The organism is Streptomyces sp. NPDC043996, assembly GCF_056435225.1.
This window is the reverse complement of record NZ_JBWKEY010000004.1, coordinates 344,620-401,856: the sequence shown is the minus strand read 5'-3', so window position 1 is coordinate 401,856 and position 57,237 is coordinate 344,620. Positions and strand designations below refer to the sequence as shown.

The window sequence follows — 57,237 nt, the reverse complement described above, 5'->3', positions numbered from 1 at the left end:
GGCGATGGCGGCGCGCAGTTCGATGTCGTACGCCTCGCTGATCGGCTTGCCGTTCTCCAGGCTGATGGTGAGGGCGAACTCGTCGCGGTGCCGCTCGATCAGGTCGGCGAGGCGCACCAGGGCCCGCCCGCGCTCGATGGGGGGCAGGCGGGGCCAGGGGCCCGAGTCGAAGGCGCGGCGGGCCGCGTCGACCGCGTGGCCGACCTCCTTCTCACCGGCGTCGGCCACGACGGCCAGTTCGCGGCCGTCGCGCGGGGACAGGACGCGGAAGGAGGCGCCCGAGCCGTCCTCGTCGGCGCCCGCGACGCGGTGGCGGGTGGGCGGCACCAACTGGTCCGCCCGGCGCAGCCACGTGTCGTGACCGCTGTCGCTGGCTGGCATGAACGCGCCTCCTGTGACTGTCTGTTGGGCCTGCTGCCTGCTGCCTGCTGCCTGCTGCCTGCTGCCTGCGCCTGCTGCCCGTTGTCTGCTGTCTGCGCTTGCGCCCGTACGTGTGCGTGCGTGCGTGTCACCGGCATGTCGTTTGGGGTCAAAGGATAGCCGTGAGGTCCCGTCAGGGAAGGGGGTTGACCGTCCAGATCGCGGCCACCTATGTTGTTTGGGTCCAAACGAAATGGAGATGGCGATGGCTCCTCCCGCACCCGCGCCCACCGCCACGGTGGCCGGAGTCCCGGTCGACACCCGACACTGGATCGGCGGCGAACGCCGCGCCTCCCGCGCCACGTTCACCGACCGCTCGCCCCTCGACGGGGCGCCGCTCGCCGAGATCGCCCGGGGCGGCGCGGAGGAGGCCCGCGCGGCCGTCGCGGCGGCGGCCGCTGCCTTCCCCGGCTGGGCCGCGACGCCGCACCGCGAGCGCGCCCGGCTGCTGCACGCGATCGCGGACGGCGTCGAGGCCCGCCTCGAAGACCTCGCCGCCGTCGAGACGGCCGACAACGGCGGGCTGCTGCGCTCCCACCGCCACGGCGTCATGCCCCGCGCCGCCCACAACCTCCGCTTCTTCGCCGACCGCCTGCTCGCCCTCGGCCACGACGACCTCACCACCCGCGGCCACACCCACCACATCACCTGGGACCCGGCGGGCCCCGCCGCGCTCATCACCCCGTGGAACGCCCCCCTGATGCTGGCCACGTGGAAGATCGGCCCCGCACTCGCCGCCGGGGACCCGGTGGTCCTCAAACCCGCCGAGTGGTCCCCCCTCACCGCCTCGCTCCTCGCGGACATCACCGCCGACGCGGGACTGCCTCCGGGCGTCCTCAACGTCCTCCAGGGGTACGGGGACGAGGCGGGCTCCCCCCTCGTGTCCGACCCCGGCGTGCGCCGCGTCAGCTTCACCGGGTCCGTGCCCACGGCCCGGCGCATCGCCCGGGCCGCCGCCGCGCACCTGGTGCCCACCAGCTTCGAGCTCGGCGGCAAGTCCCCGCTGCTCGTCTTCGCCGACGCCGACCTGGACCTGGCCGCCGACCTCGCCGTCGAGCAGTACGACCACGCGGGCCAGGTCTGCCTCGCCGCCACCCGGCTGCTCGTCGAGGAGCCCGTACGGGACGCCTTCCTCGCGCGCTTCCTGCACCGGGCCCGCGCCCTCGTCCAGGGCGACCCCCGCGAGGAGCGCACCGGCATCGGCCCCTGCGTCCACCCCCGGCACCTGGAGCGCGTCGACGGCTTCGTCCGGCGGGCCCTGGCCGACGGCGCCACCGCGCTCATCGGCGGCGGCCCGCACACCGAGCTGAACGCACGCACCGGCGGCACCTACTACCGTCCCACCCTCCTGACCGACGTCGCACCGGACGCGGAGATCGTGCGCGAAGAGGTCTTCGGCCCCGTGCTCACCCTCCAGACCTTCCGCGACGAGGACGAGGCCGTGGCCCTGGCCAACGACACCCGCTTCGGCCTCGCCGCCACCCTCGCCACCGGCGACCGCGACCGCGCGGCCCGCGTCAGCGCGCGGCTCGTGGCCGGGACGGTGTGGGTCAACTGCTTTTACGTCCGCGACCTCGCCGCGCCCTTCGGCGGCTCCCGCGCCTCCGGCATCGGCCGCGAGGGAGGCGACTGGAGCTTCGACTTCTACTGCGACCTCAAGAACACCGTCACGGCGCCGAAGGGATGGCGGGACCATGGGTGAGATCGTCGGGGCGGGCCTGCTCGCCCACGTCCCCACCATCGTCCTGCCCGAAGCGGTGCGGCGGGAGCTGAACGAGGGGGAGGAAGTCAGCCTCGTGCCCGGCCTTCGCGCGCTGCGCCGGGACGTCTTCGAGGCCCTCGACTACGACACCGTCGTCGTCCTGGACTCGCACTGGGCGACCACCGTGGAGTTCGTCATCGCCGCACAGGACACCAGAACCGGTCTCTACACCTCCGACGAGCTGCCGCGCGGCATGTGCGGCATGCCCTACGACTTCCACGGCGACCCCGAACTCGCCCGCGCCATCGCCTCGTTCGCCGACGCGCACGGCACCTGGATCACCCCGATCCACGATCCGTACCTGCCGATCCACTACGCCACCGTGAACCTGTGGACGTACCTGGGCAAAGGGCTGCCCGACAAGCGGTGGCTCTCCATCGGCGTGTGCCAGACCGGGGACGCCGAGGACCACCTCAGGCTCGGCCGCGCGCTGGCCGACGGCGTCGCCGCGCTCCCGGACCGCAAGGTCCTCCTGATCGCCTCCGGCGCGCTCTCCCACACCTTCTGGCCCCTGCGGGAACTGCGCGACCACGAGGCCAGCGACCCCGCCCACATCCGCACGCCCGAGGCGCGCGCCGCCGACGAGGAGCGCATCGCCTGGCTGTTGCGCGGCGACCACGCGCGCGTGCTGCGCACCATGCCGCAGTTCGCCGCCCACAAGCCCGAGGCGGGCTTCGGGCACTACCTGATGCTGGCGGGCGCCCTAGGCGAGGAGCGCCTGAACGCACCCGGGCGCGCCTACAGCGCGTACGAGAACTCGGTCGGCACGGGCCAGATCCACCTCTGGTTCGACCGCCCGGCGGGCGGTTGGAGCGCCCCGAAGGGGCGCGGGGAACTGCGCGCTCAGCCACAACGCACCCGCGGACCGCAGCGAACAGACAGGGGCAGCCTGTGACCGGAAACAGCGAACCCATGGGCACCACGGATGGGGGCGGGACACGCGAGTACCGCCGCATCCTGCTCGACGGCGCAGCCGTCCACGTGGTCCGGCAGGGCGACGAACTCGTAGCAGGCGACGGCCGCCGCACACCGGCGGCCGACGCCCGGCACCTGCCGCCCGTCCAGCCCTCGAAGGTGATCGCGGTGCACCTCAACCACCGCAGCCGGGTTGAGGAGTTCCAGACCTCGCTGCCGCCCGCGCCCACGTACTTCCACAAACCCGTCTCCGCGCTGAACGCGCACCACGGCGCGGTGGTGCGCCCCGAGGGCTGCCGGTACCTCAACTACGAGGGGGAGATCGCGCTCGTCATCGGCCGCGTGTGCCGCAACGTCGCCCCGCGTGACGCCGGGCGGTACATCGCCGGATACACCCTCGCCAACGACTACGGCCTGCACGACTTCCGGGACACCGACGCCGGTTCGATGCTCCGGGTCAAGGGTTCCGACACGCTCTGCCCGCTGGGCCCCGGCCTGGTCACGGGATGGGACTTCCACGGCAAGTACCTGCGTACGTACGTCAACGGCGCACTGGTCCAGGACGGCTCCACCGACGAGATGACCTGGGACATGCACTACCTCGTCGCCGACATCGCCCGCACCATCACCCTCGTCCCCGGTGACGTCCTCCTCACGGGCACGCCCGCGCACTCGCGCCCGGTCAAGCCGGGCGACGTCGTGGACGTCGAGGCGGAGGGCCTGGGCCGGTTGACCAACCGCGTCGTGGCCGGGCCGACGCCCGTGCGCGAGGACTGCGGAGCACAGCCGACGGCCTCGGAGGAGGTCCTGTCCACGGCGTTCGGCGGCGACTGGGAGTACCGGGGCATCCGGGCGCCCCGCGCCTAGCACCGGCAGCCATCGCCTGACCGGGGTCTCCGTGCGGAGGCCCCGGTCAGGCGTCGTTCATGCCTGCGTCGGCTCGGGCGGCGCGGCGGTGGCCCTGCCGGGCCCGGCCGTCGGCGCGGACACGGACGTGGCGGCGAAGAGACGGGCCACGCGCTCGCGCTCCGCCGGGCTCTGCGGGATGAGATACGCGCAGGCCAGGTACACCGCGAGGTTCAGCGCCATCCCCACGATCCCCGATGTGAGGCCGTCCAGCCAGGGAATGGAGGTGGGATAGGCCGCCGAGAGCCCGGCGGCGGTGCAGAAGCCGACCACCGTTCCGGCGACCGCGCCGGTCCGGTTGCCGCGCTTCCAGAAGAGCCCGAGGAACTGCGGCACGGCGAGCTGCACCACCCCTTGGTAGGCCATGATCGACAGCGTGATGAGGTTGCTGAGGCCGATGTTGGCGACCAGCGCCGCGGCCACGGTGTAGAGGCCGATGGAGATCTTCGCGGTGAGGAGCCGCCCCTTGTCGTCCATCGGCCGGTACACCGCCACCAGGTCGTTGGCGATGAGCGTGCCCACGGACTGCAGCACCCCGTCGGCCATGCCGATCTGCGCGGCCAGGACGCACAGGGCCAGGGCGATGATGACCCACGGACCGCCGATCTCCTGGCCGAGGGTGAACAGGGCCCGGTCGGGGTCGTCGGAGACCCCGGGCAGCGTCCCGGACAGCAGGGCGACGGTCAGCAGCAGCCCGGCGAAGACGAGCGAGCAGGGCATCGCGAGCACGGCGGAACGCTTGACGCTGCGCACCCCGTCCGCGGTGAACAGCCGCACGAACATCCCCGACAGGCACCAGCCGCCCACCGACCCGGTGAAGGTCAGCGCGAACAGGTAGAGCCCGCCGCTGCCGCCGCCGTCCACGGGCAGCGACAGGTTCTCGACCGGAAGGCGGGCGAACCCGTGGCCGGTCGCGACCAGATAGACGATCAGGCCCACCAGCAGGGCCGATCCGAAGACGTACGCGATCATGCCCTGGTAGAAGTCCGTGACGACCACGCCGCGCATGCCCATGCGCACCGTCCAGAACTGCCGCGCCACCAGGACGAGTACGCCCGCGAGCACCGACTGCGAGTAGCTGAGGTGCCCGAAGGAGATGTAGTAGAAGATCAGCCCCATGGCCTGCATCCCGAGCACGGTCATCGGGAAGTTGACCAGGACCTGGATCAGCGCGGGGACGGTGCGTGCGGAGGTGCCGCCGTAGCGCAGGCCGAACAGGTCGGACTGGGTGCGCAGGCCGTGCCGCGCGCCCCACAGCCAGACGCGCCGGGACATCAGGTACATCAGCAGGTAGGCGAACAGGCCGTAGATCAGCAGATGGAAGCCGATCACCCCGCTGCCCGCCGCGAGCCCGGCGTCGGCGATGAAGACCGAACCGGGGAACCAGGTGTTGAGGACCGACATGGTCTGATAGCCGCTGCCGAAGCTGCGCCCGCCGACGGCGTAGTCGGTGAAGTCGGCGTCACGCTGACGGTGCAGGTACAGCGTGAGGAGCACTCCGGCGAAGAAGAGCACCACCATGCCGTAGCCGAGGACCACATTCACTGGGGACGAACCCTTCTCGGTTCCGGGGGTGTGTCAGTCGAGTTCGCCGCGGGCGGCCTCGACGCCGTACAGCACGACGACGCCGGCCGAGATGTGCGTGCCCAGGGCGAGGAAGTAGCAGACGGAGAGCGGGATCCCGGACTGGAAGCGCGGCGCGCCCGCGGTCCAGTACACGGGCGGGACCAGCGCGAGGACGGCGTCGAGCCCGAACCAGGCGCCGAAGAACACCCACTTGCGCCGCGCGGAGAGGGAGATGGCCCAGCGGGCGAACCGCCCCGGCGCCGCCCCGGCTGACGGCCTGGGGAGCGGCCGCGGCGCCCTTTCACCGGGTGTCATGGACGATCTCCCCGTCGAAGACGGTCATCGTCACCGGTGTCGTGGCGATCTCGTGCGGATCGGCGTGGGGGAGATCGCCGTCCACGACGCAGATGTCGGCCGCCTTGCCGGGTTCGAGCGAGCCCTTCCAGCTCTCCGCGAAGTCCTGCCACGCGGCGTTCGAGGTGTACGCGCGGATCGCGGTCTCCAGGTCCACGCACTGCTCGGGTCCGCTGCGCCGCCCGCTGGCCTTGGACTCGCGCAGCATCATCGAGGCCACGCCACGGCGCCAGTCGGGGTAGGTGATGGGCGCGTCCGAGCTGGCGGTGACCGGGATCCCGGCCTGAACGGCACTGCGTACGGGCCATTGGTACGCGGAGCGCTCGGGCCCCACGATGGTGTCCATCACGTCGGCGATCGCGTCCTTGACCCCCGGGTTCATGTTGATGCCCCAGCCGTACTTGGCGAGCGTGGCCAGGGACCGGGCGGAGGTGAAGTCGCCGTGGATGACGTAGTGGCGCGCGTCGGGGCGCGGGGCGTCGGTCTGTGCCGCTTCGAAGGCCTCGACCACCGCGTCGATGCCGTGGTCGCCGGTGATGTGCACGCCGAGCTGGTGGCCCGCCGCGTGGGCGTGGCGCACGATCGCGTCCAGTTCCTCGACGCGCTGGGCGTGACTGTGGCCGTGCAGACACAGGCTGCCGTGGCCGCCGCCCACATACTCCTCGTGCATCCAGGCGGTACGGCTGGGCGGGATGCCGTCGGCGAAGAGCTTCACGCCGAGGATACGCAGCAGCCGTGGATCGGCCCCGGCACACACCCCCTTGAGCTGGGCGAGCCGTTCGGGCAGGTGCCGCGCGGCGCCGCCCATCTCCAGGGGCAGCAGCAGCACGCTGACACGCGCCCGCAGTTCACCGGCCGCCTCCAGGCGTGCGTACGTCTGGAGCGTCTCGGTGTCCGCGACGCCGAGGAAGAGCGAGGTGCCGCCGGGGCCGAGGCCGGGCTCGGTGAAGCTGGTGATGCCCTCGGCGTGGCAGACGGCTATGGCGGAGCGGATGGCGGCCTCGCGCGCGGGGTCGTCCATCAGCGGGACCACGGCGTTCACCAGGTCCTGCGCGCCTTCGCGGAGGATGCCGGTAGGGGCGCCGTCGGCGCCGGTCTCGATGACGCCGCCGGGCGGGACCGGGGTTTCGGCGGTGATGCCCGCGGCCTCCAGGGCGCGGGAGTTGAGCCAGGAGGTGTGCCCGGAGAACTCGTACAGGAGCACGGGGTGCTGGGGCGCGACGTCGTCCAGGTCCTGGCGGCGGGGGGTGCGGCCCGGTTCGGCCAGGCACTCCGCGAGATAGCCGACGTCCCATCCGTTGCCGAAGATCCAGGCTCCGGGCGGGAGTTCGGCGGCCTTGCGGCGCACGGCCTCGCGGATGTCGGCGAGCGACGACACGGCGGGGGCGGCGACGTCGAGGGCGAGCGGCGGGCGGGTGGCGCCGAAGGCGGCGGCGTGCAGATGCGAGTCGTTGATCCCGGGCAGGGCGGTGCGCCCCTGGAGGTCGACGACCTCCGTGCCGGGGCCGATGAGTTCGCTCAGGTCGTGGGTCCGTCCGGTCGCCGCGATCAGGCCGTCGCGGACGGCGACGGCCTGCGTGGTGCGGAACGCGGCGTCGACGGTCAGCACGGTGCCGTTGACGAGCACGAGATCTGCGGGCCTGGGCATGGATGACCTCCTTCCTGCTTTGTTTGGGCCCAAACAATGCCCGGGGCCCGGCTCCGGCGCAAGGGTTCTGCGTGAATCCGGGCGGGGGCGACCGCTGTCGCGGCGACGGGCCCCTGGAGGCGGCACCGTCACCCGGCGAGCCGCTCCACCCGCCGCATCACCTCGCGGCAGAAGTCCCCGACCCCGTCCGGGTCGTCCGTGAACTGCGAGGGCTTCACGCAGAACGTCGTGAAGCCCTGCTCCATCTGCTCCGGCACGGCTTCGAGCGCCCGCGCGAGGCTGGCCACCGACGTCGCGTCGGGGAAGACGGCACGGGTGCCGCCGACCATCTCGAGGCCGGACATGTCGCGCCCCGCCTCCGCCATCGCCGCGCGCAGCTTGTCCAGCTCTCCCGGGGCGGGCCGCCCCAGGGGGTTGAACCCGTGTCCGTACCTGACCAGGCGCCGCAGCACCGCGTCGTGCAGCGTCGAACCGCCGAACCACAGCTCGGGGCCGCCCGCCCGGTGCGGCTTCGGCTCCAGCCAGACGTCGCGGAAGCGGTAGTGCGTGCCCTCGAAGGTGGCGGGCCCTGGTTGCCAGAGGGCCTGCCAGGCGGCGAGGTGCTCGTCCAGGAGCCGGCCGCGGTGGGCGAAGGGCACCTGGAGCGCGGCGTACTCGTCCTCGCTCCAACTGACCGTCGGCAGGACGACGAGCCGACCCCCGCTCAGCAGATCGAGCGTCGCCAACTCCTTGGCGAGGAGCAGCGGATGGCGCAGTGGCGCGAGGACGGCCGCGGCGGCGAGCCGGACGCGTTCGGTGACGGCGGCCATCGCCGAGAGCAGCACGACGGAGCTGGGCCAGGGCGTGTCCGGCGCCTGGTTGCCCGGCAGGGCGTACTCGCGCGGGTTGGGCATCGGGCTCCTGGCCCCGGCGTCCGGGCCGAGCACGATGTGCTCACTGAGCATGACCGAGTCGAATCCGGCGTCTTCCGCCTCGCGGGCCCAGCGCACCAGGGCGTTCAGATCGCAACGGCCGCTGGTCATCGTCCAGTTCTCGGTCAGCACGAGCGTCATGCGGGGGTGGGGCTTGATGGGGGTGCGGGGCGTGGTGTGGGGAGAAGGCTTGGTGTGGGTGTGGGTGTGGGTGTGGGTGTGGGTGTGGGTGTGGGTGTCGGGCTGGGGCTGGGGCTGGGGCATCCGGGCTCCCGGGGTGTCCGAGGGCTATTGTTTGACCTCAAACGGTATGCCGGTGTGTCGCCGTTCCTCAAGAGTCGCGGGGGCGAATCGAGCGAAGCCCCGGGGTCTTCGGGGTTCTCAGGGCGCTCGGGGGGCTGGATGTGGCTGAACTTGTGCTTGGCGGCAGCCTTCTTGGTTCGTACCATTCCTGTCGCCTGAGGCCCTCAGTCAGCGGACGGCCCGCTCATCCCCATTGCCGCCCGCTCGGCATCCCCACGCCAGCGGGCGTGGGCGCATGCACCCCTTCTCCTGAAACCGCTCGCACCATAATTTCAGGACTCGCGCACCACACGACGCGATAGGAAGACCATGGCCGGCGGACTCCTCGCGAGCGGCGCGCTCACCGCGCTGTTCGCCATGGCACTGGCTCCACCCACCACCACCCACGACGTCCCCGCTCCCCAACCGCCCCCCGACAAGATCCGCATCGAAGTCGCCACCGTCAACGGCTCCGGCTGCCGCGAAGGCACCGTCGCCGTCGCCCCGGCACCCGACAACACCGCCTTCACCGTCACCTACAGCGACTACCTCGCCAGCGCGGGCCACCAGGCCGACCCCATCGACTTCCGCAAGAACTGCCAGCTCAGCCTCACCGTCCACGCGCCGGTCGACTACACCTACGCCATCGCGTCCGTCGACTACCGCGGCTACGCCTCACTCCAGTCCGGTGCCCAGGGAGTGGAGAAGGCCTCCTACTACTTCCAGGGCTCACCCGACACCACATCGGAAACCCACCGGTGGCGCGGCCCGTACGCCGACAACTGGCAAGCCACCGACACCAAACCGACCCCCGACCTCGACTGGGCCCCCTGCGGCTCCCAGCGCAACCTGAACATCAACACCGAACTGCGCGTCCTGCTCGGCACCTCCGACCGGGACAAGACCAGCTTCATGGCCATGGACTCCACCGACGCCAAGGCCAGCAGCACCTACCAGCTCGTCTGGAAGCAGTGCGCCAACACCTGAGAGGCAAGCCCAGGGCCTCGATCGGGTAGCCAGGGTGGCCCGAAGCCGGAAGTCCGGCTCCGGGCCACGGCGCGGCACCGCGCCGGACGTGCCACGCCAGTGCCACAGCAGTACCACGGCCGACCTCCACGATGAATCCATCGGCCACCGCGGCGAGCAGGACCGCGGTGAAGGCAGGAGGTCTCGTCATCGTGGACGGCTGGTTCTTCGTCGCACTTCCGGACTGTGAGCGTGCCGGGCGTATCGCCCGGCGGCTCGCCCCGGACCTACATCTGATCTCCCGTCATGCCTCGGGCCGCCCACTGCTGTTCGCCCGGTCGCCGACGGCTCAGCGGGTGACCGCCGAGCGGGGCGGCGCCCGAGCCGCGGTCATCGGAGTCTCGTCCGCGACCGAGGAATCGCTGCGCGGCGCGCTGGGGCGTACGTCCGGCACCGATGTCCTTGACGGCCTGGCGCATTCGTTGTCCGGCAGTTTCCATCTGATCGCGGCCGACGGCGACCGGCTGCGGGTGCAGGGCTCCGCCAGCGGGCTGCGCCGGGTGTTCCACGCCGTGATCGACGGCGTACACGTGGCCTGCGACCGGGCGGACGTGCTCGCGGACCTCGGGGGCTTCCCGCTGGATGACACCGAACTCGCGATCCGGCTCCTTCGGGTGCTCCCGCATCCGCTGGCGGAGGGGTCGATGTGGCGGGGCGTGTCCGCCGTACCGCCGGGATCGGCCCTCCTCGTGGGTGACGGCGGCCGCCGGGCCCGTACCACGGTCTGGTGGCGGCGCCCCGAGCCGGAGCTCGACCGCCGCGCGGGCGCCGAACTGCTGCGCGGTGCGCTCGAAGCCGCCGTGGACGCACGGACCAGGAACGGCGGCACCGTGCACTGCGACCTCTCGGGCGGCCTGGACTCGACGCCGCTGTGCTGGCTCGCGGCCCAGGGCCCCGCCGACCTCGTCGCGACGACCATGTACAACGACGACCCCGGCGGCCGGGAGGATCTCGTGTGGGCCCGGCGTGCCTTGCCGAGCATGCCGGACGTGCGCCACGACACGGTCAGTCTGGACGACACTCCGCAGTTTTTCGAAGGCATGGAAGCCATCGGGCAGCGCCTCGACGAACCGTCGCAGGCGTATCTGTCCGCGCCCCGCATCAGCTACTGCATCGAACGGGCTGCGGCGCGGGGCGCCGGAATGTACCTCAACGGGCTCGGCGGCGACCATCTGCTGTGCGGCCTTCCCGTGTGGGACCACGCGCTGTTCCGCCGCCGCCCGCTGCTCGCCCTGCGGCGCGTCAGGACCGCGCGGCTGCTCGACGGCCGTGCGCTGCTCCCGGGCGTGAAGGAGCTGCTGGACCGGGAGAGCTACGGCGCCTGGCTGCGCCGGACGGTGAACGCGGCACGCCGGGTCCGGGAGGCGAAGCCGGACCTGGGGATGGCGTGGGACGAGGCGGTCGCGCTGCCCCGCTGGCTGAGCCGCGACGCGGCGGCGGCCCTGCTCACCCGGCTGCGGCAGCGGGCCGCGGACGCCGAGCCCCTGGGGGCCGACCGGGCGCTCCACGCGGAGCTGGCGATGGTGCGGGACGGCTGCCGGATCGTGCGCGGGACGCAGCAGTTCGCCGCGACGCTCGGCATGCCCTTCGAAGCGCCGTTCTTCGACGACCGGATCGTCGAGGCGTGCTTCGCGGTACGCCACGAGGAACGTCACTCGCCCCTGGAGTTCAAACCGCTCATCAAGGCGGCCATGAGGGGTGCCCTGCCCGATGAATTCCTGCGGCGGAGCACGAAGACGGGCGGCAGCCCCCAGGCGGTCCGCGGGCTGCGCGATCACTGGCCGACCGTCCTGGGCCTGATCGAACAGTCTCCGCTCACCGCCCGCGGAATCATCGACTTCCCCGCGCTCGCGGCCGGGGAGTCCCCCGGGCACATGGGGATGCCTGACGCCTTCCTGGACCCCACCCTCAACTGCGCCATGTTCACGCGCAATCACCTCGCCGGTGGCCGTCGCGACGACAGCGAGGAGGTCACCCATGAGCCTGCGGCTTCATGACCATGTGTCCATGACCGAGACCGAGTACGGCCTGGTCGTCCTGGACGAGAACACCGGCCGCTACTGGCAGCTCAGCGCGTCCGCGGCCCTCGTGCTCTCCGCCCTCGCGCGGGGCGCCACCGCCGACGAGGCGGTCACCGCGCTCACCGACCGCTACGAGGTCGGCGCGGAGCGGGCCCGCGAGGACGTCGACGCGCTGATCGGTTCGCTGCGCGCGGCCGGGCTGGTGTCCCGATGAGCATCCCCCTGCAGCCTGAAGGATCGATGGTGGTGTCGCCGCGCCACCGCCTTGCCGCACACATGGCCGTGGCGGCCGCCCGGGTGCTGGCGCGCCGCTCGCCCCGGCGGATCCGGTCGGTGCTGCTCCGCGTGCGGCGCGGCGCGCGTCCTGCCACCGTCGCGGAGACGTCCCTGGCCAGGGAGACCGTACTCATGGTCAGCCTCAGATGCCGCGGCGGGCGGGCCTGTCTGGTGCGGTCGATCGCGACGGCGCTGCTGTGCCGGACCCGGTCAGTCTGGCCGACCTGGTGCGTGGGCGTGCTCAAGGCCCCGCCGTTCATCGCGCACGCCTGGCTGGAGGCGGAGGGCGAGATGGTGGACGGGACCACCGACGCCACGCACTACACCCGGCTCATCACCCTCGAAGCTCCCGCCGGAAAACCGGCGGGACGGCACACCACCCGCACCGGAAGGAGGTGAGCAACATGGAGAAGGAGACGTACGCCGCACCTGTCCTGGTCGAACTCGGTTCTTTCAGTGAGGAGACCGGAATCTTCGGGCCCCCCACCAGGCGAGAGTTCGTCTGGCTTTACGACAGGTGGCTGTGACACGCGCCGCCGTCGACGCGCCCACCCGTCTCCGAAAACGAGGTGACAGCCATGGAGGGGGACGTCCACGAAGCGCCCGCTCTCAACGGGCCCGGAGCCTTTACGGAGGAGACCGGGTTCTTCCGGAACGGGGAGTACGCAGTACCCGTCCGGAAGCAGAGCGGCTGACGGACGGCTAACCGCAGGAAGCCGGGTGCGGTGACAGCTCGTAGGACACGAGCGGCTCGCCGCACCCGGTGGCCATCGACAGGGACGGGGAACCCGATGCGCGCGAGTGACCGGCTGCTGGCCTCGACGGTCGGACGGAACAAGGGCCTGTGCGCGGCCCTCGGGGCGTGGTACCTGACGGAGACAGCCGTCGGCCTGCTGCTGCCCTACGCCCTGGCGGGCACCGTCGACGTGGTGCTCGGCCGGGCCACGGGCACCGCTCCCTTCGTGCTCGTCTGCGTAACTCTGCTGGCCCAGACCGTCGCGGAGGCCGGTTCGGAGATCACCGAGGCCCGGATGAAGGCCGCCACGACGGCGCGCCTGCGGCACGACACCTTCGCCCGGATCTTCCGGCTCGGCCTGTCAGGGCGGGACCGGTTCACCCCGGGCGACCTCCTGAACCGTTCGACCGAGAGCACCGCGGAAGCCGGGGCCGCGGCGCCGAACCTGCTGCGCGGCCTTTTCGGCGCCGTCACCGCCGTCGGGGGACTGGTCGCGCTGTTCCTCATCGACGGGCGCCTCGTCCTCGCCTTCCTCCTCGGCATCCCCGTCGTCGCCCTCCTCGCCCGCTTCCTCATCCGCCGCACGACGACGCTGACCAGCGCCTACCAACAGGCGCACGGCGAGCTGGCCGACCGGTTCGTCGACGCGGTCGCCGGTGCCCGCACCATCCGGGCCTCGGCCACCCTGGACCAGGAGGCGCGGCGGGTCCTCGAACCCCTCCCACGGGTGCGCGCCGCGGGGACGGGCTTCTGGGAGGCGCAGCGCCGGGCGGGCTGGTACCTGTCGCTCCTGGCCCCCGCCCTGCGGATCGCGGTCCTGGCGACCGCGGGGTACGGAGTCGCGGCCGGGCGGCTCACGCCGGGCCAACTGGTCGCCGCGCAGCTCTACTTGACGTCCGCGATGCAACTGCTGTCCCAGGTCGGGGTCTTCGCCGAGCTGGGCCGGGTACGGGGCTCCGCCGAACGCCTCGCGGAGGTGTTCGGCGCGCCCCTGCCCCCGGTGGGACGGGGGGCGCTGCCGCCGGGCGACGGCGCGCTCGCGTTGCGCGATGTCACCGTGCGCGCCGGGGGCGAAACCGTACTGGACCGGGTCAGCCTCGATGTGCCCGCCGGGCGCACGCTGGCCGTGGTCGGTGCCTCGGGCGCGGGCAAGACGACGCTGGCGCTGGTCGCCGGAGCCGCGCTGACACCGGACGAGGGCCGGGTGCGGCTGGACGGCACCGACCTCGCCGCGACGGACCGGGCCGAGGTGCGCGCGGCCATCGCCTACGCCTTCGAACGCCCCCATCTGCTCGGCGGCACGGTGGCCGGGATGATCGGCTACGGCGACCGGCCCGTGAGCACCACCGCCGTGCGGGCCGCCGCGCGGGCGAGCCGCGCCGACGGATTCATCAGCCGCCTGCCACGGCGCTATGACACGCCCGTCGAGGAACTGCGCCTGTCCGGCGGGGAGTTGCAGCGTCTGGGGCTCGCGCGCGCGGTGGCGCGCGGAGCCCGGGTGGTGATCTTCGACGATGCCACGTCCAGTCTGGACACGGCGACCGAGAACGAGATCGTGCGGGCCCTCGACGAGTCGCTGCGCGGCACCACCCGCGTGGTCGTGGCCCACCGGAGCGCCACCGCCGCTGCCGCCGACCTCGTCGCCTGGCTGGAAGGCGGCCGGGTCCGGGCGGTCGGCCCCCACCACCGGCTCCTCGCCGACCCCGCCTACCGGGCGGTGTTCGGCGTCGGCCAGGAAACCACGGAGGCCTGAGTGGCAGGCGACCCGGCGCGTCCCGCCCCTTCCGTGGTCCGGCGGACCGTGCTCGCGCTGCTGCGCTCCCACCGGCGGAACCTGGCGGCGCTGGCCGCGTGGTCCCTCGTCGAGATGCTCCCGGTGCTGCTCTCCGGCTCGCTGGTCGCGGCGGCGCTCGACCACGGGTTCCTCGCCGACCGGCCCGGCCGCGGCCTGCTGCTCCTGCTGGCGTACGGGGCGGCCCTGATCGTCGGCGCCCTGGGCACGCGGCAGGCGATACCGCACACGGCGGCCGTCGTGGAGTCGCTGCGCGACGAACTGACCCGGCAGGTGGTGCGGGCGGGGCTGCACCGCGCCGTGTACGAAGGGGGAGAGGCGGCCGACGTGTCGACCGTCGCCCGGGTGACCCGCCAAGTGGAGCTGGTCCGCCAGATCTCCGCCGGGCTGCTCCTCTCGCTGCGCATGGTCGCCTTCAGCGTCGTCGCCGCCGTGGTCGGCCTGTTCGCCCTGCACCCGCTGCTCGCCGCCGTCACGGGCGGCTCGGTGCTGGCGGCCGGTGCGCTGATGGCGCTCCTGACGCCACTGCTCAGGCGCCGCCACGTCGCCCTGCTCCAGGCCCAGGAGGAACTCGCGCGCGGCAGCGGGCCGCAGCTCACCGGCGTGCGGGACGTCGTCGCCTGCGGCGCCTGGGAGACCGCGGGCCGCACAGCGGGCGCCCGCGTCGACGCCGAGGCCGCGGCGGCGGTGGCCGCCGCCCGCGCCGGGGCGGGCCGCGTCGCCGTCGTCGCGCTCGGCGCGCGGCTGCCGTTCGCGGCCCTCCTGCTGTCCTCCGGCTGGGCCCTGCGGACGGGGCTGCTGACCCCGGGGGCCCTGGTCGGCGCCATGGTGTATCTGCTCCAAGGCGTCGAGCCCGCGCTGCACGCCCTGGTGCAGACCGTCGGCAACATGGGCCTCGAGCTGTCGGTGACCCTGCGCCGACTGGCCGCCTTCCTCGACGTGCCACCGCGGCCCGGCTCGGGCACCGCCCCCATGACCGGCACCGGCATCACGCTCAAAGACGTGTCCTTCGCCTACGGCCCCTTCGCCGAACCGCTGTTCACCCGCGCCACGCTGGACATCCCCGACGGCACGCACCTGACGATCGTCGGGCCGAGCGGCATCGGCAAGTCCACCCTGGCGATGCTCATCGCGGGCATCGAGGTGCCCGGCAGCGGCGTGGTGGCACTCGGCGGCACGCCGCTGCCGACGCTGGCCGAGACGGAGCTGCGCCGCCATGTCGCCGTCGTACCGCAGCAGTCGTACGTATTCACCGGCACGCTCCGCGAGAACCTCACCCAGCTGGCCCCGAAGGCCGGTGACGACCGCCTGGACGACGCGGTGGCGGCGCTCGGCCTGGCGGAGACCGTGCGCCGCATCGGCGGCTACGACGCGCCGGTCACCGGCGCGGGACCGCTCTCCCAGGGCGAGCGGCAACTGATCACGCTGGCCCGGGTGTACCTCTCTGACGCTCGTGTCGTCATCCTGGACGAGGCCACGTGCCATCTGGACCCGGTGGCCGAGGAACGTGCCGAGCGGGCCATCCGCTCCAGGCCCGGCACGCTGATCGTCGTGGCGCACCGCATCACCTCCGCGCTGCGCGCCGAGCGGATCGTCCTCGTCGGCCGCGACTCGCTGACCGTCGGCGGCCACGGTGAACTCCTGGCCGCCGCACCGGAGTACGCCGCGCTCATCGGCTACCAGGCCGTGGCCGGACCACGGCTGGAAGACGCCCCTGACGCCAGGCCCCGCTTGTAGGGTCACCACGGCATGAGTCGACCGGTGCGGCACGACATGGAGGCGGGGGCCCATGACGTCAGTCCGTTCCATCAGCGTGGCCCTGATCGACGATCACCCGGTGGTCCTCGCGGGCATCGCATCCTGGTACGCGGCCTCCACCGACCCCGAGGTGCGGGTGGTGGCCACGGGAGCGACGCTGTCCGCCGCGACCACGGGACCCGGCGGAGACGCGGACGTGGTGATCCTCGACCTCCAACTCGGCATGGGGCTGCCCGCCTACGCCGAACTGCGCCAGCTCGTCGGACAGCAGCGCCAGGTGATCGTCTACACCATGCAGGACAGCGCCCAGGCCGCGCTCACCTGCCTGGACATCGGTGCGTTCACGTACCTCACCAAGGCGGAAGGCGTTGACCATCTGCTCCGGGCCACCCTGGCCGCGGCCGCCGGCGTGCCGTACACGCCCCCGGCGCTGGCCGGGGCGCTGGGCAGCGACACCCGGCGCGAGCGCCCGCACCTCGCGGCCCGCGAGGTCGAAGTGCTCCTGGAGTGGTTCCAGTCGGAGTCCAAGGCCATGGTCGCGGAGAGCCTCGGCATCTCCGTGCGCACGGTGAACACCTACCTGGACCGGGTGCGCATCAAGTACGCCAACGCCGGACGGCCCGCGACCACGAAGGCCAACCTGGTCGCGAAGGCGGTTCAGGACGGCCTGATCTCGCTGGAGGAACTCTGAGCGGAGGCATCGGCGCCGTCGTCGGCGTCGGGCAGCGCGTAGCTGGACTCCACCCACAGACGCCCTTCGTCCCTGACCACGCGCGTGCGCACACCGTGGCCCGCCGCCGCGGCGAGCTGCGCCTCCGGCCGGTCGATGACCACGCCGACCCGCACCTGCCCGGCACTGCGCACCACGGTCGTCCGGGCGGTGCGCCGGGCCGCCGCCAGGGCCGTAAGGACCGGCTCGGTCAGCGCCTGGCGCACCGGCCGGGGCACGGCGACGGGGTCGCCCCGCACCGCGAGCTGCACGCTGACGCCGTTGCGCTCGGCGACGTCGATGCAGGCCCGCAACTCGTGGACGAGCGGGTCGGCGGCGTAGTCGTGCTCCGCGAACAGCCGCCGCAGCCGGGCGGCTTCGAGCGCGCACCGGCGCCGCACCGACTCCTCGCGCGGATCGATCGCCCCCTCGGCGAGCCCCGCGATCAGCGGCAGCACGGTCGTGTCCAGGTCACGGTAGCGGGCCCGCTGGTCGGTGTGGATGTGCGCGGCCACCTCCGCCGACGTCTGGAGCCGTTCCTGCTCCCGCAGCGTCGCACTGGCCCGCGTGGCCCGGTCCGACAGCAGCCGCACCGCGAGCGCCGCCGACGCCTGGAACGCGCAGATGGCCAGCGAGCTCATGGCGATCCCGGCCGCCGCCCGCCGGGAGGGCACCCCCGCGATCAGCAACTGCGCGGCGGTGGCGGCCATGTGGCAGCCCAGGAACAGCCACGTCGTCGTACGGGGCCGGTCGAGCAGCAGCAGGACACCGAACCAGCCCACTTCGAGGATCGACCAGTGCGCACCCATATAGGCGTCGACGGGCAGCTGACTGGTCGCGGTCAGGGACGCGGCGAAGGTGGCGGCCACCATCGTCCACACCCAGCGCCGTGACCGGCGCCGTCCCCGCAGCTCCTGCACGGCGTCGGCCACCAGGACCGCGCTGAGCAGGGCGAAGCAGGCGACATGCAGCCAGGGGCGGCGATAGGTGTCCAGATGGCTGAGGAGCACGGGCAGCGCCAGGGCGCAGTGGATGACACCGACCGTGAGGAGACTCGCCACGTGCAGCCCGTCGCGCATGCGCACGGAGATCTGCCGCGCCAGGGGCTCGGCGGGCTCGATGGCCCGCTCGCCCCCGCTCGGGGCCGTGTCCGCGGCCGTTGCCGCGGCCGACGGGTCAGCCACGGGGCCATTCCAGACGCACGGTGGTGCCTTCGCCGGGGGCGGACTCGACGGTGGCCCGGCCGCCGACGGCGTGCATGCGCCCGATGACGGACCTGGCGAGGCCCTGCCGGTGAGCGGGTACGTCCGCCGGGTCGAAGCCCGTCCCGCCGTCCCTCACGACGACGACCGCGCGGTGGCCGACCCGGCTGATGTGGACCTCCGCCGTGGTGACGCCCGCGTGCCGGGCCACGTTGCGCAGCAACTCGCCCACGCTGTCGCGCAGCGCGGTGGCGGCCGGTCGCCAGACGGGCCCGAGGCCGGGGTCGGTGCGGGCCTCGACGCGGAGGGAGTGGGCCGAGATCTCCTCGGAGAGCAGCTCCATCAGGCCGACGTCGTCCATCCGCCGCCGCTCCGGAGCGAGCCGCTCCAGGTCGCGCCGGGCCTGTGCCCGCAGCACCTCGGGCCGGATCAGCGAGCCGGGCACGGAGGCCATGAGCAGCGTGGCGCAGGCGGTGTCGTGCAGGATGGCCAGATGTTCGCGCTCGGCGGCGCGCCGGGCCTCGGCGACCTGCCAGCTGAGGCGGGCGGCGGCCGCCCGCGCGGCCGCGGTGTCGGCGGCGCGGCTGCGCCGCAGCAGGAGCTGGTAGAAGGTGTAGGCGAGCGCGGACTGGGCGAGCAGCCACAGGATGTTGGGCAGGGCGGCGCTCCAGGCCGTGGGGCGGTCCAGGACGACGCCCGCGAGGTCGGCGCCGGTGACAAGGAACCCGGCCAGCGTTCCGGCGACGCCCGGGTGGGTCAGCTGGTAGCCGACGACGACGATGCTCACCGAGACGAGGATCCAGGTGTTGCCGTGCAGGTCCTGGGCCGCGGGGACCGTGCACGCCTGGGTGAGGCACAGGCCGGTGACCACGGTGAGGTCCACCGCGGTGAGCAGACGGGTACGCCGGGCGGACGGCAGCCACAGGAAGTAGGCGACGGACCACGCGATCGCCACGGCGGCGAACACCACCGCGAGCGGCAGGTCGGCCACCGGCATGGCCGCCACGGTGAGCACGGCGCACGTACTCACCACGACCAGGCGCAGCCAGCCCGACATCATCCGGGCGAAGCCCAGGAACTCGCGTTCCATGGGCCCTGGCCCCGGGCCCGCCGCGGCCCGTTCCGCCGCGGTGGCGGGAGGGTTGCCGGAGTCCGCGGAGTCAGTGGTCACCGCCGTCCATGATGCGGGCCGCGAGGCCCCGGGAGAAAGGGCAGTTCGCGACATGTGGGTCGAACGACCGTCACTCCCCTTGGGCCGTCGGCGGTAACTTCCCGGTGTGTACCCCGGCGACGGTGCTGACACCGCCGGTCGCCGAGGACACGAGGGCCGCCTGCTGAGGCGCGCCACGGGGGCAAGAGGGGGACGGGCGAGTGCAGAGGATCGTCGTACGACTGCTCGGCGCGCTGGACGTCACCTGCGGAGCGCAGCGGCTGACGGTGCCACAGGGGCGACCACGGGCTCTGCTGGCCGCCCTGGCCCTGCGGCACGGGCAGGTCGTGCCGGTGGAAGAGATCATGGAGCGGCTGTGGGGGGACGAGCCGCCGACGGCCGCGCGGACGACGGTCCGGGGGCACGTCAAGCGGCTGCGCCGGGTCCTGGACGGCTGCCATGACGAGGCCCGGTCCGTGGTCGACGGGGGGCGCGGCGGCTACCGGCTGAGCGCGGAGCGGGTGCTGGTCGACATCACCGAGTTCCACGACAGGGCCCGCGGGGCCGCGGCCGTGGCGGCGGCCGGGCCGGACGCGGAGGCGGCGGCGCTGGACGGTGCCCTCGCCCTGTGGCGGGGACCGGCCCTGGCCGGGATCGACGCGCCGTCGCTGCACCAGGACGCCGTCCCCTCCCTGGAGGAACTGCGACTGCGGGCCGTCCACCGCCGCATCGCGATCGGCCTGGAACGGGAGGACCCGGCCGATCACATTCCGCGGCTGCGCGACACGCTGGCCGCCGATCCGCTCCAGGAACGGTTCTGGTCCCAGCTGATCCTCGCCCTCCACCGGTCGGAGCGACCGGCGGAGGCACTGCGCGAGTACGAGAGGTGCCGACGGCTGCTCAGCGAGCGACTCGGCGTCGACCCGGGCCCCGAACTGCGCGAACTGCACCAACGGATCCTGACCGGCGGCCCCACAGCGACCGCCCCGGCACGCCCCGGGACCCGGTCCGGTGTCCCCGGCCGGTACGTGCCCCGGCAACTCCCCGCCGACGACGTGCCCTTCGTCGGCCGCGCCGACGAACTGGCCGCCCTCGACCGGGAACTGCTCGACGCGAGCGGCCGCGCGCAGGACCGCAGCGGACGCGTGCTGCTCCTTGACGGCCCCGCGGGGGTCGGCAAGACCGCCCTCGCCGTCCGGTGGGCCAACCGGCGACAGGAGCGCTTCCCCGATGGGCAGGTCTATCTCGACCTCAACGGGTTCAGCGCCGACCGGCCGATGAGCGTGGCCGACGCGTTACGCGCCCTCCTGGTGGGGCTCGGCGCGGCGCAGGACGAACTGCCCGCCGGCCCCCACGAGCGCAGCGCCCTGCTGCGCAGCGCGCTCGCCGGGCGCCGGACCCTGCTCGTCCTGGACAACGCGCTGTGCCCGGAGCAGATCCGCCCGCTGCTGCCGGGCCCCACCGGCACCACCTTGGTGACCAGCCGCAACCAGATGCGCGGCCTCGTCGTCAGGAACGGCGCCCGGCGCCTGACCCTGCCGCCGCTCGGCCCTGAACAGGCCGTCGTCCTGTTGAAAGACCTGCTGCCCGGGCACCGCGCCATGCCGGACTCCCTGCGCGAACTCGCCGCGCTGTGCGGCGGTCTGCCGCTCGCCCTGCGCATCCTCGCCGAACGGGCGGCACTGCGGCCCGAGGTGGCCCTGGCGCGGCTCGTGGACGAGATCCGCGGGGAACGTGAACCCTCGCGCGCCTTCCGGCTCGGTGAGGACAGCACGGACCTGGGCGCGGTCATGTCCTGGTCGCTGCGAGGGCTCACCGAAGCGGCGGCCCTCCTCCACGAGGCGCTGGCCCGGAACGCCGGTGTCCCGATGCGCCCTGCGGACGTGGCGGACGCGCTGGGCGTCCCGGAGCGGACCGCGGACGCGCTCCTGGACGAGCTGGCCCAGATCCACCTCGTCGAACGGCACGGTCGCGACCGGTACCGGCTGCCTCCGATCTCCGCGGCGTGCCCCGTTCCGCGTGCTTCGCAGCGGGGCGGTCTGCAGGGGGCGGGAACCGGCGGGTGACGATCGTGCCCTCGCCACGGACTCAGCCCTCCGGCTCGGAGAACCCCTGAGCGAGGCCGCGATGCCGGTCCGCGGCCAGCTTCCCCTGGGCAGGGCTGATGGGGGAGCCCGGCATGCGGCTCAGGCGTTCGACCTCCGCGGCGAAGCGCAGGTGCTCGCGTCGCGCGTGCTCACGGCAGGCCGGGCAGGTGACACGATCCGCACGCGAAGAGGTCATCGCGTACGGCACCCGCAGGCCGCATCCCGTAGTGACGCGGCTCGGCAGGTCACCGACCAGATCGAACGTGGACGCCACCACGTTCCGGACAGCGGCCTCCTGGCGGATCAGCCTCGACGCCACGTGAATGTGCGGATCGCTCTCGCCCATGGGTCCTCCCCACCCCGGCACACGGCAGGCGACGGGTGCTCGCGCCGCGGGCCGCGCTTGACCTTGACACAGTGACAAGGCCTTCACTGCTTGCCAAGGAGGTGGTCCGATGACGATCACAGGACAGGGCCCGGGGCAGGGCCCGGTGCGGGAGACAGTGGTGGTCCGGGAGCTTCGGGGGCTGGAGGACGAGCGGTCGTCCGTGCGGCTGCGGGCCGCTCTGGCGGTCGGCTCGACGCCTGACGTCCGCTTCGTCGACAAGCTCATCGAGCGCTGCGCGATCGAGCCGGAGTTCTTCGTCCGCGACATGCTGACCTGGGCGCTCGTACGCCACCCGGTGGCCATGACGCTCCCCGGGCTGCTCCGCGCGGCCCGTTCGGAGCACGCGCAGGCACGGAGCCAGGCCCTGCACACCCTGTCCAAGATCGGGGACCGGCGGGCGTGGCCGGTGATCACTCGGGCGGTGTTGACCGACGCCGACGAGGAGGTGGCGCGCAGCGCCTGGCGAGCCGCGGTCGTGCTCGTACCGGAAGGCGAGGAGGCCGCGCTCGCCGCGGTCCTCGCGACGCAGCTCGGGCGGGGCGGGCGGGAGACGCAGCTGAGCCTCAGCCGGGCCCTGGTCGCGCTGGGGGAGGTGCTTGTGCCGGCCCTGCGGCCTGCGACGATGGCCCCTGACCCGCGGGTGCGCGCGCACGCGCTCGCCACTCGGCGGCTGCTTGAGGACCCGGACGCCGGATTCGAGTTCGCGATCAACGAGGCGAAGCGCGTCGTGGCTCTCGGCGGGACGGGACAGGAGGGACGATGAGGCGTGTTGATCGGTGAGGTGGCGCGGCGCTCCGGGGTCAGCGCCCGCATGCTCAGGCACTACGAGTCGCTCGGCCTGGTGCGGCCTTCGGGCCGTACGGGCTCCGGCTACCGGGAGTACTCCGGTGACGACATCCGCAGGATCTTCCACATCGAGAGCCTGCGTTCGCTCGGCCTGTCCCTGCGCGCGATCGGGCGCGCCCTGGACGACCCGGGCTTCACGCCCTCGGCGCTCGTCGGCGACCTCATCCGCCAGACGCGTGCACGCGTCGCGGCGGAGACCGAACTGCTCACACGCCTCAGCCGGATCGACGCGGCGGAACCCGCCAGCTGGGAGGACGCCCTTCAGGTCGTCGCGCTCCTGCAAGCGCTGGGGTCCAAGAGCCCCGACGCCCGCCAGCGGGCGGCCCTCGCCTCGGGCGACGAGGTGCCGGTGCCGGTGGAGGCCCTGGTCGAGGCGGTACTGAGCGAGACGGTGCCGAACGTGGCGGGAGCCCTTCGCTGGGCCCTCGCGCGCTCGGGCGACGGCGGCGCGGAACTCCTGGCCAAGGGCCTCGGCTCACCCGTCGCCGCGGTGCGGGAGCGCGCCGCGCAGACCCTCGCCGCACTGCCCGGTGACGAGGCCACCGCACGGCTGCGGACCGCCCTCGCCCACGCCGACGCCGCGGTCCGCGGGGCCGCGGCGCTGGCGCTCGGGACCCGCGGCGTGGCCGACGCGATCCCGACGCTGATCGACATGGTCGTAGCGGGGAGGAACGACACGGACGCGGCCGACGCGTTGAGCGTGCTGGCAAGCGACACCGCGACGGCGGACCGGATCGCGGCCGCCCTCGTCGAGCGCCTCGCCCACGCCACCACGGCCGCGCCCGCACGCGGACGGCTGACCCAGGCACTCGCGGACATCCCGGGAACCACGGCCACACACGCCCTCGTCGAGCTGTCGCACGACGAGGACCCCGCCGTCGCGCACACCGCGACCTATCTCCTCCACCTGCGCGACGCACGGTGACGGCCCGTTCCCGAATTCCGTGAGATCGCCTCCCCGATACCGGACGCACAGTGGTACGCCCATCCTTTGGCCATGAATTCGGCGTCAGGGTGCGAACAGGCATTCCCCCCGGGAAAGGGAATGGGATGATCGCGCCTTGTGCTCCTGGTGTGCGGTCGATTCTCAAAAGTGCCCCCCATGGGTACGTGTTCTCAGACGGGCGTCGCAACTGACGGGGAACTGGCTACGCTTTTCACGTCCCGGCCTGTGAACCGGCCTTAGGGCAGGCGCCATTCGGTCGTTCCAGGAGACGTCGAATCGAGGGGTCCCGTCCGTGCTTCGCTGCTGCGCTCGGCGACTGGGCACCACCTTCGTGCTGGTACTGGTGGCGGTCACCTGCACCTATGTGCTCGCCGCGCTGAGCCTGGACCCGCGATCCCATTACGCCGACCGCAACCCGCCACCGTCACCCGCCGAGATCGACGCCGTCCTCAACGCCTACAACCTCAACCCCGAAACCCCGGTCGCCGAACGGTTCGCGCGCTGGGCGCGGGGAGCCGTCCACGGAGACCTCGGCCGCACGGTGTCCGGCGCCGAAGTGAGCCCCGAATTCCTGCGCCGCGCCGCGACCAGCTCCCGTCTCGTGCTGATCGCCACTGTGATCGGTTCCGTCGGCGGAATCCTGCTCGGCGCCTGGAGCGCCACCCTCCGCGAGCGCCGGGGCGACCGCGCCGTGACGCTGGCCTCCTTCGCCGTCCTCGCCACTCCGGTCTTCGTCATCGCGCTCGCGCTGCAGCTCGGGGCGAGGCACATCAACGAAGCGGTGGGAAGCGGCCTCTTGGAGTACACCGGAGAGTACGCGCCAGAGGCCACGGGCACCGGGGACCGGCTCCTCAGCAGAGCCCAGCACCTCCTCCTCCCGAGCATCACGCTGATCGCGTTCCAAGTCGCGCTGTTCAGCCTGTACCAGCGCAACACCATGCTCGATGTGCTGCACGAGGATTTCGTGCGCACCGCCCGGGCCAAGGGCCTCTCCCGGCGCACGGCCCTGCGCAGGCACGCGCTGCGGGTTGCGGTCCTGCCGCTGCTTCCGCTGCTGACGTACAACGCGGTGCTGACCTTCACCGGAGCGCTGTTCATCGAGAAGGTCTTCGGCTGGCACGGCATGGGGGAGTGGCTCGTGGACTCCGTGCTCGCCCAGGACGTCAACGTGGTGGCGGCGGTCGGCCTGTTCACCGCCGCGCTGGTGCTCGTCGCGGGCCTGATCGCCGACGTCCTGCACCTCGTACTCGACCCGAGGAGCAGGATCGCATGAGCACGCTCCCCGACCCCGGCGCCCTGCTGACCAAGGCCCGGGGAGCCGCGCCAGGACCCAGGGGCACGGGCCGCCGCGCCGTGCGGGTCCTCGCAACGCTGCGGCGGCACCCGGCGGCGCTCGCCGGCGCGGTGCTGCTCACCGGTCTCGCCGTCCTGGCCTACGGCGCACCCCTGCTCCACCCCTGGGACCACAGCGACCTCGACCCCCTGGCCCTGCGCCAACCCCCCAGCGCCGACCATCCCTTCGGCACCGACGGCGCGGGAGCGGACGTCTTCGCACTGGTCCTGCGGGGCACCCAGCGATCCCTCGTCATCGGCCTGCTCACCGCGATCCTCTCCACGGCGCTCGCCATCGTCATCGGGACCGTCGCGGGCTATGCCGGGGGCTGGCCGGACCGCGTGGCGCTCGGGGGCATCCACCTCTTCCTGGTGCTGCCGGGGTTTCTGCTGGTGGCGGCCCTTTCGCCGGTCATCGAGGACGCGAGTTGGCTGCTGCTGGTCGTGTTCCTCTCGGCGTTCAGCTGGATGATCAGCGCGCGTGCGGTACGTGCCAGTACGCGGTCGCTGAAGCGGCGCGACTTCGTGCGGGCGGCCCGCTACCTCGGTCTGCCCGGCCGGACGGTGGTCCGCCGCCATGTGCTGCCCGCACTGGCCTCCTACCTGATCATCGACGCGACGCTGCAGTTCGGGTCCGCCGTGATCGCCGAAGCGGGCCTCGCCTACCTGGGCTTCGGGGTGCGGGCACCGGAGGTGTCCCTCGGGGCGCTCATCGCCGAGGGAACACCGGACGCGATGGCGTACCCCTGGCTCTTCTGCTTCCCCGCGGGATGTCTGCTGCTGCTGTGCCTGTCGCTGTTCCTGATCGGCGACGGACTGCGCGACGCGCTCGACCCGGGGGCAGGGGAGACGAGAGGCGCGCGGGCCTCGACCAGGCGCGCCACCACCGACGACGGCGCCCACCCCGGGACCGCGCCGACGCGCTCCCCCGTCCCGCCGGTCCTTGAGGTACGGGACCTGCACGTCTCCCTGCCGAGCTCCGGCGGCACCGTCCACGCCGTGCGGGGCGTGTCCTTTCACGTGCGCCCCGGCGAAGTGCTGGCCATCGTCGGGGAATCCGGGGCCGGGAAGTCGGTCACGGCGTCGGCCGTGCTCGGCCTGCTCCCCGAGCACGCCGACGTCCGCGGTTCCGTACGGCTGCGCGGCCAGGACCTCTTGTCGCTCAAGGAGACCGGTCTGTGCCGCATCCGCGGCAACGACCTGTCCATCGTCTTCCAGGACTCGCTCTCCTCACTGACTCCCGTGTACACCGTCGGACACCAGATCGTGGAGGCCCTGCGCGTGCACCAGCGTCTTTCCAGGACGGCGGCGCGCCGCCGGGCGGTCGAACTCCTGGGCCTGGTGGGCCTGCACGATCCCGCGCGGCGGATCGACTCCTACCCGCACGAGCTCTCCGGCGGGATGCGCCAGCGCGTCGCCCTCGCCATGGCCCTCGCCAACGACCCCGCGGTCATCGTCGCCGACGAGCCCACGACCGCACTCGACGTGACCACCCAGGCCCAGATCCTGGACCTGATCGGCACGGCGCGCACAGCCACGGGAGCGGCCGTCGTGATCATCACGCACGACCTGGCGGTGGTCGCGGGCCTCGCCGACCGCATCCACATCATGTACGCGGGACGCTTCGTCGAGGAGGGACCCGTGGACGACGTCTACGAGCAGCCTCGGATGCCGTACACGATCGGACTGCTCGGCGCGGTGCCCCGCCTGGAGACCAACCAGCGCACCCTGACCCCGATCGAGGGAAACCCGCCGAACTCGCTGTCCGTGCCCCCGGGTTGTTCGTTCGCGCCGCGCTGCCCCCTGGTCATGGACGCCTGCCGGGAGGGAGAGCCCCCTCTGGAGGCCCGCAGCCGCGTCGGCCATCCGGTCGCGTGCCTGCGCGGCGAGGAGATCGGGCGGCGGCAGGAGGCCGGACAGCCCTGGGGGCCAGTCCGCACAGGGGATGTGCCGACCCCCGTCGCGCCGAGCCCCGACCGGAGCGGGGAGCCGCCGCGCGCGGAGCGGCCCGTGGTCCTGCGGATGGACCGGGTGGCGTACCACTACCCGGCCCGCCGGTCCACGCCGCGACGGCCCCGGACAGGCCTGGTGCGGGCCGTGGACGACGTCAGCCTGGACATCAGGCAAGGCGAGACCCTCGCCCTCGTCGGCGAATCGGGCAGCGGCAAGACCACCCTGCTGCGCCAGGTCCTGGAACCGACGCCGCCCCACAGGCACTACCAGGCGGGCGAGGTGCTGGTCGCCGGTCACGACATCCGCCGTGCGACGCCCGGCAGACGGCAACAGCCCTGTCGCGAGGCGCAGATGGTGTTCCAGGACCCCTTCGCCGCCCTGGACCCGCGCATGACTGTCGAGGACATCCTCACCGAGCCGCTGCGAGCCCACGGCTGGACGCGCGAGGCGAGCACCGGCGAGGTCGCGGGCCTGCTCGCCCTCGTCGGCCTCGGCCCCGAGCTCCGAGGCCGGTTCCCCGCACAGCTCTCGGGGGGCCAGGCCCAACGGGTCGGCATCGCGCGGGCGCTGGCCCCGCGGCCGAAGCTGCTGCTGCTCGACGAGCCCGTCGCGGCGCTCGACGTCTCCGCGCAGGCGACCGTGCTCAACCTGCTGCGCGCGCTGACGGCGGACCGGGGCCTCAGCTGCCTGCTGGTCACCCACGACCTGGCCGTCGCCGCCTATCTCGCCGACCGCGTCGCCGTCATGCACCGCGGGCGCGTCGTCGAAGCCGGAGCCGCCGCCACCGTCCTCGCCCGGCCAAGCCACCCGTACACACGGGTGCTGCTCTCCGCGGTGCCGCGGCCCGAGCCGCGCCTCGAGCGGGCCAGAGCCCGGCTGCCGCTGCTCGACGAGCCGCCGGGACCGGCGGACACCCGCGCCGGGTGTCGCTTCCGGCGCCGCTGCCCCCGCTACCCCGGCCTGGCCGCCGAGGAGCGCCGACGCTGTGAGCACGAGGACCCGATGCCGTCGGCACAGGGAGGGGACCACACCGCGGCCTGTCACTTCGCGGGCCCGCAGGAGGCCCCCGGTTGAGGGCCGCCAGCAGCCGCCGACCTCCGCGCAGCCCATCCGGCCCGGAGCGGCGGGACCCGGTAGTCACACCCACAGGAGGCGGCACTATGCGCCCTGCTCGCACGGTACTCACATCGGTGGTCGCGGCCGCGGTCTGCGCCTCGCTCGGCAGCGCGTGCTCCACCAGCCAGGACAAGCCCTCGTCGAAGCCACCGGCGGCCAGTCAGGTCAACCCCGTCGACCGTGCCGACCTGACGCAGGGAGGCGCGCTCAACTGGCCGGTCACCGTGATCCAGGACAACCTCAACGTCCGCCATCTCGACGGCGGACACATCGACACCCGGCGCGTCGTGGAGTCGATGATGCCCATCATCATGAAGAGCGACGCACGCGGCCGGGTCACGCCGGACCCCGACTATCTGGCCTCCGCCGCGTCCCGGGTGCGGGCCGGGCGGCAGCACGTCACCTACCGCATCAACGACAAGGCGCGCTGGACCGACGGGTCCCCGATCACCTACCGGGACTTCCAGGCCAACTGGAGAGCGCAGAACGGCAGGCGGGCCGCCTTCCACGCGGTGTCCCACACCGGCTACGAGCTGATCACGAAGGTGTCCCGGGGCCCCGGCGGAGACCGTGAGGTCACCGTGGACTTCGCCAGGCCGTTCGGCGAGTGGCGCTCGCTGTTCACGCCGCTGTACCCGGCGTCCGTCATCCGCACGGCCGACGGCTTCAACAACGGATTCCGGGGCGAGGCGAGCGTCACCGCGGGCCCGTTCACGTTCGCCCACCGGGACGAGACCGCGAAAACGCTGACGGTGGTGCGCAACAAGGCTTGGTGGGGGAACGCTCCCGTACTGGACAAGATCGTGTTCCGGGCGCTCGACCCGAGCGCCCACGCCGGGGCCTTCGCCAACGGAGAGGTCGACTTCTTCGACGTCGGGGCGAAGGCCGCCGCGTACCGCTCCGCGCGCGACACACCCCACGCGCAGATCCTCCGGGCCGGAAGCCCGAGCCAGCACCAGTTGACGATGAACGGGCAGAGCGCCTTCCTGAAGGACGCCCGCGTCCGGCGGGCCCTGGCGCGGGCCATCGACCGCCGGAGGATCACCCAGGTCGCGCTCCAGGGCGTCGCGGCCGGCACACGGCCGCTCGGCAACCACTTCCTCCTGCCCCAACAGGACGGCTACCAGGACAACGCGGGCCGGATCGGCACCTACGATCCCGCGGCGGCCCGCGCGGAACTCGCCGCCGCGGGCTGGCGACTCGACGGCGAGGTGAGGGAGAAGGGCGGGCGGAAGCTCGAACTGGACTACCTGGCCATGAGCGGCAACGACGTGGCGCGGAACGAGGGCCGGGTCATCCAGGCCATGCTCCGCGACGTGGGCGTCCGGGTGAAACTCACGTTCGTTCCCGAGAACGCGCTCTTCGAGCGGCACATCATCCCGGGCACCTTCGACCTGTCGGTCTTCAGCTGGACCAAGAGGCCCTTCCCCGTGTCGGTCAGCCGCAGCATCTACGTCAAGCCCCAAGGGAAGGACATCCAGCTGAACTTCGCGCGGACCGGCACGTCGCGGATCGACGCGCTGCTCGACGAGGCGGCGACCCGGACGGACAAGCGCGCGGCCATCGACGCCATCAACCGGGCCGACCGCCTGATCTGGCGGGAGGCGGCGACCATCCCCCTCTACCAGGAGCCGGGCATCGTCGCCTCGAAACGCACGCTCGCCAACCTGGGCGCCCAGGGCTTCGCCTCCGTCGTCTACCAGGACATCGGCTTCACCCGGTGAGGGGCCTCGGAGACCGGTAGAGGGCCTCGAGAGCGTCGTGGAACCGCGCGTGGACGACGTGCCGCGCGACCTTCATCGAGACGGTCAACTCACCCTCGGCGAACGACAGATCGCGCTCCAGGACCAGGAACGACTGGGCTCGGTAGTACTCCTGAAGGGTGGCGTTCGCCTGGTCGAGCGTCCGCGTGAGCTCCCCCAGCAGGACCGGATCACGGACCAGTCGGGCGATGTCGGTGGGCAGCCGACGCTCGGCCGCCCACTTCTGGGCGTACCGCTCGTCGAGCGTCAGCAGGACCACGAGATGGGGCTTCGACTCGCCGTAGGCGACCGCGTGCGAGATCAGCGGACTTGTGCGCAGCGCGCTCTCGACGGGGTGCGGTGTCACCGCCACGCCGTGCGACAGCTGGATCAGTTCCTTCTTGCGTCCCGTGAGGGTCAGATACCCGTCCGCGTCGATGCTGCCGAGGTCCCCGGTGTGCAGCCAGCCGTCGCGCACGGCGCCGAACGCGTCCTCGTGATAGCCCCAGTAGCCGCGGAAGACATTGCCCCCTCGGATCAGGACTTCCCCGTCGGGTGCGAGGGTGACGTCGACGCCGGGCAGGGGCCTGCCCACGGTCCCCAGGCGGTAGGCGTCAGGGGTGTTGGTGGTGGCGGCCGCCGCGGTCTCCGTCATTCCGTAGCACTCGACGAGGGGGACTCCGCAGCCCAGGAAGAAGGAGAGGATCTCCTGGGAGCACGGCGCGCCCGATACCGTCACCCTGCGCAGCGCGCCCCCGAAGTGCGCGCGGACCTTGGCGAACAGGGACTTCTCCGTGGCGTCGAACCACTCTTGCAGGCGGGGCGGCAGACTCTCGCCGCGCTGGACGCGCTCCCGTGCGTCCAGGCCCGCCCGTGCCGCTTCCACGATCAAGGCCGCGTCCTGCTCGGGCCAGGAGGCGAGGACCGAGCCGTAGATCTGCTCCAGGGCCAGCGGGACGAGCGGCAGGATCTGCGGCCGTGCGGCGCGGATCTCCTCCGCCAGGCTGTCGTCAAGGCCGCCCCGGCGGAAGACGAGCGTGTACCGGGACCACCAGGCCAGGACCTGCATCAGCATCGCGATGGTGTGCGGCCCCGTGACGACGAAGACCGTTCCGTTGGTGTCGTCGGCGGGGGCCTCGCGGGGCGGCTTCGGGTGCGCCCGCAGGACGCTGACGTAGTTGCCGTGGCTGAGGGCACAGCCCTTCTTGGGGCCCGTGGTGCCCGACGTGTAGATGATGACCAGCAGGTCATCCGCGCGCACCGCGTCCGAGCGCCGTGCCAGCTCCGCCGCGCAGACGCCGTCCCGGCCCCGGGCCCGCAGCGCGTCCAGGGTCAGCGTGGGCGCGGGGTGCTCGGCGGGCGTGGTGCGCGCGGTGCCGGGCGGGGCGTCCATCAGGACGGCGTGCCCCAGGTGGGGCAGGCGGTGCCAGACGGCCCGGACCTTCGCCAGCTGCGCCTCGTTCTCGCACACCACCACCCGTGCGCCGCAGTCACCCAGCACATGGACGATCTCCTCGGGCACCGTGGAGGGCAGCAGGGACACCACGACGAGGCCCGACGCCGCGGCCGCGAGGAGCGTCGTCGTCCACTCGGGCCGCAGCGCGCTGAGCACCGCCACCCGGTCGCCCGGAGCCAGGCCAAGGGCGAGCAGGCCGCGCGCCGTGCCCTCGCTCAGGTCCCAGGCCTCGGCGTACGTCAGGTGGTGCGGGTCGCCGCCGGGGCCGCGCCAGCGCAGGGCGGGCGCCGTGGGCCACAGCCGCGCGTTGCGGCGCGCCACATGGGCCAGGGTTCCGCCGGGGCCGCCCGGGTCTTCCCGGCCGTCGCCTCGGGCACCCTGGCCCTGCCCCGCGACCGGGGTGGGGGCGTCGGCGTTCATACCGCTCCTTCGTCGAGATCGGCGTGGAGCAGGTAGCCCCGCTGCCGCACGGTCTTGATGAGCAAACCGAGTGGGGCGACCCGGCGGCGCGTACGCGAGATCCTGACGTCCAGCGCGTTGCGCCGACCGGTGTCGTCGTCGGGCCACACGCCCGCGGCGAGCACCTCCCGGCTGACCACCGACCCGTAGGACTCGATGAGCAGACGCGCGATCGCCGCCTCGCCCGCCGCGAGCGGCACGTGCCGCCCGGCGAAGCGCAGCACGTCGTTCGCGTCGATCACCGGTTTGCGCAGCGAGGCCCTGGCGCGCAAGGTGTCGCAGCGCACCCGCAGCTCCCTCTCGTCGACCGGCAGCCGGACCCAGTCCTCCAGCGGGTCCAGGGTGCTCGGCGGCTGCTCCCCGGGAAGCACCAGGAGCAGCCGGGGCGCCTTGCGCAGACGCAACTGGTGGACCACGGCGGCCTGTTCCGGCCAGCGCAGCGTCGGAACGCCGCCCGTCGTGCGGTGGATGCTCCGACGGCCCGGCGACGCGGGGGGCACGGCCTGCCGCGTGTGTCCGGGCGGGCCCGCGGGGCGGGCGGGCCCCGGGGGAAGCGGTGCGGGAGTACGGATCATGTGTCTTCCTGGGGCGCTGGGGGACGTGTGTTCTTCGCTGCGTTCAGTGGGGTCCAGGGCCGAGGAGGTCCAGCGTGAACCAGGTCCTGGTGCCCTTCTGGGTCCGGCCGCAGCCCCACGCGGAGGCCAGCGCCTCCACCAGGAGCAGGCCCCGGCCGTTCTCGGCGAGGTCGCCCACGCGGCGGTCGGCGACCGCGGGCACGCCCTCGCACCCGGAGTCGTCCACCGTGACGACGAGCGATCCGTGCGCCTGCCGGATGCTGACCTCGACCGTCTCCTCGACCATCTCCTCGGTCTGGGAGTCGGTCCGCGAGCCGGTCCGCGAGCCGGTGCGGGAGTCGTGCCGGGAGCCGGTCCAGGAGAGGCTTCGGAAGTCGGTCCGGGAGCGTGTCGGCGTCTGCTTGACGGCGTTGGACAGGAGTTCGCAGAAGAGGAGTTCCACGGTGTCCGCCTGGTCGCCCCACCCCCACTCGACCATGGAGCGGCGCACCCGGTGGCGGGCGCCGGGCACCGCGCTGACGGCGGCGGGCAGCCTGAGCCGCAGGGTCTGGAACTCCGTCGTCCGTCGCGGTGCACGCCCCGGCTGGTGGCCGCCGTCGGCGCGGGCGGTCTCGGCGTGGCGCTCGGCCTGGCGCTCGGACTGGTCAGGGGCGGTCGCCGAGGGCTCCGCGCCGTGCGGGTGCCGGGCCCGCCCGGTCTCGGCCCGCCCGGTCTCGGACCGGGTGCTGTGCACGGGCCTGGTCTGCACTGCCACGTTGCCGACGTGGTCGAAGAACGGAGTCATCTCTCTGCTTCCTCGGTTCCGCTGGGCGGAGCTGTGGGGGATCGCGCCTGTCGACATCCAGAGGACCGCGCGGATAAATAGGGGTTCAATGCGGGACGCCACCTAAACGCGCGGTGGACAGCCCGCGATGCGTGGCGGACAGCACGCATATCGGGGGCGCTCGCGCGTCGGACCGTTGGGCGCTGGGGGCGCGACGGCGTGTCCGGATTCGCTTCCGCGCGCCCGGAAACGGGTCGCATGACGACGGCCGGACTGGCTAAGCTGGACGTCTGGTTTGGTGGCGGGCGGGTGCGCCCGTGAACACCCTGCAGAGGACGAGAACCGGTGGTTCAGTCGGTGACTTCCGCGGACATCTCGGGGATGCGGAAAAATGGCTTCACTCTGGTCGGCCGCGAGCGGGAGCTCGAAGACCTCGTCACCTTCCTTCGAGGCCTGCCCTCCGTCGTCATGGTCGAGGGCGAGGCCGGATCAGGAAAATCACGGCTGGTGGGCGAGGCACAACAGCTTCTGACAGCTGCTGGTACGAAGGTGACGACGGGGCTGTGCCACCCGTTGCGCGAGCCCTTCCCCTACGGCCCCGTCCTCGAAGCCATCGGCAAGGCGGCTGAACACCTCCCGCCGGACTGCCTGCTGCCTCCCGAAACCGCGACGCTGGCCGCCTACCTACCGACCCTCGCCCCCCACCTCGACGACTCCCGGCAGCCCGCGTCGGCCATGCCCGAGCGCCTCCGACTCCTCCTCGGCATCCGGGCCGTACTGCGCGCGGTCGAACCGGTGGTCCTCGTCATCGAGGACATGCACTGGGCCGACGAGGCCACGCGCGAACTGCTGTTCCTCATCGCCCGCGAACCCCCGGGCGGGCTCGGCCTCGTCCTGACCTACCGCGCGGAGGACCTGCCGCCCACCGAACCGGTCCTGGGCAGCGCCTACCGGCGGCCGATCGGCGTGTCGGGCGGCGAGATCCAGCTCCAGGCGCTCAGCGCGCGCGAAGTCACCGCGCTGGCCTCCGGAGTCGTAGGGCGAGTGGCGGGCCACTCCCTGGGGCGGGTGCTCTTCCGGCGCAGCGCCGGACTTCCCCTAGTGGTCGAGGAGGACCTCCTCACGCTCCTTGACCGGCGCAAAAGAAGCACCTCGCAAGGCCTCGAACAGGAAATGGAGTTCCTGGGCAGGTCACCGGCGCCACGCTCCCTGAGGGAAGCCGTCCACGAGCGCCTCGCCGAACTGCCCGAGCCCGCCGCCCACCTGGTGGAGGCGGCGGCCGTCCTCGCGGTGCCCGCGGCACAGGACGTCCTCGCGGAAGTCGCGGGACTGGAAGCCGAACAGGCCACGGCCGCGCTCACCCAAGCCCTCCACCGCTCCCTGCTGCACGAGCCGGCACCCGCCACCTACGCCTTCCGCCACGTGCTCGCCCAACAAGCCGTGTACGGAGACCTGCCGGGCCCGAGACGGCTGCGCCTGCACCAGCGGGCCCACAGCGCCCTGCGCGGGCAGCGGCAGCCCGCGCTCGTCCAGATCGCCCACCACTCCAAAGCGGTCGGGGACAGACAGGCGTGGCTGCGCGAGGCGGAGGAGGCGGCCCGCGAAGCGGTCACCGTGGGCGACGACGGCATCGCCTCCCAGCTCCTGCACGGCATCCTCGGCGAGGAGGGGGTGCGGCCTGAGGTCCGCTCCCGCGTCGCGCTCGCGCTCTGCGACATCGCCCACAAGTTCACCCGGTTCGCCCACCATCTCGCCATCATGCGGCGGCTCGTGGACGACTCCACCCTCCCCGTCCAGACCCGCGGCCGGGTGCGGCTCACGCTCGCCGCGGTGCTCATGAACCACGCCGGTGACGTGGCCTCGTACCGCGAGCTGATGACGGCGTTGGAAGAACTCGAACCGTGGCCCTCGCTCGCCGCGTCCGGCATGCTCAGCGCGATCTACTACGAGCGGACCCAGACGCCCGCCGAGCTCGACCGCTGGGTGGGCCGGGCCGAGCGCGCCCTTGAGGGCTGTGCGGACGAGGAGCGGATCGCCGAACTCGAGAGCGCGAAGCTGCACTTGCTGTCGAGGAAGGGCCATGCCCGCCTCTGGGACCTGGTCGACGCCGTCCCGCGGTCCTCCGCACACCCCGAGACGCACCGGCAGCGCCTCATCGCCCTGTACAACGTCGGATCGAACGCGCTGAACCGGGGGGAGGACGCGCGTGCGGGGGCGCTGTTGCGCGAGGCGGCCCGTCTCACCGCCGACGGCGTCAACCCGTCCCTGGAGTGTTTCGCCCGGACCCAGCTGTTGCGCTTCGACTGGTTCGCGGGCGCGTGGTCCGGCCTCGAGGAGCGCCTCGACGAGCTGAACACGACCTGCCCCGACATGGCGATCGCGCAGCGGGAACAGGCCCTGATCGGCGGGAGCCTGGCGATCTGCAAGGGGCAGTGGGGCACGGCGATGGAGCACTTGGAGTTCGCCCGCCACGCGGGTGAGCGCATCGGCGGGACCGTGTGCGCCCTGCACTCCGCGGCCGCGACCGCCGAAGTCCACCTCGCCCGCGACGAACCGGACAAGGCATGGGCAGCGCTCGGCCCCGCGATCCGGCTGCTCCGGTCCTCCGGGATCTGGTACAAGCCGCTGGGGGTGATCCAGGCGGCGGCCCGCGCGGGCCTGGCCACCGGTCACCGCGAGGAGGCACAGCGCCTGGTGGAGGAGGCCCTGGAGGCGCGCGTCAGCCATGTCGCCCCGGCCGCGGACGCCGAACTCTGCGTCGCTCGCGGAGTCCTTGCCCAGGACACCGACCCCGAGGGCGCGGCGCAGTGGTTCCAGGACGCCCACGACAAGTGGACCACCATCGGCAGGCCCTACCCCGCGGCCCGGGCCGCGGAACTGCTCGCGTGGTGCCGCGGCGGTCCGGGCGCCCAGCTGGACGCCGCCGCTCTGGCCGGACCGCTCGACACCTACAGCAGGCTGGGCGCCACCGCCGACATCGCCCGCTGCCAGCGCGCCTTGCGCCAGGCGGGCGCCAAGCGCCCCGCGACACCGGGACGGCGTGGCTATGGAGAAGGCCTTTCGCCACGCGAGGCCGAAGTGGCCCGCCTGCTCGCCGAAGGCGCCAGCAACCGCGACATCGCCCAGGCGCTCTGCCTCTCGGTGCGCACGGTCGAGCACCACGTCGCCCGGACGCTGAAGAAGCTCCGCGTCGACCACCGCGCCGAGGTGTCCCGGGCCCTCGACGCCCGCCTCGGCGACGGCCCGTCCAGCTGAACACCGGTGGTCCAGCTCAGCGGGGCGCGGCGGACATGCGTGCACCCCTGCCGGAGCGTGCTCCGGCAGGGGCCGCGTCGGGGGACGCGTCGGCTACGCACGCGCGACGATCTTCTTGGCGTACCACTCGCCGTTGGTGAACGTGGCTTCCACCAGCGCGTAGACGCCGACGCGCATGGGGCCGTAGTACTCGGCCCCGTTCCGGAGGCTGAACCGCATCTGGCCCTGCGCGGTCGCGAGCTCCAGGTAGTCGTCCTTGAACGCGGTGATCTTGCCGAAGAACTTCGTGACCTCGGCCGCGTTCGCGGCCCGGTCGGCGGCCGGGGCGCTGATCGCCGTGACGGGCGTGTGCTTGGCCTCAGCCGCCTGCGCCGTCGAAGCGAAGGCGCCCACGACGCCGACAAGGCCGATGACGACGGACGCCGTCTTGACCATGAGATTCTGGAATCTGCTCATCACGCACTCCTTGATGTCGGTGCCTGGTATCCCGTGGAGGTAAATGAAGTACGGGACCCAGGCAGCTATTTGACACCTCGAAACATATCCTTACGCTCTTTTCGCGACTGAGTTTGTTTCACTTTTCTTGCGGCGGCTTGGGAATTGATTTCCCTGAAGGGTGGCTGGGAAAAGGAAACGCCCGGGTATCCGCTGGAGCGGATACCCGGGCGAGCGGCGAAGCCTTACCAGGTGACGATCACCTTGGCGGTGTAGACCCCGTCCTTGAGCGTGGCCGTGACGTCGGCCTGGGCGCCGACCGTCAGCTGGCCGACCCAGTAGGCGTCACCGGTGAGCAGCACGGTCAGGACCGTGCCACCCGTGGCGACCTTGACGTGGTCGGGCGTCACGGCCGTGAGCTTGCCCTGGAAGTGCACGTACTGCCCCTGGGCCGCGGTGCTTGACTCCGCGGAGCGCGCCGGTGCGGCCGCCTGCGCGGGACCCGCGACCGCGACGCCGACCGCGCCGATGAGAGCGGTGGAGCAAAGGATCCGGGCGATCCGGTGGGAGGTGTTCAGCATGGGCGTCCTTCTTTCTCTGTCTCATGGGAAGGGAATTACGGCGGGCTTGTGTTTTTCAGCCCTCGGTCAGGCTATTGGCTGCCCGATGCGATCGGTATTTCCTTTCCCTTTCCTTGCGTTGGCGCCTGGAAAGGGAGGCGAGCGAGCCCTCGGCTGATGAGGCAGCAGAGCAGCAGGACGACGAGCGGAAGCGTCATCGTGGTGCGCCAGGCGCTGAGGAACGCCTGCTGGAAGACGCTGTCGGCGAAGGCCGTGAAGGAGTCGCTCTCGGGCGCGGACAGACCGGCTGGAGCCGGTGGCCGCGCGAGGCTGTCGCCGGAGACGGACAGCAGGGAGTCGGTGAAGGGAGCGCGCAGCCGGGCGGGCAGGTCCCGCCCGGCGGCGCGGGTGTGCGCCGGAAGGTCGGCGGAGAGCCGCATGCGCAGCAGGGATCCGACGGCGACTCCGCCCAGCACGCCGCCGATCTGCCGGGCGGTGTTGAGGACGCCCGACGCGCCGGACGCCAGGGACGGGGCGACGCCGTGCAGGGCCAGGGTCGTCACGGGGGCGAGGGTGCAGCCGATGCCCGCGTCGGCGATCACCATCGGGGGCAGCAGCTGCCAGGCGTTCATGCCGGGACGGGCGCACAGCACGGTCAGGGCGAGCCCCACCGCGTAGACGAGGACGCCGACGGTGAGGAGCCGAGCGGTGCGCGCGCCCTGGCTCCACCGGCCCGCCACGATAGCGACGACACCGACGGTGAGGGCGGAGGGAGCGGTGACGACCGCGGCGGAGAACGGATCGTGCCCGAGGATGTTCTGCAGGTACAGCAGCAGCGGCAGGGCGGTGCCGATCACGGCGAAGTGGACACCGGCACCGACGACGGACGCCCCCACGAACGTGCGGCTGCGGTACAGCGCCCGCGGCACCAACGGCTGGCCCCGCGCGCGCCGTTGCTGCGCGACGAGGCCCGTCAGCAGCGCCGCCCCCACGCCCACCCAAAGGCCGGACACCGCCGACGCGGCGCCGCCCGGCCGCCCGTACCCCAAGAGCCCGTAGCAGCAGCAGGCCAGACCGGACGTGACGAGGAGGGTGCCGGTGACGTCCCAGCGATGCGGTACGCGCGGGCGGTGGTCCGGCACGAACACGGCCGCCAGGACGAAGGCGACGCCACCGACGGGCCCATGGGCCAAGAAGATCCACTCCCAGCCCGCAAGCGCGATCAGCCCTCCGCCGGCCAAGGGCCCCGCCACCGCGGACAGACCGATCACACCGCCCCAGACGCCGAACGCCGCGCCCCGCCGCCCCGGCGGGAACAGGACCGTGATGAACGCGCTCGTCTGCGGCGTCAGGAGCGCCGCGCCCACGCCCTGGACGACGCGCAGGGCGATCAGCTCGTGAATGCTGTCGGACGTCCCGCACCAGGCGGCCGCGAGCGTGAACACCGTGAGCCCGGCCAGGTACAGGCGCTTGGGGCCGAAGCGGTCACCAAGGCGTCCCGCCGTGATCAGCAGCGCCGCGTAGGTCAGGACGTAGGCGTTCACCACCCACAGCGCCTCACCGAGACCGGCGTCGAACTCGCTGATCATGACGGGGACGGCGGCGTTGACCATCGTCGTATCCATGATGACCGCGAAGAATCCGGTGCACAGGACGGCGAGGACCAGCCACGGCCGACGGGGAGACGCAGGGGACATGGGTGCTACGGCCCTTCATGGGTGCGCTGCCGCTGGAGTGGGGGTCATCGGGCGCTGTAGCCGCCGTCGACGACGAGTTCGGCGCCCGTGACGTAGGAGGCCGCGGGCGAGATGAGGAAGCCGACCGCGGCCGCGACCTCCTCCGGGCGGGCGGGGCGCCCCAGGGGCGTCTCGTCGATGGCCCGCTCCACGAAACGCGCCGGGGCGGTGCTGGTCATGGCGGTGGCGACCATGCCGGGGTAGACGGCGTTCACGCGGATGCCGCTGGCCGCGAGTTCCACGGCCGCGGCGGTCGTCATGGAACGTACGGCGCCTTTGGCCGCGTGGTAGGCGAACGAGGCGCCGGAGCCCACGAGCGCGTAGACCGACGCGACGTTGACGATCGCGCCGCCGCCCGCGGAGCGCAGGCACGGGGCGACGGCCTTCATGCCGAGGAACGTCCCTTGCTGGCAGACGCGGACCACGCGGGCCCACTCCTGCTCACTCGTGCCCTCCAGCGGCTGGTGCCCCAGCGCTCCGGCGTTGTTGACCAGCACGGTAAGGCGGCCGAAGCGGCGGCGCGCAAGGCGCGTGACCCGGGCCCACGACTCCGGTTCGGTGACGTCGAGGGCGCAGCCCAGCGCACGCCCCGCCCCGCCCGCGGCGTTGAGGTCGGCGGCGGCCCTCCGGCAGGCGTCGTCGTCCAGGTCCGTCACGAGGACCCCCATGCCGCGCGCGAGGAAGTGCGCGGTGACGGCCCGGCCGATGCCGCCCAGCGCGCCCGTGACCAGGGCCACCTGGCGGTCCGCCGTCATCGCCGGGCCGCCTTCGGGCCCGGCAGCCAGGCGAGCGCCGCGGCATGGCCCCTGGCGTGCGTCAAGGAGACCCGGGGGAGCGGCAGGCCCTCGCCGCGCAGGAGCCGCCCGGCGGCGCCGCCGAGCCGGAGCACGGGTCCGGCGCCGGACTCCCGGAGCACCTCCACCGCCCGGCAGGTCCGGGGATCGTCCGGCAGGCCCAGGAGCGTGGCGATGGCGAGCTTGGCGGCCTTCCGCGCCGCCAGATGCTCGTGCGCGCGCCGGAAGCCGAGGCTGAAGGAGATCTCGTCGGGGGTGAGCCAGTCCCGCCAGCACGCGGCGTCCGGAGCGGGAATCCGCGCCGGTGGGAGCAGCACGAGAGCGGGGGCCGCCATCACCGCACCGCCGTCGTCGCCGCGGCCGCCGGGCCGGTGTACGGCGCGAGGACGAGGGAGGCGTACGTGCCGCCCCAGTTGGCCGCCGTGACCAGACAGGCCCGGCCCGCGTCGGCCGTCGCCTGGAGGTACGGCAGGACGGGGCCGGGCGTGGCTGGCGGGCGGACCTCGGGGCTCCAGCCGTCGCGCACCGTCTCGACGGCACAGATCGCCGACAGCAGCGAGGTGGTGCTGTGCACATGCCCGACGTACGGGCTGAGATTGCTCAGCCTGACCTCTCCGGGCCTGAACACCCGGGTCACGGCGCCGACTTCGGCGGCGTCGATGGCCGCGGTGCCGCGCGCGTCCCCGTACACCGTGCCGATGGCCTCCGGGGCAAGGCCCGCGTGATCGAGGGCGCGGGTGAAGCTCTCGGCCCAGGCCTTCCCGGAGGGGTCGTTTCCGGCGACGCGGTAGGCGTCGGAGGTCACCGCGTGCCCCGTGACCTCGGCGAGGATCGTCGCCCCGCGCCGCAGGGCGTGCTCCAGGGACTCCACGACCAGGGCGGCGCCGCCCGCGCCGAGGACCGTGCCGTCGGCCGGGGTGGCGTAGGGGCGCAGGGTGTCGTCGGAGAGCAGGCCGAGGCGGTCGAAGCCGCGATGGAGCAGGGGAGTCAGTTCGTCGGCGCTGACCGCGAGCATGACGTCGGCCTCTCCGCGCCGCACGAGGTCGGCGGCGTAGGCCAGGCCGCTGAGGCCGGAGACGCATCCGGTGGCCAGGGTGGACAGCGGGCCGCGGATCTGCAGGGCGAGGCAGGCGTGCCCGGCCGCCGCGTTCATCACGGAGTTGGGGAAGAGGCGGGGGTTGACCCGGTGCGGGCCCACGGTGCCGATGGTCTCGCTGAGCTGGGCGACCGTCTGCATGGGACCGCTGAAGGTGCCGAAGATCATGCCGACGCGTTCGGCGTTCGCCTTGGTGATCCGCAGCCCGGCGTCGCGCACGGCGAGACGGCTCGCGGCGAGGGTGAGCAGGCCGATCTGGTCGAGGCGGCGCGCGTAGGCCGGGTCCACGTGGCGGCGGCACTCGGCGCTGTCGACCTCCGCGGCCCGGCGGGTGCCGGACAGGGACACATCGGTGCGGCGGGCGTCCCCGATCGCGCTGGTCCCCGCGCGCAGCGCGTCGAGGAAGGCCTCCCGGCCGCTGCCAAGGGCGGTGACGGGACCGGCTCCGGTGATGACTACGCGGTGGTCGGGCACGGCCGCGGGCGGCACCGGACGACGGCCGAGGACGAGGGAGCAGTTGTTGCCGCCGAAGGCGAAGGAATTGGAGACGACCACGTCAAGGGCGTGCGGGCGGGCGTGGTTGGCGACGATGTCGCGGGGGACGTCGGCGGGCCGCGCGACATTGACGGTGGGCGGCAGGATCCCGTCGCGCAGCGCCAGGACGCAGGTCGCCGCCTCCATGGCACCGGCGGCCCCCAGCATGTGGCCCACCTGGGACTTGGTGCTGCTCATGGGCACCGGCCGCGCGGGCGAGAAGAGGTCCGTCACCGCCTTGGTCTCGGCCTTGTCGTTGGTCGGGGTGCCCGTTCCGTGGCCGTTGACGTAGTCGACGTCCTCGGGGGCGAGCGAGGCTTGGGCGAGGCTGCGGCGCATGGCCCGGTAGGCGCCGTTGCCGGCCGGGTCGGGGGCCGTGGCGTGATAGCCGTCGCTGGTCGTCGCGTAGCCGAGGACATAGCCGAGGGTGGGGGCCCGGCGGCCGCGGGCGAGGGACTCCGCCTCCAGGACGAGGAAGGCGGCGCCCTCGCCGAGACTGGTGCCGGTGCTGCGCGAGTAGGGCGCGCAGGGCTCGGTGTCCAGGGCGTTGAGGCTGTCGAACCCGGCGAGCGAGAGGATGTCGAGCACGTCCACGCCACCGGCGATCATGACGTCCGCGCGGCCCTCGCGGATCGCGTCCACCGCGTACCCGATGGAGTTGGATCCGGCCGCGCAGGCGTTGGAGAGCACCACCTTGGGGCCCCGCAGCTGGAAGGCCACGCTGATCGCGTCCGCCGAGGTGTACAGCGGATAGCTGGTCAGGCGGTGCCGCCCGCCCGCTGCGGGACCGCCCTTGAGGATGTCCCAGTGGAAGCGCTCCCCGTGCTCCAGGCCCCCCACGGAGGTGCCGACGGCCACCCCAACGCGGTAGGAGTCGTAGTCGGGCAGGCGTAGGCCCGCGCCCGCGACGGCCTCGGACACGGCGGCGAGGGCGAGGCGGGTCGCGCGGTCGGGCCGGATGCCGGTGCGCCGCACGTCGGCGGGCACCGAGCGCACCTCGCCCGCGTAGCGGCAGCTGAGCGTGGACACATCGAGGCGCTCGGCCTTGCCGATGCCGCTGGCGCCGCTCCGCACGGCCTGCCAGACCTGTTCCGCGCCGGTGCCGAGCGCGCAGCTGATGCCGATTCCGGTGACGGCGACACTCTCTTGGCGCCGTTGGCTGGTGCTCATGTTCTCTCCTGTTCGCTGCTGCCACTGCCGTGGCCGGGGTGGGCCGCGTGCTGAGCGGCTCAGTCGAGGGGGACGCCGAGGCTGGTGGCGGTCAGGAAGGGCGCGGAGATGGTGCGCACCACCGCCGAGCTGCCTTCGAGGCGGAACTCCTGGCCCGACGCGGCCACGCCGTGGTCGACGGCGGCGGTGCCGATGAAGCGGCCGAGCTGGGGGGACCACACGCAGTGCGTGACGGTGCCCACGACGGCGTCCTCGACCGCGACGGCGGTGCCCCGGCCGGGCGCCGCCTCCAGGCCCGGTTCGGCGGTCCAGCACACGGGCGAGCGGTGCGGGCGCGGGCCGCGCTCGCCCAGGGCCTGGCGTCCCACGTGGTCGAGGTCGGGGTCGAGCATCCACTGCAGGCCCACGTCGAAGGGGGTCACCGGGCCGCCGGTGTGCTCGCTCTCGTGGCTGGCGAAGCGGACTTCCATGCGGCAGACGTCGACCGCTTCCCTGCCGCACTCCACCGCGCCGTGCGCGACGAGCTCCGCGCGCAGCGCCGCCGCGTCCTCGGCGGGGACGAGGAACTTGTAGCCGTACTCGCCGGTGACGCCGGTCCGCGAGAGCGTCACCGGCTTCCCGTTCCATTCGACGCCGACGCAGCTGCGGTAGGACAGCGAGGCGACGGGGAAGTCGAGATACCGCTGCGCGATCTTGAAGGAGGCGGGGCCTTCGACGGCGAGGACCGTGAGCCGCGCGCTGATGTCCTCGACGGTGACACCGGGCCGGTCGGCGGCGGCCTTGAGCAGGTGGGCGATGGCGGCGGGGGCCTGGTCCGGCCAGACCTCCAGGAGGTAGTCGGTGCCGTGGCAGTAAATGAGCGCCTCGGCGACGATGGTGCCGTCTTCGCGCAGCAGCAGCGAGGAGGTGCTCTGCCCCTCCAGGAGGAAGTCGACGCCGCGCGTCCCGACCCGTCCCAGGTAGGCCGTCGCCTCGGGCCCGGCGACGGTCAGCAGGCCCGCGCCGTCGTAGTCGACGAGTCCGGCGCCCTGGCGCAGGGCCGTGTACTCCTCAGCGGTGGTGGTGCGGTGAGTGGTCATGGTTCGTCTCCAAAGGTGGCTCGGTGGACGCTGTCGGTACGGAAGCAAGCGGGGCCCGGAGGCCGGGGCCGCGGGAGGGCGTGGTGTGGCGGCCGGGCGTCGGGAGGGTGCCGGGAGGGCGTGGTGCGGCGGCTGGGCGTCGGGAGGTGCCGGGAGGGCGTGGCGCGGTGGCCGGGCGTCGCGGCGTGTCAGGGGGCGAGTTCGGTGACGGCCAGGCGGGCGGTCATCACCAGGTCGCGGCCCACCGCGGCCTGGCCGGTGACCGAGATCAGGCCGCCGAGCCGGGGGCCGCTGTGCGCGCGCACGGTGACCTGGTCTCCGGGGAGCACGGGCTTGAGGAACTTGGCCTGGCGGATCTCGGCGAGGTAGCCGACCCGGTCGGCGACATCCGCCACCAGGCCGCCCGTCGTGGAGCGGGCGGCGGCGCTGCCGTAGATGACCGCGGCCAGTTGTGCCACGCACTCGACGAGGAGGACTCCCGGATAGAGCATGCGGCCGGGGAAGTGACCGGCGAGGACGGCGTCGGAGGCGGTGACGTTCTTGATGGCCTCCGCGCTCGTGCCGGGTTCGAGCGCCGTGACGCGGTCGAGGAGGAAGAAGGGGTAGCGGTGCGGCAGCAGCCGGGCGATGTCGTCGGCGCTGAGCACCGCGTCTGTGGGCGCCGAGGAGGGCGGTGTGCTCATGCGCGGGCGCCTTCGATGTGGTCGACCAGGCGGTTCAGCGACAGGAGGCTGTGGGTGTCGTCGTCGGTGACGGTCACGCCGAAGGTGTCCTCCACCGCCATGGCCAGCTCCAGGGTGTCGATGGAGTCGAGCTCCAGGCCGCGGCCGAACAAGGGCTGGTCGTCGCCGATGGTGTGCGGGTCGACGTTCAGGGCGAGGCGTTCGACCAGCAGCTTCTTCACCCGCGTGCACAGTTCCTGCCGGGCCGCGGCTCGGCGGGTGGCCTCGTCGAGTGTCATCACCATGGTGTTCTCCTTCAAAGGGGGTGAGTGAGGGGGTGGGGCGCGCGGCGGGAGCCGTCGCGCGGGGGCGGCCGATGGGGCCGCCGCTAGCAGATGAGGCCGCCGTCGACGACGAGGGAGGCCCCGGTGACGTAGGCGGCGGCGTCACCGAGCAGGAACCGCACGGCGGACGCGACCTCCTGGGGCCGCCCGATGCGGCCGAGCGGCACGTGCCCCAGGTTCTCCGCGAGCCGGTCCGAGGGGATCTGCCGGGTCATCGACGTGTCGATGAAGCCGGGCACCACGCAGTTCACGCGGATGCCGTAGGGGCCGAGTTCCTTGGCGAGCGCCTGTGTCAGCGCCACGGTTCCGGCCTTGGCCGCCGCGTAGTTGGCCTGGCCCACCGGGGGGCGTACGGCGCTCGTCGAGCTCACGGTGACGATGGAGCCCGCGCGGCGCCGCGTCATGAGGCGGGCCGCCGCGCGCGTGCACAGGAACGCGCCCGTGAGGTTGGTGTCGATGACCTTGCGCCACTTGGCCTCGCCCATCATGAGGGCGTAGCCGTCCTGGGTGATCCCGGCGTTGCTGACGAAGGCGTCGAGGCGGTCGTGTTCGCTGCGGATGGTACGGAACATGTTCTCGACGGCGGCCGCGTCGGCGATGTCGGCCTGGACGAGCCGGGCCTCGGGCTGTATCGCCTGGACCTGGGCCAGCGCCTCCTGCGCCTGTTCGGGCTTCCCCCGGTGGTTCATCAGGACCGTGGCCCCGTCGCGGGCCAGCTCCAGCGCCACCGCCAGGCCGATGCCCCGGGTGGCCCCGGTGACCAGGGCGACGCGTCCTTGAAGTTCGCTCACGTCACTGTTCCTTGCTCGAGGGGGGACGCGGCCCGCGGCGGGCTCACCGGGCCGGGCGGCGCGGGAGCGTGCCGCGGCGCGTCCGCGGTCGTCAGGTGGCGTGCCGTGCGGGCCATCTCGCGGGCGAGGCCGCTCAGTACGCGCCCCGGGCCCGCTTCGACATAGGTGTCCGTGCCGAACGCGGCCAGGGTGCGCATCACGTCCCGCCAGCGCACGGGGGAGATGACCTGCGCCCGCAGGTCCTCGCGGTAGGCCTCGACGTCGGTGACCCGCAGGCCGGTGGCGCTGGACACGAACGGCACGGTGGGCGGGGCGAGCGCCACGTCGGCGAGGTGCTCGGTGAGGCGTTGGTGGGCGCTGTTCATCAGCGGCGAGTGGTAGGCGCCGCCGACGGGCAGCACGCGGGCCCGCAGCGCACCGGCGGCGCTCGCGGCGGCGGCGACGTCCGCGACCGCGGCCCGGCTTCCCGCCACCACGGTCTGGCGCGGTGAGTTCCAGTTGGCCACGACCGCGACCTCGTCGCCGACCGAGGCGGCGCGGCAGAGGCCGCGCACCGCTTGCGGTGCCAGGCCGACGATCGCGGCCATGCCGCCCGGGCGGGCGGCGGCCGCGTCCGCCATCGCCCGGCCCCGGCGGGCGACCAGCGACAGCGCGGTGTCCTGGTCGAGACATCCGCACGCCACCAGGGCGGTGTACTCGCCCAGGCTGTGCCCGGCGACCACGTCAGGCCGCCAGCCTTGGCGCCGCAGCTGTTCCAGGGCGGCCAGGGACCAAGTGAAGACGAGGACTTGGGCGATTTCGGGGTCGGCGAGCGCCGCGGCGTCGGCGCGCCTCATCAGTGCGCGTACGGGCAGTCCGGTGACGTCCTCGGCGCGGCGCCCCAAGGCGTCGGCCCAGGGCCCCCACCGCTCCATCTCGTAGCCCATGCCGGGGAACTGGCTGCCCTGCCCGGGAAAGACGAAGGCGACGGTCGGGCTCATGGGCGTGGCCCCGCGTCCTGAGCCGCCGCCCATGCGAGGGCCATACCGGACCCCAGGGGCGTCGACGCCCCGACGACGTCGAGGCGTTCGGCCTCGGCCCAGTCGCTCAGAGGGCCGCTGAGGCGTACGTTCCAGGGCCTCTCGTGGTGGCCGCCGACGGGGATCTCCACCTGGATGTCCGCGAGGCGCGCCGTCGCGGGCAGGCCGCCCACCGCCTTGACGACGCTTTCCTTCACGCCGAAGCAGTGCCCGAGGATCTCCACGAAGGTCCGGTCAGGGGTGGCGAGTTGCCGCGCGGTGTGCCGTTCGCGCGGGGTGAAGTACCGCCGCGCCAAGCTCTCGCCGGAACGTGTGAGGGCGAGCTCCCAGCGGCGCAGATCCACCAGGTCCACACCCGCTGAGCAAAGGGGCGCCGGGATGGTCCCGGCCTCGTCAGGAATTCTCATGGGTTGGTCTCCGCCCGTACTGAAGAGAGGCGAGTTCGGAGAAGGAATAGGTCCCCGTGCGGGCGAATTCAATGCGAAGGGAATTCAAAGCGAAGGAATTCAAAGCGCCGCGGGGAAACTCCTCCAGGCGGCATGAAGCTAAAGTCCGCGGCGAGCGCCTGTCAATCAGCGCGTCAGCTGCCCGTCAGATTCCGGGAATGGGCGGGCGGCCGCTGAAAGATTCACACAAGCCCTGAAAGGAACGGGACACGTTCGCTGCCCGCGCCGTCCTCCTGGGCTTGTCTGGCAGCGGACACAGCAGCCGCTGACCGCTGCGCCACGGGCCAGCGGCCCGGCAGCGCCTCAGGAGCAGCGCCTCAAGAGAGGACCGAGGAACCCATGCCACGTCTCGTGCAGTCGGCCACCCACCTCATGCGCGACGTCAGCGTAGAGGCCACAGCCCGTGTCCGCTGGGGGGAGTGCGACCTCCAGGGGCACGCCTACTACGCCAGTTACATCCCCTGGTTCGACCTCGGGCGGGAGAAGTTCGCCCTGGACGTGGGCGCCGACTACCGCAAGTACCAGATCGCGACCACCGATCTGTACGTCCGCTACCACCAGCCCGCCAAGTACCTCGACGAGCTCGTGGTCAGGACGTGGGCGGCCGCGCCCGGCACGCTCACCTACTACTACGAGATCTACCGCAAGCCGGGCGGCCAGCTCGTCGCGGAGGCGCGCACCATCCACGCGTTCGTCGACGCGGAGCGCGGTGTGCTGACCAAAATCCCCGACGACATGCATCACGCCTTCGTGGAATTCCTGGAGAACTACCGGAAGCGCAAGAGGAACCCGGTCCCTGACAAGGCGGCGGATTCGAGCATCCGGGCCGGCAGGGAACATTCCGCGGGTTCACCCCGAAAGTCTGGAGAGACGTCATGAAGGACGGAGCGCTCGACCGCCTGCGCGGACAACTCCTTGGAGAGGTGGTGGGACCGGGGGACGCCGGTTACGACACGGTGCGCCAGGTCTACAACGCCATGATCGACAAGCGTCCCGCGGTCATCGCCCGGTGCCTGGGGACCGCGGACGTCGTCACGGCGGTGCGCTTCGCCCGCGAGGAGGGACTGCTGATCGCGGTGCGGGGCGGCGGGCACAGCGTCGCGGGACACGGGATGTGCGACGACGGGCTCGTCATCGACCTGTCCCTGATGCGGGGCGTGCACGTCGACCCCGAACGCCGCACCGCGCGCATCCAGGGCGGGGCGCTCCTTGGGGACGTGGACCGGGAGACGCAGCTGCACGGCCTGGCGATCCCGACGGGGCAGATGTCGGAGACCGGCATCGCCGGGCTCACCCTCAACGGCGGGGTGGGCATGATGCTCCACAAATACGGGCTGACCTGCGACAACCTCCTGTCCGCCGATGTGGTCACCGTGGCTGGCGAGCTGGTGACCGCCAGCGCCGACCGCCACGAGGAACTCTTCTGGGCGCTGCGCGGCGGCGGCGGCAACTTCGGCGTGGTCACGTCCTTCGAGTTCCAGGCACACCCGGTCGGGCCGATGATGCTCGCCGGTTTCCTCGCCCACCCCGTCGAACGGGCCGAGGAAGTCCTCACGTTCCTGCGGGACTTCAGCGCCACCAGCCCCGCGCACCTGAGCGCGGACGCGCTGTTCATCCACGCCCCCGAGGCGGACTTCGTGCCCGAGGAGTTCCAGGGCATGCCCATGGTGGCCCTGTTCGTGCGCTACTTCGGCCCCATGGACGACGCCTGGGAGACCGTGCGGCCCCTGCGGGACTTCGGCAGCCCGCTGTACGACAGCGTCGGACCGATGCCCTTGGTGGCCGTGCAGTCGATGCTCGACGCCTTCACCCCGGCGGGCAACCTGCACTACTGGACCAGCGAGTTCCTGCCCGGCCTCGGCGCGGAGCAGATCGCGGCCGTCGCGGCCATCGGCGCCGACCTGCCGTCGTCGCACACCACCATCAACGTCCACCCCTTCGACACGGCGGCCACGGCCGTCGCCGCGGACGCCACCGCGTTCGCGCATCGCGAGGACAGCTGGCTGATCCATGTGATCTGCCAGTGGAAGGACCCCGCCGACTCCGACCGCTGCCGGGCCTGGGTGAAGAAGGCGAGCGCCCAGCTCAAGGCCTTCGGCCACGGCAACACCTACCTCAACACCACGTCCGAGGACGACGAGACGGACCGCGTCCGCGCCTTCTGGGACGAGCCGCGCCTGGCGAGGCTGGCCCGCGTCAAGGCGGCGTACGACCCGGACAACGTGCTGCGCTTCAACCACAACATCACCCCGGCCCCGCCACGGACCACCCGATGAACCGCCATCGCCGCGCCCCACGGCACGGCCGCCCCCTCCACGTCGTGATCATCGGGGCGGGGATCAGCGGCCTCGGCCTGGGCATGGCCCTCACACGGGCGGGCCACCACGACTTCACGATCCTCGAACGGGCCGACGACATCGGCGGGGTGTGGCGCGACAACACCTACCCCGGCGCCGCCTGCGACATACCGGCCCCCCTGTACTCCTACTCGTTCGCGCCGCACGTCTGGTCGCAGCGCTACGCCGGACAAGGGGAGATCCTGGAGTACCTGCGCGCGTGCGCGGACACCCACCACCTGCACGACCATCTGCGCCTGGGAACCGAGGTCCGCTCGGCCCGCTTCGACGAGGACACCCGTCGCTGGCTGCTGCGCACCCAGAGCGGCGACACCTACGAGGCGGACGTCCTCGTGCCCGCCTGCGGCCAGCTGAGCCAGCCCGTCTCGCCCAAACTGCCCGGCGCGGAACACTTCACGGGACGTATCTTCCACTCGGCGCGCTGGGACCACGGCCTGGACCTGGCCGACCGCAGAGTCGCGGTGATCGGGACCGGCGCCAGCGCCCTGCAGATCGTGCCCGAGGTCGCGAAGCGGGCGGCGCACCTCACGGTGTTCCAGCGCTCCGCCCCCTACGTGGTGCCCCGCTGGCAACGCGCCTACCGCCCCGCCACCGGACCCCTCGGCCGGATCGGCGCCAAGGCGGCACGGCTCGGCTGGTGGCTGTTCAACGAGCTGACCGTGCCGGGCCTGACCCGGCGCGCCCGCGTCCGCGGATTCACCGCCTACGGCTGCGCGGCCCAACTGCGCAGACAGGTCCACGACCCGGCGCTGCGCGAGCGCCTCACCCCGCGCGACGAGGTGGGATGCAAGAGGATCGGGATCTCCAGCGACTACTACCCCGTCTTCAACGAACCCCACGTCGAACTGGTCACCGACCCCGTCGCGGAGCTCACCGAGAAGGCGATCCGCACCCACACCGGCAGCGAGCACCCGGTCGACGTCATCATCCAGGCCACCGGCTTCGCGGCCACTCAGTTCCTCGCGTCGCTGCACATCACCGGCCGCCACGGCCGTGCCCTTGCCGACCACTGGCGAGACGGCGCCCGCGCCTACCTCGGGATGACGGTGCCCGGCTTCCCCAACCTGTTCGTCCTGTACGGACCGCACACGAACGTCGGCGCCGGGTCGGTCGTCCACATGGTCGAGAGCCAGATCCGCTACGTCCTGGACGCGCTGCGCGTCATCGGCCGCGGCACGCGCCCCCTGCTCGACGTGCGCCCGGACGCCGAGGCCGCGTTCACCGGCGAGATGCGCCACCGCCTGCGCTCCACCGTCTGGTCGGCCTGCCGCAACTGGTACCGCGGGAACAACGCGTCCGTCACCACCAACTGGCCCGGCCAGACGGCGGAGTACCGCCGCCGCACCCGCCGCGTGAACCTGGCCCACTACCAGCCCCGCGGCCCCGCGGACCACCCGCGCGCATGAGCCCGCTCGCGCCCCCTCTGAGGTCACCGTAGGAGTCCCCATGCCCTTGCACCCGCAAGCCGAGGCGTTCCTGGACCAGCTGGCCCGGCTGCGCACGCCTCCCCTGGAATCGGTCGACGTGCCCACGCTCCGCGAACTGATGGGCGGCCTGCGCGGGGCCCAAGGCCCCGCCGAGCCGGTCGCGTCGATCACCGCCACCCAGGTGCCGGGTCCGGCCGGAATGCTGCCGGTCCGCGTCTACCGGCCGGGCCCGCGCCCAGGACCGCGCCCCCTGATGGTGTTCTTCCACGGCGGCGGGTGGGCCGCCGGAGACGTGGAACTGCTGGACCGGCCGCTGCGGAAGCTGGCCAACGCCAGCGGCGCCGTCGTGGCCAGCGTCGAGTACCGGCGCGCCCCCGAGACGCAGTTCCCCGGCCCCGCCGAGGACGCGTACGCCGCGGTCGGCGCGCTCGCCGAGCGGGCCCAGGAGTTCGGCGCCGACGCCGGACGCCTGGTGGTCGCGGGGGAGAGCGCGGGAGGCAACCTGGCGGCGGCCGTGTGCCTGATGGCCCGGGACCGGGGCGGCCCCGCGATCGGCGCGCAGCTGCTGATCTGCCCGAGCCTCGCCCCCGCCGCGGACTCCCCCTTCGCCTCCTACCGCCAGTACGCGACGGGATACCTCAACACCCGTGCCGCCATGGCTCACTTCTGGGACCTGTACCTCCCATCGCCGCGGGACGGGAGCAACCCCTACGCCGCCCCGCTGCTCGCACCGGAGCACACGCACCTTCCGCCCGCTCTCATCCTGAGCGCGGAGTACGACCCGCTCAGGGACGAGGCGGAGGCGTACGACCGACACCTGCGCACCAGCGGTGTCCCCAGCACCGCCCGCCGCTACGACGGCTCGCTGCACGTGTTCTTCCTGCTCTGCGAGTCGTCCGCCGCCGCCCAGGCACGCACCGACATCACCGGCTGGATGCACGCCCGCTTCCCCGTCGAGGACGCGGCGCGCAGCAGCGCCAGCTGAGAAGGAGCCGCACATGCCCGCCTACGATCGTCTGTACATCGACGGCGCCTGGGTGCCGTCGCACGACACCGGCTCGCTCACCGTCGTCGACCCCACGACCGAGCGGCCGCTCGCCTCCGTGCCCGACGCCACCGCGCGCGACGTCGACGCCGCCGTGCGCGCGGCACGCGGCGCCGCCGACCGGTGGGCGGCCACACCCGTGGCGGAGCGGGCCGGGCACCTGCGCGCCGTCGCCGCGGAGCTCGACCGCCGCGCCGAGTCGGTGGCCCGCCTGGTCACCCAAGACGTCGGCAGCCCCCTGTCCTTCGCCAGGGCCGTGCAGATCCCCCTGCCGGTCAACAGCTTCCGCCACGCCTCCCACACGGCCACTGAGTACCCCTTCGAGTACCAGCGGGGCCCCTCGCGCGTGCTGCGCGAGCCGTACGGAGTGGTCGCGGCCATCACCCCGTGGAACTACCCCGTCCACCAGGCCGCCGCGAAGGTCGCCTACGCGCTCGCCGCCGGAAACACCGTCGTCCTCAAGCCCAGCGAGGTCGCGCCCCTGAGCGTCTGGGAGCTGACCGACGTCATCGACTCCGTCGGCCTTCCGCCCGGCGTGTTCAACCTCGTCTGCGGCAGTGGCCCGCGCACGGGCGAGGCGCTGGCGGCGCACCCCGGAGTCGACGTGGTCTCCTTCACCGGCTCCACGCACACCGGCCGCAGGGTCAGCGCCCTGGCCTCGCGGACCGTGAAGAAGGTGACGCTCGAACTGGGCGGCAAGAGCCCCGCGGTCATGCTGGCCGACGCCGACCCGGCCCGTGTCGTACCCGCGGTCATGGCGTCCGCGTTCCTCAACAACGGCCAGACCTGCTCCGCCCTCACCCGCCTGATCGTGCCGCGCGAGGCCCTCGCCGACGTGGCGGAACTGGCCCGCCACACCGCCGCGGGCTGGGCGCCGGGAGACCCCGGGGACGAGCGGACGCGGCTGGGGCCGCTGGCGTCCGCCGCGCAACTCCAGCGCGTACGGGGACACATCAGGCGCGCCCTGGCGGACGGAGCCGAACTCGTCACCGGAGGCGAGGAAGCGCCCGCCGGCATGACCCAGGGGTTCTTCGTACGCCCCACCGTCCTCTCCCGGGTCTCCCCGGCCATGGCCCTCCACCACAAGGAGGTGTTCGGCCCCGTCCTGGCCATCGAGGCGTACGGCAGTGAGGAAGCGGCCCTGAACATCGCCAACGACACGGTGTACGGCCTGGCCGCGGCCGTGTGGTCGGCCGACGAGGACCGCGCGCTCGCCGTGGCGCACCGCCTGCGCGCCGGGCAGGTGCAGGTCAACGGAGCGCCCTTCGACCCCAACGCGCCCTTCGGCGGCTACAAGCAGTCGGGCAACGGCCGGGAGGGCGGGCCCGCGGGCCTTGAGGAGTTCCTGGAGACCAAGGCCGTACAGATCTGATCCACCGCCCGTCCCCCCGTGAACCTCCGTGCGTCCTCCTCTGATCCACCGCCCGTCCCCGCACGACGCGTTCCCACGCCCATCGGCCCGGAATCCGGCCCACCACACCCCTGCGAGAAAGGCAGAGCCATGTACCACCGCACCCTGTTCAAGTCCAAGGTCCACCGCGCGACCGTCACCCAGGCCGACCTGCACTACGTCGGATCACTCACCCTCGACCTGGACCTGATGGAGGCGGCCGACCTGCTGCCCGGGGAGAAGGTCGACATCGTCGACATCAACAACGGCAACCGCCTGTCCACCTACCTCATCGAGGGGCCGCGCGGCTCCGGCGTCGTCGGCATCAACGGCGCGGCGGCCCGGCTGATCAGCCCCGGCGACCTCGTCATCATCATCGCCTACGCGCACGTCCCGGACGGGGACGCGGCCCGCTTCGTGCCCAGGGTCGTCCACGTCGACCAGGACAACAAGATCTGCTCGCTGGGGTCCGACCCGGCCGAGCCGCCGCCCGGCAGCGACATGACCCGGGGCGACCACCTCTTCGTCGACTGACGGGCCGTGCTCCCACCGACCCTGGCCCCCACCACCCGGCACGAGTCCCGGACCCACCCCTGAACGACGAAAGGGCGAGCCCCTCATGTGCGGCATCGCAGGATGGATCGCGTTCGACGCCGACCTCAGCCACCAGCAAGAGACCGTCATCCAGCTGACCCGGTCGCTGCGCACGAGGGGCCCCGACGCCTCGGGGACCTGGCTCGGCAGGCACGCCGCCCTCGGCCACCAGCGCCTCGCGGTCATCGACCTCGACGGCGGCGCGCAGCCGATGACCGCGGCGACGCCGGACGGGCCGGTGGCCCTGACCTACAGCGGCGAGGTGTACGACTTCGTCGCCCTGCGGCAGCACCTGCGCGGCCGCGGCCACTCCTTCCGTACCGCGAGCGACACCGAGGTGGTGCTGCGGGCCTACCTGGAATGGGGGGACCGCCTCGTCGAGCACCTGAGGGGCATGTACGCCTTCGCGATCTGGGACGGCCGCACCGACCGCCTCCTGCTGGTCCGTGACCGCCTGGGCATCAAGCCCCTCTACTACTACCGCACGGCCGACGGGGTCGTGTTCGGCTCCGAGCCCAAGGCCCTCCTCGCGCACCCGGCGGTCGAGGCCGCGGTCGACCACGACGGGCTGCGCGAGATCCTCCTCGGCGTGAAGACTCCCGGCGCGGCGATCTGGCGCGGGATGAGGGAGCTGCGCCCCGGCCACCTCGCGACGGTCGACCGCGGCGGCGTGCGCGAGCGCGCCTACTGGAGCCTGACCGCCCGCCCGCACACCGAGGACGCGGACGCGACCACCGCGCACGTCCGCGAACTCCTCAGCGGCGCGGTGCGCGAGCAGCTCGTCGCGGACGTCCCGCGCTGCCTGCTCCTTTCGGGAGGGCTCGACTCGAGCGCGATCACCGGCTTCGCGGCCGCCGCGCTGAGCGCGCACGGCGAGCGCCCGCGCACCTTCTCCGTGGACTTCCAGGGCCACAGCGACCACTTCACGCCCGACCACCACAACGTCAGCCCCGACGCACCGTACGTACGCGAGGTCGTCAAGCACCTCGACACCGACCACGCCGACATCGTCCTCGACGCCGGTGACCTCGCGAGCCCCGCTGTGCGCCGGGCCGCCGTGCGCGCCAGGGACCTGCCCGTCGGCCGCGGCGACATGGACCACTCCCTGATCCAGCTCTTCGGCGCGATCCGCGAGCAGTCCACGGTCGCGCTGTCGGGGGAAGGCGCCGACGAAATGTTCGGCGGCTACTGGTGGTTCCACGACCCCGCGCTACGAGAGAGCGAGGGCTTCCCCTGGCTGACGGCCGCGCTCGGTCAGGCACGCCAGGAACGCGCCTTCCTGCCACACGACGTGGCGGAAGTCCTCGACCTGCCCGGATACGCCGTCGACCGCTACCGCGAAGCCGTCCGCGAGACCCCGGCGCTCGACGGCGAGAGCCCCGTCCAACGCCGCTCACGCGAACTGCTCTACCTGCACCTGACCCGCAGCCTCACCGGCATGCTGGAGCGCAAGGACCGGCTCAGCATGGCCGTGGCACTGGAGGTGCGGGTGCCGTTCTGCGATCACCGCATCGCGGAGTACGCCTTCAACATCCCCTGGTCCCTGCACGCGGCACAGGACCGCGAGAAGAGCGTGCTGCGTGCCGCGGCACGCCCCGTGGTGCCCGAGAGCGTGCTCCTGCGACGCAAGAGCCCCTACCCGATGACCCAGGACCGGCGCTATGTGTCGGCGCTCCAGGAGCAGGTGCGCGAGGCCCTGGCGGAACCCGATCACCAGGTCTTCGCCCTGTTCGACCGAGCGGCGGCGACCCGCGCCGCGTCCGTCCAACCCGCCGACCACCCACGCCCCCAGGCCCTGCGCGCCGCACTGGAGAAGTTCCTCGACCTCCACACCTGGATCGACCTCTACTCCCCTCAGCTGCGCCTGTGACCGGCCCAGGGCGCCAGGGGCGGCGATCGGTACGAAGGCCGCGGCCCCGGCCTTCGTACCGATTCGCGCGAAGCCTGCCGGGGCCCTCCCGCGCCTACCTATAGTGGCGGCCCGGTCACATACGGCGTGGGGGGCGTATGAACGAGGACGAGCTGGGCCGTGACGTCGTACGGGCCGTACTGCCCGACGGCACCGAACTGCTGATCACCGCCAGCCGGGGCCGGGGGCCCGTCGAGCGGGCGGGGCGGGTGTTCGGCCTCGACGGGGTGCAGAAGAGCATCCATGGCGTGATGGACCTGGTGCGCGGATCCGTACGACAGGCACAGCCCGACGAACTCACCGTGTCCTTCGGGCTCGACGTGGCGGTCGACGCCGGTGGCCTGATCGGTCTGGTGACCGGCGCTGGTGGCAAGGCCACGTTCACGGTGACGGCGCTGTGGCGGTCCAAGGCGGGCGCGGCCGTGACACAGCCCGGAGCCGCCGGAGGCGCCGGGGCCGCCGGGGGCGACGGATCGCCGACGATCGGGGAAGGGCCGGGCGATGGCACCCCGGCCGCATGAGGACCCCCTCCTGGACCTGCTCGCCCGCTGCACGGTGTCGATCCGGGGGCGGAGCGGTCGCCGGAGCGACGAGGGCACCGGGTTCCTCGTCGGCCCCGGCCTTGTCCTGACCTGCGCGCACGTCGTGGCGAACGAGGACCATCCACAGGTGTTCCTGGAGGGTCGCCCGCTGACGGCCACCGTACGGACCCGCTATCCGCCACAGCGCGGCACCTCCCTGAACCCGCCGCCCGATCTGGCTCTCGTCGACGTCGCCGTCGACGCGGCCGACCACCCCTGGGTGGAGCTGGATGAGCGGCAGGCCCGCACCGGACGCGACCGCGACGACCTGCTGGCCTTCGGCTGGACCCGCGCCCTGGGCGACGGGGCCCCGGGTGCCGGGCCCCTCCTGCACTCCATGGGCTACGTCGGTGAAGGCACCGTCCACATCGACGGCCACGAACTCCTCGAACTCGACGGGCGGCCGATCGTCGAGCGCATGAGCGGCGGACCGGTGCTCAACCTGCGCACCGGCCGCGTGGTCGCCGTGATGAGGATGGCGCGCGACGGCCACTTCCTGAGCACCGGCGGCTGGGCCGTGCCCCTCGCCGGTCTGGCGTCCACCCACACGTTGCGCCAGGAACTGGCCTCCCTGACCGCACGGAACCCCACCCACCCCGCCTGGCGCACGGCCCGCCGCAGGTCGCTCGTGCCCCGCCTGGCCGAACTCCTGCGCCCCGCCCACCGGCCCGACGACGCCCTGCGGGTGCGCGCCGAGGCCACCGCCCCCGACTCCTACAGCCGGGCCCAGCTGCTGCTCCCGAGCCTGTGCCTGGTGCCCTTCGGCGGCCGCGACGCCGAGCACGACCGCCTCGCGGCCTGGTGCGCGCAGCCGGAGCCGTTCTCCCTGGCCCTGGTCACAGGACCGGGAGGCGTGGGCAAGTCGCGGCTCGCGGTGGAACTGGCCCGCACGATGGACGACCGGGGCTGGATCACC

The 57,237-nt window shown here is 72.9% G+C and carries 50 protein-coding genes (2 of these 50 cut by a window edge); 27 read left to right on the top strand and 23 right to left on the bottom strand.

Annotated features, from left to right (window positions below; genetic code table 11):
• A protein-coding gene (locus tag AC07A4_RS12605) for an aldehyde dehydrogenase (protein ID WP_478596707.1) crosses the window boundary here: on the bottom strand, positions 1–381 show its beginning. Its footprint begins 1,116 nt before the window's first position; 381 of the gene's 1,497 nt are visible here — the first part of the coding sequence; the start codon lies at positions 379–381; the stop codon falls past the left edge of the window.
• 244 nt (positions 382–625) lie between these two features.
• Here AC07A4_RS12605 and AC07A4_RS12600 point away from each other — a divergent pair, with 244 nt between their 5' ends.
• Genes AC07A4_RS12600 through AC07A4_RS12590 form a run of 3 tightly spaced genes read left to right on the top strand, consistent with a single transcriptional unit; the run spans position 626 to position 3,964 of the window.
• The gene (locus tag AC07A4_RS12600; RefSeq protein WP_478596706.1) at positions 626–2,122 is read left to right on the top strand and encodes an aldehyde dehydrogenase family protein; all 1,497 of its coding nucleotides are present in this window, start codon (positions 626–628) and stop codon (positions 2,120–2,122) included.
• A complete protein-coding gene (locus tag AC07A4_RS12595; RefSeq protein ID WP_478596704.1) occupies positions 2,115–3,077 on the top strand; it encodes a DODA-type extradiol aromatic ring-opening family dioxygenase in 963 nt (320 codons plus the stop codon). Before AC07A4_RS12600 ends, AC07A4_RS12595 begins: the two co-directional genes overlap by 8 nt.
• Before the next feature lie 17 nt (positions 3,078–3,094).
• On the top strand, positions 3,095–3,964 hold the full coding sequence (locus AC07A4_RS12590; RefSeq protein WP_478596702.1) for a fumarylacetoacetate hydrolase family protein: 870 nt from the start codon (positions 3,095–3,097) through the stop codon (positions 3,962–3,964).
• Between the two features lie 57 nt (positions 3,965–4,021).
• Here AC07A4_RS12590 and AC07A4_RS12585 read toward each other — a convergent pair whose 3' ends face one another.
• The 4 genes from AC07A4_RS12585 to AC07A4_RS12570 all read right to left on the bottom strand — a co-directional run bounded on the left by AC07A4_RS12585 (position 4,022) and on the right by AC07A4_RS12570 (position 8,623).
• Positions 4,022–5,548 (bottom strand): sodium:solute symporter family protein, encoded by a 1,527-nt coding sequence (locus tag AC07A4_RS12585; RefSeq protein WP_478596700.1) that lies wholly within the window; start codon positions 5,546–5,548, stop codon positions 4,022–4,024.
• Positions 5,549–5,581: 33 nt separating this feature from the next.
• Complete coding sequence (locus AC07A4_RS12580) at positions 5,582–5,884, bottom strand: hypothetical protein (protein ID WP_478596698.1); 303 nt, start codon at positions 5,882–5,884, stop codon at positions 5,582–5,584.
• Entirely contained in the window at positions 5,871–7,571 is a 1,701-nt protein-coding gene (locus tag AC07A4_RS12575) for an amidohydrolase (protein ID WP_478596695.1), read from the bottom strand. Before AC07A4_RS12575 ends, AC07A4_RS12580 begins: the two co-directional genes overlap by 14 nt.
• Positions 7,572–7,699: 128 nt before the next feature.
• Complete coding sequence (locus AC07A4_RS12570; RefSeq protein ID WP_478597499.1) at positions 7,700–8,623, bottom strand: TIGR03619 family F420-dependent LLM class oxidoreductase; 924 nt, start codon at positions 8,621–8,623, stop codon at positions 7,700–7,702.
• 471 nt (positions 8,624–9,094) lie between these two features.
• Here AC07A4_RS12570 and AC07A4_RS12565 point away from each other — a divergent pair, with 471 nt between their 5' ends.
• From AC07A4_RS12565 to AC07A4_RS12530, 8 genes are all read left to right on the top strand, one after another.
• Positions 9,095–9,751, top strand: a complete 657-nt coding sequence (locus AC07A4_RS12565; RefSeq protein WP_478596692.1) for a DUF4360 domain-containing protein — start codon at positions 9,095–9,097, stop codon at positions 9,749–9,751.
• Positions 9,752–9,918: 167 nt separating this feature from the next.
• The gene (locus tag AC07A4_RS12560) at positions 9,919–11,787 is read left to right on the top strand and encodes an asparagine synthase-related protein (RefSeq protein ID WP_478596689.1); all 1,869 of its coding nucleotides are present in this window, start codon (positions 9,919–9,921) and stop codon (positions 11,785–11,787) included.
• A 10-nt stretch (positions 11,788–11,797) separates the two neighbouring features.
• Positions 11,798–12,025 (top strand): lasso peptide biosynthesis PqqD family chaperone, encoded by a 228-nt coding sequence (locus AC07A4_RS12555; protein WP_478596687.1) that lies wholly within the window; start codon positions 11,798–11,800, stop codon positions 12,023–12,025.
• On the top strand, positions 12,022–12,486 hold the full coding sequence (locus tag AC07A4_RS12550; RefSeq protein ID WP_478596684.1) for a lasso peptide biosynthesis B2 protein: 465 nt from the start codon (positions 12,022–12,024) through the stop codon (positions 12,484–12,486). Before AC07A4_RS12555 ends, AC07A4_RS12550 begins: the two co-directional genes overlap by 4 nt.
• A gap of 5 nt (positions 12,487–12,491) precedes the next feature.
• Positions 12,492–12,614 carry a lasso RiPP family leader peptide-containing protein gene (locus AC07A4_RS12545; RefSeq protein ID WP_478596681.1) on the top strand — a complete coding sequence of 41 codons (123 nt, stop codon included), beginning with the start codon at positions 12,492–12,494 and terminating at the stop codon, positions 12,612–12,614.
• Between the two features lie 264 nt (positions 12,615–12,878).
• Positions 12,879–14,576 (top strand): ABC transporter ATP-binding protein, encoded by a 1,698-nt coding sequence (locus AC07A4_RS12540; RefSeq protein ID WP_478596678.1) that lies wholly within the window; start codon positions 12,879–12,881, stop codon positions 14,574–14,576.
• Positions 14,577–16,352 carry an ATP-binding cassette domain-containing protein gene (locus AC07A4_RS12535; protein ID WP_478596676.1) on the top strand — a complete coding sequence of 592 codons (1,776 nt, stop codon included), beginning with the start codon at positions 14,577–14,579 and terminating at the stop codon, positions 16,350–16,352.
• Between the two features lie 52 nt (positions 16,353–16,404).
• Entirely contained in the window at positions 16,405–17,064 is a 660-nt protein-coding gene (locus AC07A4_RS12530; RefSeq protein ID WP_478596673.1) for a response regulator, read from the top strand.
• On the opposite strand, the gene AC07A4_RS12525 is transcribed toward AC07A4_RS12530, so the two are convergent.
• On the bottom strand, positions 17,031–18,266 hold the full coding sequence (locus tag AC07A4_RS12525; protein ID WP_478596671.1) for a hypothetical protein: 1,236 nt from the start codon (positions 18,264–18,266) through the stop codon (positions 17,031–17,033). The two genes, AC07A4_RS12530 and AC07A4_RS12525, sit on opposite strands and share 34 nt — an antisense overlap.
• Positions 18,259–19,455 carry a sensor histidine kinase gene (locus AC07A4_RS12520; RefSeq protein ID WP_478596669.1) on the bottom strand — a complete coding sequence of 399 codons (1,197 nt, stop codon included), beginning with the start codon at positions 19,453–19,455 and terminating at the stop codon, positions 18,259–18,261. The genes AC07A4_RS12525 and AC07A4_RS12520 overlap by 8 nt, the downstream gene beginning before the upstream one ends.
• A gap of 200 nt (positions 19,456–19,655) precedes the next feature.
• On the opposite strand from AC07A4_RS12520, the gene AC07A4_RS12515 reads away from it, so the two are divergent.
• Entirely contained in the window at positions 19,656–21,500 is a 1,845-nt protein-coding gene (locus AC07A4_RS12515) for an AfsR/SARP family transcriptional regulator (protein ID WP_478596667.1), read from the top strand.
• 22 nt (positions 21,501–21,522) lie between these two features.
• Here AC07A4_RS12515 and AC07A4_RS12510 read toward each other — a convergent pair whose 3' ends face one another.
• A complete protein-coding gene (locus tag AC07A4_RS12510; protein WP_478596666.1) occupies positions 21,523–21,867 on the bottom strand; it encodes a hypothetical protein in 345 nt (114 codons plus the stop codon).
• A gap of 109 nt (positions 21,868–21,976) precedes the next feature.
• On the opposite strand from AC07A4_RS12510, the gene AC07A4_RS12505 reads away from it, so the two are divergent.
• From AC07A4_RS12505 to AC07A4_RS12485, 5 genes are all read left to right on the top strand, one after another.
• Positions 21,977–22,672, top strand: a complete 696-nt coding sequence (locus AC07A4_RS12505) for a HEAT repeat domain-containing protein (protein WP_478596663.1) — start codon at positions 21,977–21,979, stop codon at positions 22,670–22,672.
• A 3-nt stretch (positions 22,673–22,675) separates the two neighbouring features.
• Positions 22,676–23,680, top strand: coding sequence for a MerR family transcriptional regulator (locus tag AC07A4_RS12500; protein ID WP_478596660.1), 1,005 nt, complete (start codon positions 22,676–22,678; stop codon positions 23,678–23,680).
• Between the two features lie 352 nt (positions 23,681–24,032).
• Entirely contained in the window at positions 24,033–24,974 is a 942-nt protein-coding gene (locus AC07A4_RS12495) for an ABC transporter permease (RefSeq protein ID WP_478596657.1), read from the top strand.
• The gene (locus tag AC07A4_RS12490; protein WP_478596654.1) at positions 24,971–28,060 is read left to right on the top strand and encodes a dipeptide ABC transporter ATP-binding protein; all 3,090 of its coding nucleotides are present in this window, start codon (positions 24,971–24,973) and stop codon (positions 28,058–28,060) included. The genes AC07A4_RS12495 and AC07A4_RS12490 overlap by 4 nt, the downstream gene beginning before the upstream one ends.
• 86 nt (positions 28,061–28,146) lie before the next feature.
• On the top strand, positions 28,147–29,826 hold the full coding sequence (locus tag AC07A4_RS12485; RefSeq protein WP_478596651.1) for an ABC transporter family substrate-binding protein: 1,680 nt from the start codon (positions 28,147–28,149) through the stop codon (positions 29,824–29,826).
• Here AC07A4_RS12485 and AC07A4_RS12480 read toward each other — a convergent pair.
• Genes AC07A4_RS12480 through AC07A4_RS12470 form a run of 3 tightly spaced genes read right to left on the bottom strand, consistent with a single transcriptional unit; the run spans position 29,816 to position 33,118 of the window.
• The gene (locus tag AC07A4_RS12480; protein ID WP_478596648.1) at positions 29,816–31,720 is read right to left on the bottom strand and encodes an AMP-dependent synthetase/ligase; all 1,905 of its coding nucleotides are present in this window, start codon (positions 31,718–31,720) and stop codon (positions 29,816–29,818) included. The genes AC07A4_RS12485 and AC07A4_RS12480 overlap by 11 nt on opposite strands.
• Positions 31,717–32,334: a winged helix-turn-helix domain-containing protein gene (locus AC07A4_RS12475; protein WP_478596645.1), complete on the bottom strand. Its 618-nt coding sequence runs from the start codon at positions 32,332–32,334 to the stop codon at positions 31,717–31,719. The genes AC07A4_RS12480 and AC07A4_RS12475 overlap by 4 nt, the downstream gene beginning before the upstream one ends.
• A 43-nt stretch (positions 32,335–32,377) precedes the next feature.
• The gene (locus tag AC07A4_RS12470) at positions 32,378–33,118 is read right to left on the bottom strand and encodes an ATP-binding protein (RefSeq protein WP_478596643.1); all 741 of its coding nucleotides are present in this window, start codon (positions 33,116–33,118) and stop codon (positions 32,378–32,380) included.
• A 360-nt stretch (positions 33,119–33,478) separates the two neighbouring features.
• On the opposite strand from AC07A4_RS12470, the gene AC07A4_RS12465 reads away from it, so the two are divergent.
• Positions 33,479–36,352, top strand: a complete 2,874-nt coding sequence (locus AC07A4_RS12465; RefSeq protein WP_478596641.1) for an ATP-binding protein — start codon at positions 33,479–33,481, stop codon at positions 36,350–36,352.
• A gap of 93 nt (positions 36,353–36,445) precedes the next feature.
• Here the strand turns inward: AC07A4_RS12465 and AC07A4_RS12460 are convergent, their stop codons facing one another.
• From AC07A4_RS12460 to AC07A4_RS12405, 12 genes are all read right to left on the bottom strand, one after another.
• Entirely contained in the window at positions 36,446–36,808 is a 363-nt protein-coding gene (locus AC07A4_RS12460) for a hypothetical protein (RefSeq protein ID WP_478596639.1), read from the bottom strand.
• Positions 36,809–37,032: 224 nt separating this feature from the next.
• A complete protein-coding gene (locus AC07A4_RS12455) occupies positions 37,033–37,368 on the bottom strand; it encodes a hypothetical protein (protein WP_478596637.1) in 336 nt (111 codons plus the stop codon).
• Positions 37,369–37,439: 71 nt separating this feature from the next.
• The gene (locus tag AC07A4_RS12450; RefSeq protein WP_478596634.1) at positions 37,440–39,044 is read right to left on the bottom strand and encodes a DHA2 family efflux MFS transporter permease subunit; all 1,605 of its coding nucleotides are present in this window, start codon (positions 39,042–39,044) and stop codon (positions 37,440–37,442) included.
• 44 nt (positions 39,045–39,088) lie between these two features.
• Complete coding sequence (locus AC07A4_RS12445; protein WP_478596631.1) at positions 39,089–39,838, bottom strand: SDR family NAD(P)-dependent oxidoreductase; 750 nt, start codon at positions 39,836–39,838, stop codon at positions 39,089–39,091.
• Positions 39,835–40,212: a holo-ACP synthase gene (locus tag AC07A4_RS12440; RefSeq protein WP_478596629.1), complete on the bottom strand. Its 378-nt coding sequence runs from the start codon at positions 40,210–40,212 to the stop codon at positions 39,835–39,837. The genes AC07A4_RS12445 and AC07A4_RS12440 overlap by 4 nt, the downstream gene beginning before the upstream one ends.
• Positions 40,212–42,677 carry a beta-ketoacyl-[acyl-carrier-protein] synthase family protein gene (locus tag AC07A4_RS12435; RefSeq protein WP_478596626.1) on the bottom strand — a complete coding sequence of 822 codons (2,466 nt, stop codon included), beginning with the start codon at positions 42,675–42,677 and terminating at the stop codon, positions 40,212–40,214. Before AC07A4_RS12435 ends, AC07A4_RS12440 begins: the two co-directional genes overlap by 1 nt.
• A 59-nt stretch (positions 42,678–42,736) precedes the next feature.
• Positions 42,737–43,756, bottom strand: a complete 1,020-nt coding sequence (locus AC07A4_RS12430) for a glycine cleavage T C-terminal barrel domain-containing protein (RefSeq protein WP_478596625.1) — start codon at positions 43,754–43,756, stop codon at positions 42,737–42,739.
• A gap of 188 nt (positions 43,757–43,944) precedes the next feature.
• Positions 43,945–44,439 carry a 3-hydroxyacyl-ACP dehydratase FabZ gene (fabZ, locus tag AC07A4_RS12425; RefSeq protein WP_478596623.1) on the bottom strand — a complete coding sequence of 165 codons (495 nt, stop codon included), beginning with the start codon at positions 44,437–44,439 and terminating at the stop codon, positions 43,945–43,947.
• Positions 44,436–44,723, bottom strand: coding sequence for an acyl carrier protein (locus tag AC07A4_RS12420; RefSeq protein WP_478596621.1), 288 nt, complete (start codon positions 44,721–44,723; stop codon positions 44,436–44,438). Before AC07A4_RS12420 ends, fabZ begins: the two co-directional genes overlap by 4 nt.
• 83 nt (positions 44,724–44,806) lie before the next feature.
• Entirely contained in the window at positions 44,807–45,553 is a 747-nt protein-coding gene (locus tag AC07A4_RS12415; RefSeq protein WP_478596618.1) for a 3-oxoacyl-ACP reductase family protein, read from the bottom strand.
• On the bottom strand, positions 45,550–46,533 hold the full coding sequence (locus AC07A4_RS12410) for an ACP S-malonyltransferase (RefSeq protein WP_478596615.1): 984 nt from the start codon (positions 46,531–46,533) through the stop codon (positions 45,550–45,552). Before AC07A4_RS12410 ends, AC07A4_RS12415 begins: the two co-directional genes overlap by 4 nt.
• Positions 46,530–46,979, bottom strand: a complete 450-nt coding sequence (locus tag AC07A4_RS12405) for a holo-ACP synthase (RefSeq protein WP_478596613.1) — start codon at positions 46,977–46,979, stop codon at positions 46,530–46,532. The genes AC07A4_RS12410 and AC07A4_RS12405 overlap by 4 nt, the downstream gene beginning before the upstream one ends.
• A gap of 378 nt (positions 46,980–47,357) precedes the next feature.
• On the opposite strand from AC07A4_RS12405, the gene AC07A4_RS12400 reads away from it, so the two are divergent.
• The 9 genes from AC07A4_RS12400 to AC07A4_RS12360 all read left to right on the top strand — a co-directional run.
• Positions 47,358–47,897 (top strand): acyl-CoA thioesterase, encoded by a 540-nt coding sequence (locus AC07A4_RS12400; RefSeq protein ID WP_478596612.1) that lies wholly within the window; start codon positions 47,358–47,360, stop codon positions 47,895–47,897.
• Positions 47,894–49,294, top strand: coding sequence for an FAD-binding oxidoreductase (locus AC07A4_RS12395; protein ID WP_478596609.1), 1,401 nt, complete (start codon positions 47,894–47,896; stop codon positions 49,292–49,294). Before AC07A4_RS12400 ends, AC07A4_RS12395 begins: the two co-directional genes overlap by 4 nt.
• Positions 49,291–50,781 carry a flavin-containing monooxygenase gene (locus AC07A4_RS12390; RefSeq protein WP_478596606.1) on the top strand — a complete coding sequence of 497 codons (1,491 nt, stop codon included), beginning with the start codon at positions 49,291–49,293 and terminating at the stop codon, positions 50,779–50,781. The genes AC07A4_RS12395 and AC07A4_RS12390 overlap by 4 nt, the downstream gene beginning before the upstream one ends.
• A gap of 40 nt (positions 50,782–50,821) precedes the next feature.
• A complete protein-coding gene (locus tag AC07A4_RS12385) occupies positions 50,822–51,787 on the top strand; it encodes an alpha/beta hydrolase (protein WP_478596604.1) in 966 nt (321 codons plus the stop codon).
• Between the two features lie 13 nt (positions 51,788–51,800).
• Positions 51,801–53,219, top strand: coding sequence for an aldehyde dehydrogenase family protein (locus tag AC07A4_RS12380; RefSeq protein ID WP_478596602.1), 1,419 nt, complete (start codon positions 51,801–51,803; stop codon positions 53,217–53,219).
• 129 nt (positions 53,220–53,348) lie between these two features.
• Positions 53,349–53,771: an aspartate 1-decarboxylase gene (panD, locus tag AC07A4_RS12375; RefSeq protein ID WP_478596600.1), complete on the top strand. Its 423-nt coding sequence runs from the start codon at positions 53,349–53,351 to the stop codon at positions 53,769–53,771.
• Positions 53,772–53,856: 85 nt separating this feature from the next.
• Entirely contained in the window at positions 53,857–55,701 is a 1,845-nt protein-coding gene (gene asnB / locus AC07A4_RS12370) for an asparagine synthase (glutamine-hydrolyzing) (RefSeq protein WP_478596598.1), read from the top strand.
• Positions 55,702–55,838: 137 nt separating this feature from the next.
• A complete protein-coding gene (locus tag AC07A4_RS12365; RefSeq protein ID WP_478596596.1) occupies positions 55,839–56,261 on the top strand; it encodes a CU044_2847 family protein in 423 nt (140 codons plus the stop codon).
• Positions 56,242–57,237, top strand: the beginning of a protein-coding gene (locus AC07A4_RS12360; protein WP_478596595.1) for a trypsin-like peptidase domain-containing protein. 4,209 nt of this gene lie beyond the right edge of the window; 996 of the gene's 5,205 nt are visible here — the first part of the coding sequence; it begins with the start codon at positions 56,242–56,244; the stop codon falls past the right edge of the window. Before AC07A4_RS12365 ends, AC07A4_RS12360 begins: the two co-directional genes overlap by 20 nt.

Coding starts and splice junctions, on each gene's coding strand:
- AC07A4_RS12600 (WP_478596706.1), top strand. CDS start 626: ATGGCTCCTCCCGCACCCGCGCCCACCGCCACGGTGGCCGGAGTCCCG.
- AC07A4_RS12595 (WP_478596704.1), top strand. CDS start 2,115: ATGGGTGAGATCGTCGGGGCGGGCCTGCTCGCCCACGTCCCCACCATC.
- AC07A4_RS12590 (WP_478596702.1), top strand. CDS start 3,095: ATGGGCACCACGGATGGGGGCGGGACACGCGAGTACCGCCGCATCCTG.
- AC07A4_RS12580 (WP_478596698.1), bottom strand. CDS start 5,884: ATGACACCCGGTGAAAGGGCGCCGCGGCCGCTCCCCAGGCCGTCAGCC.
- AC07A4_RS12575 (WP_478596695.1), bottom strand. CDS start 7,571: ATGCCCAGGCCCGCAGATCTCGTGCTCGTCAACGGCACCGTGCTGACC.
- AC07A4_RS12570 (WP_478597499.1), bottom strand. CDS start 8,623: ATGACGCTCGTGCTGACCGAGAACTGGACGATGACCAGCGGCCGTTGC.
- AC07A4_RS12565 (WP_478596692.1), top strand. CDS start 9,095: ATGGCCGGCGGACTCCTCGCGAGCGGCGCGCTCACCGCGCTGTTCGCC.
- AC07A4_RS12555 (WP_478596687.1), top strand. CDS start 11,798: ATGACCGAGACCGAGTACGGCCTGGTCGTCCTGGACGAGAACACCGGC.
- AC07A4_RS12550 (WP_478596684.1), top strand. CDS start 12,022: ATGAGCATCCCCCTGCAGCCTGAAGGATCGATGGTGGTGTCGCCGCGC.
- AC07A4_RS12545 (WP_478596681.1), top strand. CDS start 12,492: ATGGAGAAGGAGACGTACGCCGCACCTGTCCTGGTCGAACTCGGTTCT.
- AC07A4_RS12540 (WP_478596678.1), top strand. CDS start 12,879: ATGCGCGCGAGTGACCGGCTGCTGGCCTCGACGGTCGGACGGAACAAG.
- AC07A4_RS12530 (WP_478596673.1), top strand. CDS start 16,405: ATGACGTCAGTCCGTTCCATCAGCGTGGCCCTGATCGACGATCACCCG.
- AC07A4_RS12510 (WP_478596666.1), bottom strand. CDS start 21,867: ATGGGCGAGAGCGATCCGCACATTCACGTGGCGTCGAGGCTGATCCGC.
- AC07A4_RS12505 (WP_478596663.1), top strand. CDS start 21,977: ATGACGATCACAGGACAGGGCCCGGGGCAGGGCCCGGTGCGGGAGACA.
- AC07A4_RS12490 (WP_478596654.1), top strand. CDS start 24,971: ATGAGCACGCTCCCCGACCCCGGCGCCCTGCTGACCAAGGCCCGGGGA.
- AC07A4_RS12485 (WP_478596651.1), top strand. CDS start 28,147: ATGCGCCCTGCTCGCACGGTACTCACATCGGTGGTCGCGGCCGCGGTC.
- AC07A4_RS12480 (WP_478596648.1), bottom strand. CDS start 31,720: ATGAACGCCGACGCCCCCACCCCGGTCGCGGGGCAGGGCCAGGGTGCC.
- AC07A4_RS12475 (WP_478596645.1), bottom strand. CDS start 32,334: ATGATCCGTACTCCCGCACCGCTTCCCCCGGGGCCCGCCCGCCCCGCG.
- AC07A4_RS12470 (WP_478596643.1), bottom strand. CDS start 33,118: ATGACTCCGTTCTTCGACCACGTCGGCAACGTGGCAGTGCAGACCAGG.
- AC07A4_RS12465 (WP_478596641.1), top strand. CDS start 33,479: ATGCGGAAAAATGGCTTCACTCTGGTCGGCCGCGAGCGGGAGCTCGAA.
- AC07A4_RS12460 (WP_478596639.1), bottom strand. CDS start 36,808: ATGAGCAGATTCCAGAATCTCATGGTCAAGACGGCGTCCGTCGTCATC.
- AC07A4_RS12455 (WP_478596637.1), bottom strand. CDS start 37,368: ATGCTGAACACCTCCCACCGGATCGCCCGGATCCTTTGCTCCACCGCT.
- AC07A4_RS12450 (WP_478596634.1), bottom strand. CDS start 39,044: ATGTCCCCTGCGTCTCCCCGTCGGCCGTGGCTGGTCCTCGCCGTCCTG.
- AC07A4_RS12445 (WP_478596631.1), bottom strand. CDS start 39,838: ATGACGGCGGACCGCCAGGTGGCCCTGGTCACGGGCGCGCTGGGCGGC.
- AC07A4_RS12440 (WP_478596629.1), bottom strand. CDS start 40,212: ATGGCGGCCCCCGCTCTCGTGCTGCTCCCACCGGCGCGGATTCCCGCT.
- AC07A4_RS12435 (WP_478596626.1), bottom strand. CDS start 42,677: ATGAGCACCAGCCAACGGCGCCAAGAGAGTGTCGCCGTCACCGGAATC.
- AC07A4_RS12430 (WP_478596625.1), bottom strand. CDS start 43,756: ATGACCACTCACCGCACCACCACCGCTGAGGAGTACACGGCCCTGCGC.
- fabZ (WP_478596623.1), bottom strand. CDS start 44,439: ATGAGCACACCGCCCTCCTCGGCGCCCACAGACGCGGTGCTCAGCGCC.
- AC07A4_RS12420 (WP_478596621.1), bottom strand. CDS start 44,723: ATGGTGATGACACTCGACGAGGCCACCCGCCGAGCCGCGGCCCGGCAG.
- AC07A4_RS12410 (WP_478596615.1), bottom strand. CDS start 46,533: ATGAGCCCGACCGTCGCCTTCGTCTTTCCCGGGCAGGGCAGCCAGTTC.
- AC07A4_RS12405 (WP_478596613.1), bottom strand. CDS start 46,979: ATGAGAATTCCTGACGAGGCCGGGACCATCCCGGCGCCCCTTTGCTCA.
- AC07A4_RS12400 (WP_478596612.1), top strand. CDS start 47,358: ATGCCACGTCTCGTGCAGTCGGCCACCCACCTCATGCGCGACGTCAGC.
- AC07A4_RS12395 (WP_478596609.1), top strand. CDS start 47,894: ATGAAGGACGGAGCGCTCGACCGCCTGCGCGGACAACTCCTTGGAGAG.
- AC07A4_RS12390 (WP_478596606.1), top strand. CDS start 49,291: ATGAACCGCCATCGCCGCGCCCCACGGCACGGCCGCCCCCTCCACGTC.
- AC07A4_RS12385 (WP_478596604.1), top strand. CDS start 50,822: ATGCCCTTGCACCCGCAAGCCGAGGCGTTCCTGGACCAGCTGGCCCGG.
- AC07A4_RS12380 (WP_478596602.1), top strand. CDS start 51,801: ATGCCCGCCTACGATCGTCTGTACATCGACGGCGCCTGGGTGCCGTCG.
- panD (WP_478596600.1), top strand. CDS start 53,349: ATGTACCACCGCACCCTGTTCAAGTCCAAGGTCCACCGCGCGACCGTC.
- asnB (WP_478596598.1), top strand. CDS start 53,857: ATGTGCGGCATCGCAGGATGGATCGCGTTCGACGCCGACCTCAGCCAC.
- AC07A4_RS12365 (WP_478596596.1), top strand. CDS start 55,839: ATGAACGAGGACGAGCTGGGCCGTGACGTCGTACGGGCCGTACTGCCC.